The 55369-nt window shown below is 62.1% G+C and carries 53 protein-coding genes, 3 tRNA genes and 2 pseudogenes (2 of these 58 cut by a window edge); 25 read left to right on the top strand and 33 right to left on the bottom strand.

All coding sequences use genetic code 11. The annotated features are described in order from the left end of the window. The 12 genes from surE to NT26_RS07520 form a co-directional block, all read right to left on the bottom strand. Positions 1–374: the start of a 5'/3'-nucleotidase SurE gene (gene surE / locus NT26_RS07575; RefSeq protein ID WP_052638208.1), read on the bottom strand. Its footprint begins 403 nt before the window's first position; only the first 374 of its 777 coding nucleotides appear in the window; the start codon lies at positions 372–374; its stop codon lies off the left edge, out of view. After that, positions 374–1657: a serine--tRNA ligase gene (gene serS / locus NT26_RS07570; RefSeq protein WP_052638207.1), complete on the bottom strand. Its 1284-nt coding sequence runs from the start codon at positions 1655–1657 to the stop codon at positions 374–376. The genes surE and serS overlap by 1 nt, the downstream gene beginning before the upstream one ends. A gap of 54 nt (positions 1658–1711) precedes the next feature. Continuing rightward, positions 1712–2536: a twin-arginine translocase subunit TatC gene (gene tatC / locus NT26_RS07565; protein WP_052638206.1), complete on the bottom strand. Its 825-nt coding sequence runs from the start codon at positions 2534–2536 to the stop codon at positions 1712–1714. Continuing rightward, positions 2533–3204 carry a Sec-independent protein translocase protein TatB gene (gene tatB, locus NT26_RS07560; RefSeq protein ID WP_052638205.1) on the bottom strand — a complete coding sequence of 224 codons (672 nt, stop codon included), beginning with the start codon at positions 3202–3204 and terminating at the stop codon, positions 2533–2535. Before tatB ends, tatC begins: the two co-directional genes overlap by 4 nt. Positions 3205–3236: 32 nt before the next feature. Continuing rightward, on the bottom strand, positions 3237–3443 hold the full coding sequence (locus NT26_RS07555; RefSeq protein ID WP_052638204.1) for a twin-arginine translocase TatA/TatE family subunit: 207 nt from the start codon (positions 3441–3443) through the stop codon (positions 3237–3239). Positions 3444–3473: 30 nt separating this feature from the next. Further along, on the bottom strand, positions 3474–4583 hold the full coding sequence (locus tag NT26_RS07550; RefSeq protein ID WP_052638203.1) for an ABC transporter ATP-binding protein: 1110 nt from the start codon (positions 4581–4583) through the stop codon (positions 3474–3476). Positions 4584–4633: 50 nt separating this feature from the next. Continuing rightward, the gene (gene scpB / locus NT26_RS07545) at positions 4634–5353 is read right to left on the bottom strand and encodes an SMC-Scp complex subunit ScpB (RefSeq protein WP_052638202.1); all 720 of its coding nucleotides are present in this window, start codon (positions 5351–5353) and stop codon (positions 4634–4636) included. After that, positions 5340–6146 carry a segregation and condensation protein A gene (locus tag NT26_RS07540; protein ID WP_052641947.1) on the bottom strand — a complete coding sequence of 269 codons (807 nt, stop codon included), beginning with the start codon at positions 6144–6146 and terminating at the stop codon, positions 5340–5342. Before NT26_RS07540 ends, scpB begins: the two co-directional genes overlap by 14 nt. Before the next feature lie 53 nt (positions 6147–6199). Continuing rightward, complete coding sequence (gene nagZ, locus NT26_RS07535; protein ID WP_052641945.1) at positions 6200–7216, bottom strand: beta-N-acetylhexosaminidase; 1017 nt, start codon at positions 7214–7216, stop codon at positions 6200–6202. Positions 7217–7318: 102 nt separating this feature from the next. After that, positions 7319–10201 (bottom strand): SPOR domain-containing protein, encoded by a 2883-nt coding sequence (locus NT26_RS07530; protein WP_052638201.1) that lies wholly within the window; start codon positions 10199–10201, stop codon positions 7319–7321. A gap of 67 nt (positions 10202–10268) precedes the next feature. Next, positions 10269–12026, bottom strand: a complete 1758-nt coding sequence (gene argS, locus NT26_RS07525; protein ID WP_052638200.1) for an arginine--tRNA ligase — start codon at positions 12024–12026, stop codon at positions 10269–10271. Positions 12027–12082: 56 nt separating this feature from the next. Further along, positions 12083–13300: a deoxyguanosinetriphosphate triphosphohydrolase gene (locus NT26_RS07520; RefSeq protein WP_052638199.1), complete on the bottom strand. Its 1218-nt coding sequence runs from the start codon at positions 13298–13300 to the stop codon at positions 12083–12085. 137 nt (positions 13301–13437) lie between these two features. Between NT26_RS07520 and erpA the strand changes: the two genes are divergently transcribed. Both erpA and xth read left to right on the top strand, forming a co-directional pair. Further along, positions 13438–13770, top strand: a complete 333-nt coding sequence (gene erpA / locus NT26_RS07515) for an iron-sulfur cluster insertion protein ErpA (protein WP_052638198.1) — start codon at positions 13438–13440, stop codon at positions 13768–13770. Between the two features lie 88 nt (positions 13771–13858). After that, complete coding sequence (xth, locus tag NT26_RS07510) at positions 13859–14653, top strand: exodeoxyribonuclease III (protein WP_052638197.1); 795 nt, start codon at positions 13859–13861, stop codon at positions 14651–14653. Positions 14654–14668: 15 nt separating this feature from the next. On the opposite strand, the gene exoR is transcribed toward xth, so the two are convergent. From exoR to NT26_RS07485, 5 genes are all read right to left on the bottom strand, one after another. Continuing rightward, entirely contained in the window at positions 14669–15457 is a 789-nt protein-coding gene (gene exoR, locus NT26_RS07505; protein ID WP_425287728.1) for an exopolysaccharide production regulator ExoR, read from the bottom strand. Positions 15458–15940: 483 nt separating this feature from the next. Continuing rightward, complete coding sequence (locus NT26_RS07500; protein ID WP_052638195.1) at positions 15941–17179, bottom strand: OmpP1/FadL family transporter; 1239 nt, start codon at positions 17177–17179, stop codon at positions 15941–15943. A gap of 342 nt (positions 17180–17521) precedes the next feature. Continuing rightward, on the bottom strand, positions 17522–20437 hold the full coding sequence (locus tag NT26_RS07495; RefSeq protein ID WP_052638194.1) for a valine--tRNA ligase: 2916 nt from the start codon (positions 20435–20437) through the stop codon (positions 17522–17524). A 115-nt stretch (positions 20438–20552) separates the two neighbouring features. Further along, on the bottom strand, positions 20553–21356 hold the full coding sequence (locus NT26_RS07490) for a PopZ family protein (protein WP_065814519.1): 804 nt from the start codon (positions 21354–21356) through the stop codon (positions 20553–20555). A gap of 172 nt (positions 21357–21528) precedes the next feature. Continuing rightward, positions 21529–22179 (bottom strand): protein-L-isoaspartate O-methyltransferase family protein, encoded by a 651-nt coding sequence (locus tag NT26_RS07485; protein ID WP_082077796.1) that lies wholly within the window; start codon positions 22177–22179, stop codon positions 21529–21531. 219 nt (positions 22180–22398) lie between these two features. On the opposite strand from NT26_RS07485, the gene NT26_RS07480 reads away from it, so the two are divergent. Beyond that, positions 22399–22472, top strand: a tRNA-Cys gene (locus NT26_RS07480). A gap of 363 nt (positions 22473–22835) precedes the next feature. On the opposite strand, the gene NT26_RS22735 is transcribed toward NT26_RS07480, so the two are convergent. Next, positions 22836–22985: a hypothetical protein gene (locus NT26_RS22735; RefSeq protein ID WP_156157137.1), complete on the bottom strand. Its 150-nt coding sequence runs from the start codon at positions 22983–22985 to the stop codon at positions 22836–22838. Between the two features lie 171 nt (positions 22986–23156). Further along, positions 23157–23435: a hypothetical protein gene (locus NT26_RS07475; protein ID WP_052638191.1), complete on the bottom strand. Its 279-nt coding sequence runs from the start codon at positions 23433–23435 to the stop codon at positions 23157–23159. A gap of 176 nt (positions 23436–23611) precedes the next feature. On the opposite strand from NT26_RS07475, the gene NT26_RS07470 reads away from it, so the two are divergent. Continuing rightward, on the top strand, positions 23612–24253 hold the full coding sequence (locus NT26_RS07470; RefSeq protein ID WP_052638190.1) for an exopolysaccharide biosynthesis protein: 642 nt from the start codon (positions 23612–23614) through the stop codon (positions 24251–24253). Here the strand turns inward: NT26_RS07470 and NT26_RS07465 are convergent. After that, positions 24250–24543 carry a hypothetical protein gene (locus NT26_RS07465; protein ID WP_052638189.1) on the bottom strand — a complete coding sequence of 98 codons (294 nt, stop codon included), beginning with the start codon at positions 24541–24543 and terminating at the stop codon, positions 24250–24252. The two genes, NT26_RS07470 and NT26_RS07465, sit on opposite strands and share 4 nt — an antisense overlap. A 137-nt stretch (positions 24544–24680) precedes the next feature. Here NT26_RS07465 and NT26_RS07460 point away from each other — a divergent pair. The 9 genes from NT26_RS07460 (at position 24681) to NT26_RS07420 (ending at position 30043) form a co-directional block, all read left to right on the top strand. Then, a tRNA-Asn gene (locus NT26_RS07460) sits at positions 24681–24755 on the top strand. 152 nt (positions 24756–24907) lie between these two features. After that, positions 24908–25300: a DUF1236 domain-containing protein gene (locus NT26_RS07455; protein WP_152337274.1), complete on the top strand. Its 393-nt coding sequence runs from the start codon at positions 24908–24910 to the stop codon at positions 25298–25300. A 100-nt stretch (positions 25301–25400) separates the two neighbouring features. Beyond that, positions 25401–25679 (top strand): hypothetical protein, encoded by a 279-nt coding sequence (locus NT26_RS07450; RefSeq protein WP_244467677.1) that lies wholly within the window; start codon positions 25401–25403, stop codon positions 25677–25679. Between the two features lie 96 nt (positions 25680–25775). Continuing rightward, the gene (locus NT26_RS07445) at positions 25776–26081 is read left to right on the top strand and encodes a hypothetical protein (RefSeq protein ID WP_052638186.1); all 306 of its coding nucleotides are present in this window, start codon (positions 25776–25778) and stop codon (positions 26079–26081) included. A 190-nt stretch (positions 26082–26271) separates the two neighbouring features. Continuing rightward, positions 26272–27309 (top strand): cysteine synthase A, encoded by a 1038-nt coding sequence (locus NT26_RS07440; protein WP_052638185.1) that lies wholly within the window; start codon positions 26272–26274, stop codon positions 27307–27309. A gap of 8 nt (positions 27310–27317) precedes the next feature. After that, entirely contained in the window at positions 27318–28052 is a 735-nt protein-coding gene (locus tag NT26_RS07435) for an alanyl-tRNA editing protein (RefSeq protein WP_052638184.1), read from the top strand. A 23-nt stretch (positions 28053–28075) separates the two neighbouring features. Continuing rightward, positions 28076–28951, top strand: a complete 876-nt coding sequence (gene sseA / locus NT26_RS07430) for a 3-mercaptopyruvate sulfurtransferase (protein WP_052638183.1) — start codon at positions 28076–28078, stop codon at positions 28949–28951. Continuing rightward, a complete protein-coding gene (locus NT26_RS07425; protein WP_052638182.1) occupies positions 28948–29505 on the top strand; it encodes a GNAT family N-acetyltransferase in 558 nt (185 codons plus the stop codon). The genes sseA and NT26_RS07425 overlap by 4 nt, the downstream gene beginning before the upstream one ends. A 70-nt stretch (positions 29506–29575) precedes the next feature. Further along, the gene (locus NT26_RS07420; protein WP_052638181.1) at positions 29576–30043 is read left to right on the top strand and encodes a DUF1203 domain-containing protein; all 468 of its coding nucleotides are present in this window, start codon (positions 29576–29578) and stop codon (positions 30041–30043) included. 81 nt (positions 30044–30124) lie between these two features. On the opposite strand, the gene NT26_RS07415 is transcribed toward NT26_RS07420, so the two are convergent. Further along, positions 30125–30781: a PadR family transcriptional regulator gene (locus tag NT26_RS07415; RefSeq protein ID WP_052641943.1), complete on the bottom strand. Its 657-nt coding sequence runs from the start codon at positions 30779–30781 to the stop codon at positions 30125–30127. 155 nt (positions 30782–30936) lie between these two features. Next, positions 30937–32055 (bottom strand): alanine dehydrogenase, encoded by a 1119-nt coding sequence (gene ald, locus NT26_RS07410; RefSeq protein ID WP_052638180.1) that lies wholly within the window; start codon positions 32053–32055, stop codon positions 30937–30939. 156 nt (positions 32056–32211) lie between these two features. On the opposite strand from ald, the gene NT26_RS07405 reads away from it, so the two are divergent. Then, entirely contained in the window at positions 32212–32673 is a 462-nt protein-coding gene (locus NT26_RS07405) for an Lrp/AsnC family transcriptional regulator (protein WP_052638179.1), read from the top strand. Positions 32674–32790: 117 nt separating this feature from the next. Continuing rightward, positions 32791–33108, top strand: coding sequence for a PilZ domain-containing protein (locus NT26_RS07400; RefSeq protein WP_152337272.1), 318 nt, complete (start codon positions 32791–32793; stop codon positions 33106–33108). Between the two features lies 1 nt (position 33109). On the opposite strand, the gene NT26_RS07395 is transcribed toward NT26_RS07400, so the two are convergent. Beyond that, on the bottom strand, positions 33110–33895 hold the full coding sequence (locus tag NT26_RS07395) for a hypothetical protein (RefSeq protein WP_052638178.1): 786 nt from the start codon (positions 33893–33895) through the stop codon (positions 33110–33112). Between the two features lie 164 nt (positions 33896–34059). Between NT26_RS07395 and NT26_RS07390 the strand changes: the two genes are divergently transcribed. Then, positions 34060–36045, top strand: a complete 1986-nt coding sequence (locus NT26_RS07390; RefSeq protein WP_052641939.1) for a bifunctional 2',3'-cyclic-nucleotide 2'-phosphodiesterase/3'-nucleotidase — start codon at positions 34060–34062, stop codon at positions 36043–36045. A 30-nt stretch (positions 36046–36075) separates the two neighbouring features. Here NT26_RS07390 and NT26_RS07385 read toward each other — a convergent pair. Both NT26_RS07385 and NT26_RS07380 read right to left on the bottom strand, forming a co-directional pair. Beyond that, positions 36076–36637, bottom strand: a pseudogene (locus NT26_RS07385) (DUF2087 domain-containing protein). A gap of 198 nt (positions 36638–36835) precedes the next feature. Continuing rightward, a complete protein-coding gene (locus NT26_RS07380) occupies positions 36836–37789 on the bottom strand; it encodes a LysR family transcriptional regulator (RefSeq protein ID WP_052641937.1) in 954 nt (317 codons plus the stop codon). Positions 37790–37930: 141 nt separating this feature from the next. Between NT26_RS07380 and NT26_RS07375 the strand changes: the two genes are divergently transcribed. Then, positions 37931–38545, top strand: a complete 615-nt coding sequence (locus NT26_RS07375; protein ID WP_052638177.1) for an FMN-dependent NADH-azoreductase — start codon at positions 37931–37933, stop codon at positions 38543–38545. 87 nt (positions 38546–38632) lie between these two features. Here NT26_RS07375 and NT26_RS07370 read toward each other — a convergent pair whose 3' ends face one another. Next, positions 38633–38956 (bottom strand): HlyU family transcriptional regulator, encoded by a 324-nt coding sequence (locus NT26_RS07370; RefSeq protein WP_052638176.1) that lies wholly within the window; start codon positions 38954–38956, stop codon positions 38633–38635. Between the two features lie 103 nt (positions 38957–39059). On the opposite strand from NT26_RS07370, the pseudogene NT26_RS07365 reads away from it, so the two are divergent. Further along, a pseudogene (locus tag NT26_RS07365) lies at positions 39060–40062 on the top strand (glycerophosphodiester phosphodiesterase family protein). Between the two features lie 6 nt (positions 40063–40068). On the opposite strand, the gene ilvA reads toward NT26_RS07365, so the two are convergent. Continuing rightward, on the bottom strand, positions 40069–41334 hold the full coding sequence (gene ilvA, locus NT26_RS07360; RefSeq protein WP_152338594.1) for a threonine ammonia-lyase: 1266 nt from the start codon (positions 41332–41334) through the stop codon (positions 40069–40071). Between the two features lie 88 nt (positions 41335–41422). Between ilvA and NT26_RS07355 the strand changes: the two genes are divergently transcribed. Both NT26_RS07355 and NT26_RS07350 read left to right on the top strand, forming a co-directional pair. Beyond that, positions 41423–42877 carry a TrkH family potassium uptake protein gene (locus NT26_RS07355; RefSeq protein ID WP_052638175.1) on the top strand — a complete coding sequence of 485 codons (1455 nt, stop codon included), beginning with the start codon at positions 41423–41425 and terminating at the stop codon, positions 42875–42877. 72 nt (positions 42878–42949) lie between these two features. After that, positions 42950–43034: transfer RNA gene (locus NT26_RS07350), tRNA-Leu, on the top strand. Positions 43035–43069: 35 nt separating this feature from the next. Here NT26_RS07350 and NT26_RS22730 read toward each other — a convergent pair. Both NT26_RS22730 and wrbA read right to left on the bottom strand, forming a co-directional pair. Continuing rightward, positions 43070–43387, bottom strand: coding sequence for a hypothetical protein (locus NT26_RS22730; RefSeq protein ID WP_152337264.1), 318 nt, complete (start codon positions 43385–43387; stop codon positions 43070–43072). A gap of 556 nt (positions 43388–43943) precedes the next feature. Further along, complete coding sequence (gene wrbA / locus NT26_RS07340) at positions 43944–44543, bottom strand: NAD(P)H:quinone oxidoreductase type IV (protein ID WP_052638173.1); 600 nt, start codon at positions 44541–44543, stop codon at positions 43944–43946. Between the two features lie 216 nt (positions 44544–44759). Between wrbA and NT26_RS07335 the strand changes: the two genes are divergently transcribed. Together NT26_RS07335 and NT26_RS07330 are read left to right on the top strand one after the other, a co-directional pair. After that, on the top strand, positions 44760–45533 hold the full coding sequence (locus tag NT26_RS07335; RefSeq protein WP_052638172.1) for a competence/damage-inducible protein A: 774 nt from the start codon (positions 44760–44762) through the stop codon (positions 45531–45533). Between the two features lie 96 nt (positions 45534–45629). Next, positions 45630–46466 carry a universal stress protein gene (locus tag NT26_RS07330; protein WP_052638171.1) on the top strand — a complete coding sequence of 279 codons (837 nt, stop codon included), beginning with the start codon at positions 45630–45632 and terminating at the stop codon, positions 46464–46466. A gap of 43 nt (positions 46467–46509) precedes the next feature. Here the strand turns inward: NT26_RS07330 and NT26_RS07325 are convergent, their stop codons facing one another. Next, positions 46510–46755 carry a DUF982 domain-containing protein gene (locus NT26_RS07325; RefSeq protein ID WP_052638170.1) on the bottom strand — a complete coding sequence of 82 codons (246 nt, stop codon included), beginning with the start codon at positions 46753–46755 and terminating at the stop codon, positions 46510–46512. A gap of 78 nt (positions 46756–46833) precedes the next feature. After that, entirely contained in the window at positions 46834–47475 is a 642-nt protein-coding gene (locus NT26_RS23070; protein ID WP_052641933.1) for a hypothetical protein, read from the bottom strand. A 279-nt stretch (positions 47476–47754) separates the two neighbouring features. Here NT26_RS23070 and gpt point away from each other — a divergent pair, with 279 nt between their 5' ends. The 3 genes from gpt (at position 47755) to NT26_RS07305 (ending at position 53782) form a co-directional block, all read left to right on the top strand. Beyond that, on the top strand, positions 47755–48252 hold the full coding sequence (gene gpt, locus NT26_RS07315) for a xanthine phosphoribosyltransferase (RefSeq protein WP_052638169.1): 498 nt from the start codon (positions 47755–47757) through the stop codon (positions 48250–48252). A 674-nt stretch (positions 48253–48926) separates the two neighbouring features. Continuing rightward, a complete protein-coding gene (locus tag NT26_RS07310; protein ID WP_052638168.1) occupies positions 48927–52745 on the top strand; it encodes a vitamin B12-dependent ribonucleotide reductase in 3819 nt (1272 codons plus the stop codon). Positions 52746–53047: 302 nt separating this feature from the next. Beyond that, positions 53048–53782 (top strand): hypothetical protein, encoded by a 735-nt coding sequence (locus NT26_RS07305; RefSeq protein ID WP_052638167.1) that lies wholly within the window; start codon positions 53048–53050, stop codon positions 53780–53782. A gap of 1068 nt (positions 53783–54850) precedes the next feature. Here the strand turns inward: NT26_RS07305 and NT26_RS07300 are convergent. Continuing rightward, complete coding sequence (locus tag NT26_RS07300; protein WP_052638166.1) at positions 54851–55186, bottom strand: hypothetical protein; 336 nt, start codon at positions 55184–55186, stop codon at positions 54851–54853. After that, positions 55183–55369, bottom strand: the end of a protein-coding gene (locus tag NT26_RS07295) for an SDR family oxidoreductase (protein WP_244467676.1). Its footprint extends 827 nt past the window's final position; only the last 187 of its 1014 coding nucleotides appear in the window; its start codon lies off the right edge, out of view; it ends in the stop codon at positions 55183–55185. Before NT26_RS07295 ends, NT26_RS07300 begins: the two co-directional genes overlap by 4 nt.

Below are 55369 nucleotides of genomic sequence, written 5' to 3'. Positions count from 1 at the left end.
TGGCTCAATGCGAACGAGCGGACGCCCTGCAGTGTGCCCTCGATTGCGCCGGCGATGGTTCCCGAATAGGTGACGTCATCGGCCATGTTGGCGCCGGCATTGACGCCCGACAGGACGAGATCCGGCTTTTCCGGCAGGACCTCGCGAATGCCCATGATGACGCAATCGGTCGGCGTGCCGCGCAGCGCGAAGTGCTTGTTGCCTACCTTGCGCAGGCGCAACGGCTCCGACAGAGTCAGCGAATGCGCAAGCCCGCTCTGGTCGGTTTCCGGCGCAACGATCCAGACGTCGTCGGACAATTGCCGGGCAATGCGTTCCAGCGCCGCCAGGCCTTCGGCATGGATACCGTCGTCGTTGGTGAGCAGGATGCGCATCAGGCCGCCCGCTCGATTCTGGTGATGCCGCCCATGTAGGGAAGAAGCGCATCCGGAACGCTGATCGACCCATCCTCGTTGAGATAATTTTCCATCACGGCGATCAGGCAACGACCGACCGCCGTGCCCGAACCGTTCAACGTATGAACGAACTTTAACGCCTTTTCGTCCTTCACGCGATAGCGGGCATTCATGCGTCGGGCCTGGAAATCGCCGCAGACCGAGCAGGACGAGATTTCACGGTAGGTATCCTGACCCGGCAGCCAGACCTCGATATCGTAGGTCTTCTGGGCGCCGAAGCCCATATCGCCCGTGCAAAGCGTCACGGTACGGAAATGCAGGCCGAGGCGCTTCAGGACAGTCTCGGCACATTCCGTCATCCGCTCGTGCTCGGCAATCGAGCTGTCGGCGTCGGTGATCGAAACCAGTTCGCACTTCCAGAACTGGTGCTGGCGCAGCATTCCGCGCGTATCGCGTCCGGCAGAACCAGCCTCGGAGCGGAAGGAAGGTGTCAGAGCCGTGAAGCGAAGCGGCAGCCTCTCCTGCTCCAGCGTCTCGCCCGATACCAGGTTGGTCAACGTCACCTCGGCCGTCGGAATCAGCCAGCGGCCGTCCGTCGTGCGGAACAGATCCTCCGCGAACTTCGGAAGCTGTCCCGTACCGTACATGGCCTCATCACGGACCATCAGCGGCGAGGAAACCTCGGTATAACCATGCTCCGTGGTGTGCAGGTCAAGCATGAACTGGCCGATTGCCCGTTCCAGCTTCGCCAGCGGGCCGCTAAGGACCGTGAAGCGGGCGCCCGAGAGCTTCGCCGCCCGCTCGAAATCCATGTAGCCGAGTTGCTCGCCGATCTCGAAATGCTCCCTGGCCGGGTGGTTCCAGCCTGGTTTCTGCCCGACGACGTGTTTTACCACGTTGTCGGCCTCATCCTTGCCGACCGGAACATCTTCGAGCGGAATATTGGGGATGCGCGACAGGGCATCGTCAAGCGCGGATACCACCTCCCGCTCCTCCTGCTCGGCGGCCGGCATGGTATCCTTGATCGTGGCGACTTCCGCCTTCAGCTGCTCGGCAAGTTCCATGTTCTTCTGCGCCATGGCGGCGCCGATGTCCTTGGAGGCCGCATTGCGGCGCGACTGCATCTCCTGGAGCTTCTGGATAACGGCACGGCGCTTGTCGTCGAGCGCCAGAAGCGTGGCAGCCGCAGGTTCGGCGCCACGTTTTGCAAGCGCTTCGTCCAGCGCCTGAGGATTGTCACGGATCCACTTGATATCGAGCATCGTTCCTGGCCTTTCGAGCGGAACGCAGCACTCTCGCGGGCAAGGCAGAAGGGCCTAGACCTCGTCCGTATCGGCAAGGTCCGACGCGGCAGGTTCGGCAAGAGCCTCCTCGGCGCGCTTGCGCTCGACGAGTCGCGCGGCGTAGATGGAAATCTCGTAGAGAAGGATAGTTGGCAGCGCAAGGCCGATCTGGGAAAGCGGATCGGGCGGCGTCAGCACGGCTGCCACGACGAAGGCGATGACGATGGCGAACTTCCGCTTGTCGCGCAGCCAGTCGCTGGTCAGCAAGCCCACCCGCGCAAGAAGCGTGGTGACGACCGGCAACTGGAACACCAGGCCGAATGACAGCACCAGCGTCATGATCAGGCTCAGATACTCCGAAACCCGCGGCAGGAGCGAGATTGCCATCTCGCCCTCTTCCGGGGCCTGCTGCATGGCAAGGAAGAACCACATCACCATCGGCGTAAAGAAGAAATAGACGAGCGCTGCTCCCATCAGGAAGAGGATCGGCGACGCAACCAGGAACGGCAGGAAGGCGGCGCGTTCGTTCTTGTAGAGACCCGGCGCCACGAACTTGTAGAGTTGTGAAGCGATGACCGGGAACGCGATCACCAGTGCTCCGAACATGGCCACCTTCACCTGGGTGAAGAAGAATTCCTGCGGCGCCGTGTAGATCAGCTCCGACTTTGTGACGTCCATGTCTGCCCAGGTCACTGCCCACTTGTAGGGCACGACCAGGAAGTTGAAGAGATCCTTTGCGAAGAAGAAGCAGACGAGGAAGGCGACAAAGAACGCGCCAAGCGACCACATCAGGCGTGTGCGGAGCTCCACCAGATGCTCGAGGAGCGGCTGCGGCTTGTCTTCGATGTCACCGCTCATGCGTCATCCTTCGGGGTATTGGCTTTCCTGGCAGGACGCTTGCGCGCTGCAGGCTTTGCTGCCGCGTCGGCGGACGCTGCGGGTGTCCTCGAAGCACTGCTGCTCTTTGATCTCCCGGCTGCTGCTGCGGCCGGCTTCTCAGCCGGCGTCGCTTTGGGCTTGGCCGCTTTCCGGACTGGCTTCTCCGCCTTGGCAGGCGCGGTGGACGGCGTCTCGGGCGCTTCGAAGAGAACCGGCGGCGTCGATGGCAAAGTCATGGCAGGCGCCGGCACCTTCACCGGCTCAGGCTGCTCTGCAGGGACAACGCCTTCGACCACCTTCTGCGCCTCGACGTCGGGCTTGCCGGCACCAGCCGGCTTGTCTGGCCGCGTCGATTTCTCCAGGTCGCTGCGGATGTCCTGTCCCACCTGCCGTAGCGGATTGATCGCGTCGCGCAGAGCGTTAGACGGATTGAGCTTCTGCGCATCCGTTATCGTCTTGCGCACCTCGTCCATCTCGGATTCACGCAAGGCTTCGTCGAACTGCGTCCGGAACTCGCCCGCCATCTTGCGTAGGGTGCCGGTCATCCGGCCGAACGCCCTCAACATCGGCGGCAGGTCCTTCGGACCGACCACGACGATGAGAATGATCCCCACTACGAGAAGCTCGGTCCAGCCGATATCAAGCATTCAACAAGGCTCCCCGAACCCGGTCCGAAAGATCAGGTCCGCGTGCTTTCCTTGGTATCCTCGGGCTTGTGCTCGACGGTCTTCGTCGTCTCAGGAGTATCGTCCTCGCTGATGCCCTTCTTGAAGCTCTTGATGCCCTTGGCAACATCACCCATCAATTCCGGAATCTTGCCGCGGCCGAAAAGCACGAGCACGATGACCAGAACGATCAGCCAATGCCAAACACTGAAGGAACCCATAACTGCAACTCCAATTTCGCTTGTCTCGATTTATGCTGTTTGATCCGCTTTTTCAAACACCAAAATGTCCTGTGGGGCGACGCTCAGGGTCACGTCGCTGATGTGCGGCGGCAGGAGATCCGCCCGGATGCGCGCCCGAACCGGTTCCTCGCGGCCGGAAACCGCCAGATTCAGCAGTTCGACGACACCCAGAAACCGCCGCGACCGGATCCGCGCCTCGATGGATCCCCCCTGCGGCATAACGCGCACATCCGAAAGTCGCACTGCAACGGAGACCTTCGACCCGTCGCTGAGGTCGTGTGCCGGTACAATACCAAGCGGTGTCTCGACCCGCCCACCGCTCACGATTCCCGAAAATTCGTTGATCTCCGAGAAGAAGGCGGCAGCGAAGAGATCCCGCGGCGCCTGGTAAAGTTCCTCGGCACTGCCGGCCTGGACCAGCCGCCCATCCCGCAGAAGCGCGATTCGGTCAGCCATCCGCATCGCCTCTTCCGCATCATGGGTCACAACAATGGCGGTAGCGCGGCTTTCGCGCAGGATTGCCAGCGTATCGGCGCGGATCGTGTCCTTCAGGCGCGAATCAAGGCCGGAGAACGGCTCGTCCATCAGCAGGACCCCCGGTCGCGGCGCGAGCGCACGGGCCAGTGCCACCCGCTGCTGCTCGCCACCGGAGAGGGCGTGCGGGTACTTCCCGGCGTAATGGGCGAGCCCTACCCGTTCGAGGGCGGCCCGGGCAGCAGCAGCCGCCTCATGGGCCGTAAGCGCCGTCAGGCCGAAGCGCACATTGTCCAGCACCGTCATGTGCGGAAAGAGTGCAAAGTCCTGGAACATCAGGCCGATGCCGCGCTTTTCGGGCGGCAGGAAGACCGAGGGACCTGCAGCTTCGCGACCGTCGATCACGACCCTCCCCCGGCTCTGGACCTCGATGCCAGCCGCTATGCGCAACAACGTGGTCTTGCCGGAACCGGATGGCCCCAGAAGGCAAAGAACCTCTCCGGGCTCGGCGGTCAGAGAAATGCCCCGGATCGTCTCCTTGCCGTGGTAGCTGTGATGGATATCCTCGAACGTCAGACGCGATGCGAACGAAACGCCTGCTGCCCGGCTTGTTTGTCTACCCTGGCTCTGGGAATCGAAGGTCATCGCATGCTCGCAGCTTCAAGCCCTTCGCCGGGCTTGCAAGAAAGATGACCTCATTCCTCTTCTTCACCACCCGGTGTCAAGAGACCCAGTTCTTCAAGATCGAGTTGCGTGATGGGATCCTCGTCCTCGGCCAGTTCATCGGACATCGACGGAATTGGCACCTGGAAGTTGGGCGGGATACGGCCAGACAACAGTCCCGCCCCCTTCAGTTCATCAAGGCCGGGCAGGTCCCGCAGCTCCTCCAGCCCGAAATGGTCGAGGAAATCCGGCGTGGTGCCGAGCGTCACCGGCCGTCCAGGAGAGCGTCTGCGGCCGCGGAAACGGATCCAGCCGGCCTCCATCAGCACATCAAGGGTCCCCCTCGACGTCTGGACGCCGCGGATTTCCTCGATCTCCGCCCGTGTCACCGGCTGGTGATAGGCGATGATGGCAAGGACCTCGAGAGCGGCCCGCGACAACTTGCGCAGCTCGTTGTCGTCCTTGCGGATCACGAAGGAAAGGTCAGGCGCGGTCCGGAACGCCCACCGGTCACCGCTCCGGACGAGGTTCACGCCGCGCGCGACGTATCGCTCCGCCAGCCCCTGCATTACCGTCGCGACCGGCGCGCCCTGCGGCAGGCGCTCCGCGAGGAAAGTTTCGGATACCGGCTCGGCAGATGCAAAGATGAGCGCCTCGGCAATGCGTTCGGCCTCCAGGAGGGAGACGGCATCGACCTGCGGACCGGCAGATCGTCCCTCAGGTTCCTGATCGGGGTGCTCAGAAGCCGTCAACGACCACCTCCGGAGCGACCGCGGGGTTGCGCCCCTGGCGCAGGTAGATCGGCTGGAAGGCGCCGTCCTGACGGATCTCCAGCTTGCCCTCGCGAACGAGTTCGAGGGAAGCGGCAAAGGCGCTTGCTGTCGCCGTCACGCGATCGTCTGCCGGGAGGTACTGGAGAAGATAGTGTTGCAGCACCGTCCACTCCGTGATCTCGCCCAGCATCCGGGTCAGCAGGTCCCGCGCATCCGAAAGTGACCAGACCTTGCGCTTCTCGATGGTGACCTGGGTGGTCGCATGGCGCTGCCGGATGTTCGCATAAGCCGAAAGGACATCGAACAGGCTGGCGTCATAGGCAGACTGGACGCGGTGCGGGATGTGTTCCGGAGCACCGCGTACATGAACATCGCGCCCCACGAGGTTGCGATTGATCAGCCGCGTCGCGGCCTCGCGCATCGCCTCAAGCCGCTTCAGGCGGAAGGCCAGCGTCGCCGCCATCTCCTCGCCGCTCGGCCCGTCCTCACCTTTTGCCTGCTGCGGGATCAGGAGCTTCGACTTCAGGTAGGCCAGCCAGGCGGCCATCACGAGATAGTCGGCAGCAAGCTCGATCCGCACGCGTCGGGCGCTCTCGATGAAGGCCAGATACTGCTCGGCAAGCGCGAGGACGGAGATGCGGGCCAGGTCCACCTTCTGGGAGCGTGCAAGATGCAGCAGCAGGTCGAGCGGCCCTTCGAAGCCGCCCACGTCGATCACCAGCGCCGGCTCATCCGCCGCCCGCTCGGGGGCGTCCTGCCAAAGCTGGTCCATGGGAATGGAACTCGGCGCGATGTTCATCCTCTTCCCCGACCAAGGTGCCGGTGTCAGGCGAGCGAGAGCAGGCTCCAGAACTCCTGACGCAGTGCGGCTTCATCCAATCCGTCGCCGGGACCAAAAGCGGCCTCAACGGCTCTGGCGCGCCGAAGGGCATCACCACCGAGTGGCCTGGCTTCTTCAACGACAGCCTTCATTTCCTCCATCATCCCGTTGCAATGCAAGATGATATCGCAGCCACCCCCAGCTATTCGCCTGGCGCGCTCGCCGATCGTCCCCTTCAGCGCGTTCATCGACGTATCGTCGGACATCAAGAGACCATCGAAGCCGATCCTGCCGCGGATGACCTCTTCGATGACCTTGGACGAGGTCGTCGCCGGCTGCTCGGGATCGATGGCGGTGAAGACGATATGGGCGCTCATCGCCATCAGCTCGTTCCTCAGCGCACGGAACGGCACGAAGTCATGCGCCTCGAGCTCCGGCAGGCTCGCAGCCACCACGGGGAGTTCGTGATGCGAGTCGGCCATGCCGCGACCATGGCCGGGAATGTGCTTCATGACCGGCAGAACGCCGCCAGCCTTGAGGCCATCCGCCGCCGCCTGCCCCATCTCCGACACCACGACAGGATCGAAACCGTAGGCCCGGTCGCCGATGACATTGCTGGCGCCCTGCACGGGTACGTCCAGCACCGGCAGGCAGTCGACGTTGATGCCGAGCTTCAGGAGGTCACAGGCATGCAAGCGCGACATCAGCCATGCCGCCCTCAGTCCCTTTTCCCGGTCCTGCGCGTAAAGCGCCCCCAGCTCGGCAGCAGAAGGGTATTTCTCGGCTAAAGGTGCGCGAATGCGCTGGACGCGCCCGCCTTCCTGATCGATCAGCACCGGTGCTTCAGGGCGCCCTACCGCGTCCCGCATGGCGGCGACCAGGTCAGACACCTGCGGGGCCTCACCGATGTTTCTCGCGAAGAGGATGAAACCCCATGGACGCTCGCTCCTGTATAGGGCGATTTCGTCGGCGGTCAGTACGGGGCCGCTCGCCCCCAGGATCATTGCTTTTGATTCGCTCATGCTCGGATCATAGACGCCCTGCGGGCAAAGGCGAATGCCATCCACCTGAAACGAAGATCGGGGCCGCAAGGACCCCGATCTTCACAGTCTATGCGACTTGCGTCATTTCGCGACAAGGCAGCTTCCGCCCGCAGCGCGATACTTCTCGCAGAGTGCCACGGCATCATTCTTGCTGCCCGCCGGGATGCGGACACGGTAGAACGTCCCCTTGCCGGCGATCTCGGCCTTCTTGATGTCGACGCCACGGCCGCCGATCACGGAGCCGAACTTCGCCGACAGGTTCTGGTAAGACTTTTGCGCGTCGGCTTCACTGGGCAGGGAGGCAATCTGGATGACGTAATCGCCCGGAGCAACCGCCGCCACCTGCTCGGCCGGCGCTGCCGCCGCCGGCTCCTGGGTCGGCTGGACATTTCCGCGATCGGTGACCGCCGCGACCACCTCGACTGGCTGTTGTGCCGGACGCATGGTCGGAACCGGCGCCGCCATGGCAGGTGCAGCCGGAGCATCAGCCGCCACATCAGTGATGGTCGACGTATCCGCGACCGGCGCCGATGCCGGAACGATGCCAGCGGCACCAACCGAATTCTCGGCCGGCGCAACGGCAACTGCCGTGTCGGGTACCGCAGCGACTTCTACCGTCTTCACGGAGGCGGCCGGAAGTTTGTTCGCATCCGGGGAAGCCGCCGGCTCGGAAACCACTGCGGACTCGACCGGCTGTTCCTGCTCGACCAGCGTCCCGTCAGGACGGACGATCATCGTTTTCACCCGCCGAGGCATGACCGCAACTGCTTGCTGATCGGCAGCGGAGGGCTGCTGCGCAACCCCCTCCTCGCTTGGCAGAAGGCGGTCTTCGCGCATCAGGCCCGGTGCAAGGTCCTCGTCGGCGGCAGCAACCTCCTGCCCTTCCAGCGGCAGCGAGTCCGTCATCAGCGTCCTCTGGACGACATCGACCGGCTCCTCGCTGGTGGAGATCAGCGCCTCCTGCTTCGGCGCCTCGACGGCTGCGCCTGCGACGCGGTCATAGACAGCCTTGTCCTGGTTCGGGACCGTCTTCCCTCCCGGGTTTTCCGGAAGCACCTTCACAGGATCAGTATCCGCTGCAATGACGATAGGCTCGCCGCTGCCCGCAACGGAGGAACCGTCGCCTGAGAAGAACGCATAGCCGATCGATCCGCCGATGATGACCACTCCGGCGACCGCGAGCGGTACGGCCATGGACGACAACCTCCTCCTGTCGCGCGCCGGCATGCGATCGTGGGCCGGCTCCTCGAAATCCGAGTAGGCTTCCTGGGGCGGCAGCGGCGCAGTGAGGCTGCGGCGGAAATCCTCTTCCAGTGCGCGCTCGAAATCGTCAAGGTCTGGATAGGCCGCAGCCGGCACCGCCTGGAAAGCGCCACCATCGGCAGCTGGACCGGGCTCTTCACTTGCAGGGTCCAGCGCAGGAGAGACGCGCAAGAGAGACGCAAGTTCGCCATCCAGATCAAAGTCATAGTCGTTGCGTTGCGGCGCTACAGGTTCCTCTTCCTCGATGTGGAGGTCAGGAACGTCCAGATGAACTACGGGCTCGGGATGGTCCTCCCCGTCCGTTATCATGGCGGGATCGAACGGAAGGTCATCGACTTCCGTCATGTCCGCCGTGGCTGCCACAGCGGCAACAGGATCGGGAGCGCGGGCCACCGGGGGTTCCGGGGCAATCGGCTGGGGAGCGGCCCGTGCGATCGGAGACCAGCTTGCCGTGTGCTTGACCGGCGCAGGCGCAACAGCGGTCTGTGGAGCCGGGGCCGAGGCAACCGGAGCAGCCGGCTTTGGCTCCTCGAACGGTGCGCGCTCATCATCCAGCAGGATATCGGAGAGATCGAATTCCAGATCCTCAAGCGCGAGCTCGAAATCGTCATCGATCGAAAGTTCGTCTACGACTGCCGGCTCGACCGACTGGGGTGAGGCTTCCGCGCCCTTCAGGCTTTCAAATGATGATTCGGCCGCAACGGCCTCATCAAGGCGCATGGTCTCCGCCCGCCTTTCCTGCGCGTCCGCGACTGGTGGCATTGGTGCGCCACGGAGGCCTTCCGGTACCGGATAGCGCGAGACATCGTCGATCAGTGCGTCGAGCGCAGACAGATCATCGGAAACAGCCATTTCGTCCGCAGCAACGGACTGAGAGACCATTTCGGGTTCTGGTGCAACGAGGCGCTCTTCGCGTTCTGCGACAGGAATAGAAGGTTTAGTGTCGAGCGGGGCCTGCGCGTCGAAGGACGCATCGGCAGGCGGGGTCGCGACGGCCTCCTTGCGAGCCTCATCCACTGCCGGTGCGGCGGCGGGCTCCGCAAGAACGTCAACACCTGTCGGCGCGACAGGCTGCCCGTCACGGACGACGTTGAAATTGGCAAGCGGCATGCGGAAACCGGGCGTATAACCTCGGGTCCGTGTCGGTTCTGGCTGCGCCACCTGGGGCGAAGCCTCGACGGCGCGGAACGGCGTCTCGCCGAGCGTCAGTTCGAGTTCATCCGCGAGATCGAAGTCAGTCGCCGCGTCGAGTTGCGACAACTCCGGAAGTGAGCCAAGGCCCTCACTGTCCATTTGCAGCTCAACATCCGCGGTCATTGCCTCATCGGCAAACTGCTGCGGCTCGGCCGGAACCGGGTCGTTCGCAGCCAACCATTCGGGTTCGGCCGTTTCAATAGGCTCCAGAGACGATGACAGAGCTGCTTCGTCCAGGACGGGCACCGGTTCGACTGGAGCGCCCGCGAGGGCCGACGGCTCCAAACGGTCTGCAGCTTGATGAGCACGCGGCGAGTCGTAGCGCTCGAACTCGCGCAGCAACTCTTCTTCGAGATTGAAGGCGGGCTCGCGGCGCTCCGTCACCGGCGGCCGCGGCACAAGACGCTCGTCGTAACCGACAATACGGGCGAGTTCCGCCAACGGGTCATCGTCAGCAAAGAATTCCGGAACATCATCCCGGCTACGCGCAAGGTTATCGTCTGCCATTACCTCGTCCACCCACCTACACTTACTCGGGGCATTGCCAGTGCTTTGTGGGGAAATGGTGGCGACGCTAGCGCATTTCATCCGGAGCGGCAGTGCCAGTAATGGCCAGACCCGACTTCAAAACAGACGCGACAGCGTGCACCAGCCCAAGTCTGGCAATGCTCAATTCTCGGTTCTTATCGTTAACAAAACGTAAGTCAGGCTGATCCTTGCCCTTGTTCCAATGGGCATGGAAGAAACTTGCCAGATCATAAAGGTAAAATGCAAGTCGATGAGGCTCCTGCGACTGTGCCGTCGCCTCAATTAGCCGTGGATATTCGGCGATCTTCGCGATCAACTGCATCTCGTGGTCGTCCTGAATGCGGTCGACAGATGCAGCAAGATCCAGCGAATCAATGTCGACATCCGGAAATGCCTCGCGCGCCTGGCGGAAGACCGACATGCAGCGGGCATGGGCATACTGGACGTAGAAGACCGGATTGTCCTTCGATTGCTCCGTCACCTTGGCAAAGTCGAAGTCGAGCGGCTCCGAGCTCTTGCGATAGAGCATCATGAAGCGGACCGAATCCCGGCCAACTTCATCGACGACTTCGCGAAGGGTCACGAAATCGCCGGAACGCTTCGACATCTTCACCGGCTCGCCGCCGCGGTAGAGCTTGACTAACTGGCACAGGAGGACGGTGAGCTTCGAACTTCCGCCCGAGATCGCACGGGCAAGAGCCTCCAGCCGCTTGACGTAGCCACCATGGTCGGCGCCGAGTACGTAGATCATCTCCTCGTAGCCGCGGTCGAACTTGTCCTTGAAGTAGGCGACGTCGGCCGCGAAATAGGTATAGCTGCCGTCCGACTTGATCAGCGGCCGATCGATGTCGTCACCGACCTCGGTCGAGCGGAAGAGCGTCTGCTCGCGATCCTCCCAGTCCTCCGGCAACTGTCCCTTCGGCGGCGGCAGCGTGCCGCGATAGACATGCCCCTTGAACGTCAGATCATTGATCGCGGTGCGGATGCGCTGCGCGCCGTCCGCATGGAGCGCGCGTTCCGAGAAGAAGACGTCGTGATGAACGTTGAGCGCTGCAAGATCCTCCCGGATCATCGACATCATCGCGTCGATCGTCCGATCCTTGACGAGCGGCATCCACTTGTCTTCCGTCATGTTGTGCAGGCGAACCCCGAATTCATCGGCAAGTGCCTTGCCGACCGGGACAAGATAGTCACCGGGATAAAGACCGGACGGGATCTCGCCGATCTCCTCCCCAAGCGCCTCCCGATAGCGGAGGAAGGCGGAGCGCGCCAGGACGTCGATCTGGCTGCCCGCATCGTTGATGTAGTATTCCTTCGTCACCTCGTAGCCGGCAAAGGCAAGAAGGTTTGCTAGGGCATCGCCAACCACGGCACCGCGGCAATGGCCGACATGCATCGGGCCCGTTGGGTTGGCGGAGACATATTCCACGTTCGTCTTGCGGCCAGCGCCGATGGTCGAGCGGCCGAAGTCGGTCCCTGCTCCGATCATGGCTGCCAGCAGCCGCTGCCAATAGGACTTGGTGAGCCTGAGGTTGATGAAGCCCGGACCGGCAACACTCACTTCGCTGACGTCGGGATCCTGCTTCAGCGCGGTGCAGACGAGATCTGCCAGCGCCCGTGGATTGGTCCCCAGCGGCTTCGCCAGAACCATTGCCGCATTGGTCGCAACGTCGCCATGACTGGCATCCCGAGGCGGCTCGACGGTGATACGGTCGAAATCGATCTCCGCGCGCTTCTCCCTGATCAGGTCGATGGTTTCGAGCGCGTTCTTGATGCGGGTCTCGAAGTCGGCGAAGAGATTCATGTCATGTTCTCCGCCGGGGGCGGATCCTTAATGAGGCGTTGCTGCTGGCGCGCTGCCTAACGCAAATCGGGAGTCCGGTCAAACAACTCGGCATGGGCCCTGACGGCGTAGGAGTCCGTCATTCCGGCGAGGTAGTCGCCGACATGCCGTGCCCGCGCCGGCTGCGACAACCCCTCCATGTGCTGCACCCAATAGTGGCTGCGCATCAGCGAGGGCTTGTCCATGTAGGCCTGGAAGAGATCGCCCACGATCTGCGCCGCTCCCGCACGGATGCGCATGATCTCAGGGTGCCGGTAGATGTGGGCAAACAGCAGCTTCTTGATCAGCCTGTCAGTCTCGGCCATGGCCGGCGAGAAGGTCGCGATCACCCGCCCAGCGGCCCGCACGTCGGCACAAGACTGTGGCCTGACCTCGCTGAGGTTCTGCTGGGCGCATCCGATCACGTCCTCGACCATTCGCGTGATCTGCCGACGCATAAGCTCGTGCGTGAACCGGCTGGGCTCAAGATGCGGGTAGCGGTCGCGGACCTCCTTCATCAGCCCCGCGAGGAATGGCACTTCCTCCAGCATCTCAAAATCCAGGTACCCGGCGCGCAGGCCATCGTCGATGTCGTGTGTGTTGTAGGCGATGTCATCGGCGATTGCCGCCACCTGCGCCTCGAGGCTCGCGAAGCTTGCCAGTTCCAGATCGTTGAGCTGGCAGTAGTCCCGTATCGGTTGCGGGACGGGACCACGCGTCCCCTCGCCTTCCGGCGTCAGCAGCGGCCCGTTGTGCTTGACGAGGCCTTCCAACGTCTCCCAAGTCAGATTGAGGCCGTCAAAATCTGCGTAACGCCGTTCGAGCTTGGTGACGATGCGAAGAGACTGCGCATTATGATCGAAGCCGCCGTAAGGCCTCAGAACCTCGTCCAATGCATCCTCGCCCGTATGGCCGAACGGCGTATGGCCGAAATCATGGACGAGCGCCACGCCCTCGGCGAGGTCCTCGTCAAGCTTCAACGCACGTGCGAGCGCACGGGCGATCTGTGCTACCTCGATCGTATGCGTGAGGCGCGTCCGGAAGTGATCGCCGTCCGGGCTGATGAACACCTGGGTCTTGTGCTTGAGACGCCTGAAGGCGGTCGCATGGACGATGCGGTCCCGGTCCCGCTGGAACTCGGATCGGGTAAGGCTTCCTCCCTCGGGAAACAGACGACCGCGCGAAGCCCACGGATTGGCCGCATAGGGCGCCTTCTCGCTGCCGCCATAGCCAAGTGCCTCCTTGTCGATCGTCATCAGTCCTGTAACCTCTCGCCCGCTCTCACGCCTTGCGGCCATTGACGTGCCATTTAAGCGTTCATACCTATAGTGCAATGCGGCCACAGCCGAGACTATCAAGCTTTCCCGAGCCTTGACCTCGGGCAGGAGACGAGATGACCAACCCGAACGTGACGCTTTCAGATGCGGCAGCCAAGCGTATCCGCGAGATTCTCGCCGGCGAAGAAGGTAAGCAGGCCTTGCGTGTTTCGGTGGAGGGCGGCGGATGCTCCGGCTTTTCCTACAAGTTCGATCTCGCCGATGCACCTGACGCCGATGACACGGTCATTGCCAATGGCGAGGCAAAGGTGCTCATCGACAGCCTCTCCCTCGTCTATATGGACGGCTCGCAGATCGACTTTGTTGACAACCTGCTCGGGCAGTCTTTCCAGATCAACAATCCGAACGCAGTCGCAAGCTGCGGCTGCGGCACCAGTTTCTCCGTCTAAGGCCGCTCTCGCCGCTGCATCTTCAGATCGGGCTTCCAAACGGCGCCGCCTCCGTTAAAAGAGAGCGGGACAGAGGAGCGGCGAGCGGATGAAGATAGCCACCTGGAACATCAACGGAGTGAAGGCGCGGATCGACAACCTCCGTCAGTGGCTGACAGATTCCGCTCCGGACATCGTTTGTCTGCAGGAAATCAAGTCGGTCGACGAGAACTTTCCGCGATTCGAGATCGAGGCACTCGGCTATCATGTCGAGACCCACGGCCAGAAAGGCTTCAACGGCGTGGCGCTGCTCTCCAAGACCCGCCCGGAAGAAGTGATCCGTGGCTTGCCGGAAGGCGACGGCGATGATCAGTCCCGCTACATCGAAGGTGTCTTTTCCGTGCAAGACGGCGCAATTCGGGTGGCCTCGATCTATCTGCCGAACGGCAATCCTGCCGATGATCCGGTCAAGTATCCGTACAAGCTGCGCTGGCTGGACCGACTAGCCAGGCATGCCGCCAATTGCCTCGCGTTGGAAGAACCGCTTATCCTGGCTGGCGACTACAATGTGATACCGGAGCCGCACGACTGCTACGATCCGGCCGCCTGGGCGACGGACGCGCTTTTCCTGCCGGAGACCCGGGCTGCATTCCGACGACTTGAGGCTCTTGGCCTGACGGATGCTGTTCGCGCCACCAGCGACGCGCCGAAGCTCTACACGTTCTGGGACTACCAGGCAGGCGCGTGGCAGAAGAACAATGGCATCCGCATCGACCACCTCATGCTGTCGCCGGAGGCTGCAGACCGGTTGCGCTCCACATCGATCGAGAAGCATGTGCGTGCGTGGGAGAAACCGTCGGACCATGTCCCGGTGACTGCGATCTTCGACTTCCAGACCGCCTGATCCTTCCGACCCCGCCTACTGGACCCCGCGTGCCGCCAGTTCCTGTGACAGGGCCACTGCCACGCGTCGATCCTGCTCATTGGCGACCGAGAAGGCATGTTCCTGCAGTTGCTGCATCCAGCCGCAATCATTGGGATTGCAGTGATTGAGTGCTGCCGTCAGAAACGCCAGCCCCCTGACGGTGTGCCCTTCCTGGAAAAGCAGGTCTCCGAAAACCGCCATGGCGCCGGGATGGCCGCTCTTGCGGGCCTGGTTGAGCCATTTCTTGGCCTGCTGCACGCTGGTGCCGCCACCCTCTCCGGCCAGCATCATCCGCGCCAGTTCGAACTGCGCATCCGCAACGCCGAAGGCGGATGCCGCTTGGAAATAGAGCTGCCGCGCCTGCGACAAGTCACGGCGGACCGGCGTACCTGGGATACCGCTCCGGTAATAGCTGGCGAGCGACATGAGCGCGTTGATGAAGAAGCCGGTGTCCTCGGAGCCGGGCTCGACACCTGCGGCGGCGATCTCGTTGTAGATCTTGAAGGCTGCAAAATCATCCTTCGTCACGCCATCGCCGTCGGCATACATGTTCGCCAGAGCCCAGCGGGATCCGGTGTGCCCTTTCTCCGCGGCATAACGATAGGCTTCGACCGCATCTTCCTTCTGGCCGTTCTTGTAGGCGTTGAAGCCGAACTTGAAGAGGTCGAACGGGCCCGACTCCTTCGTCACGCCTGACTTGATGTCGAACGCTGCCGACGATCCAGCCATGGCGGAGGCCAAGGAAAGGCCCAGAAGCAAGACTCGCACAGAACCCATTTTCATCGACAACATCGTTCAAACTCTTCCGGCCAGCGGGACGGCAGTATCCGGCAGCCTTGTTGCAAATTCCACCTGAACACCGCCTCGCTGCGACGGTCCAACCGGCTTTGAGCCGTGGGGGGAATGGAGCTTGGAAGAGTAGCCCGCCTTTTCGGCAAGACTGGGACGCAGGTGTGACCGTAGTGAAGAACCTGCCTTCAGAATACCTAAGCGCAAGGGCGTTCCCACATCGCCTCGCCGATACATCAGAAACCCGCCCATGATACTCCAACTTTACGCGCCCCGCCCCCGCGGTCGGCCGCTTTCGCGCTTATCGCTGCTCCCCGTTTGTGGCGGGAAGTGGACAAATTCGCCTCCCATAATCCACTGGCTCACTCTCGCAAAGAGATGTTGCGAAATCGTCACAATGGCGCAGGTGATCGCCAGATATCCGCTCACAAAAAAGCCCGGCACGGGCCGGGCTTTTCTGGGTGCAATGAATACCGATCAGAACCGGACCTTCACCGAGGTCGATATGGCGGCGACGAGATCGTCATCGAACTCGTAATTTACCCGCTGTCCGTAGGTTTCGCCATCCAGCGTGACCGTGCTGGAAGAACCACCGGTGAGAATACCGATGGCGCCGGCGAGCCGGACTTCGACATTCTGGTTCGGCGTGTAGGAAGCGCCTGCACCAAAGGTCCAGGTATCGGTCTGTGTGCCGAAGCCCTGCGAGGTGCCACGATCCCAGGTAACGCTGACCGCTCCGCTCCACTGCTCGTTGAACTTGTGGCCGACACCGCCGCTGATCGTCCACCCGTCCCGGTAGCCGAGGTCGAGCGTGGTTACCCCTCCCGGCCGCAGACACGCAGCCGTGACGCTCGGGTCGTCACAATAGAATCTCACTTTCTCAAGTTGACTCCAGTCTGTCCACTTCACGGATCCGAATGCAAGCCAGCCCGGGGCAATACCTGACTGTACTTTCAGTTCAACGACATCCGGCATCTTCTGAGACCCGTACACGTCGGGACTGGTGCCGTTAACCTGAGACAGGTCTAGCGTGCCGGTGATGTCATTGAGATTTACTTCGCTATTATAGACGAGGCTGGCACGGAAGGCATATTCGGGAATCTCATAGGCCACACCGGCGCGCCAGCCCCAACCATCCCCTTCGAGATCGAGGCGGCCCACGCCGTTGCCGAATGGAGTGGCAGCGTCGGGAACGACAAGTCGTTCCTTGAAGCCGTAAACCTCCTGGTAGAAGACACCGCCAATCAGGCGAAGCTGACCCGGGCCAGCGTCGAACCGATAGGAGCAGGTCGCAGCGTAGTTCTCAGACTCAACCTTGGTCTCGATGTTCTCGTTAGCACCCAGCCAATCTGCGCCGGGTTTGGTGTGGGCGCCCCACGGCTCCGAGTAGTCGAACATACAATCGACACTGTCACCAATCCCAGCCTTCACGCCGACCCGAGGGACCCAATAGCTCTCCGAGTCATCGGCAGAGTCATCACCACCACCGATCCCATTGGCTCCCAAACCATCCGTGGCATCCACGTCCCTGACGTTCTTCAGCTTACGCTGGGGGTTCACGTAGGTGACGGCCGATTCCGCCGCAAACCGCCCCTGGTCGAACAGAAGGTCGATATTGTAGCCGCCACGCTCAAGTCCGCCTGCCATGGCCGGCGCATGAAATGCGCAGCCCGCCGCGAGCACCATCAGACCCTTGGAAATCCGTTTTGTCTTCATCTCTTCCCACCTCCCGGTATGCGATGGGTGAGACTGTAGATGGTTCAAGGTAAATGACAACTTTCCGTGACCGGATAGTCCGGACGGTAAGCCGGCGCAAATTTACGTAAAGTATTCTGGAACCCTGATATCTGTCGCTGCCTGTAGAATATCATTCTCACCTCAGCCCTTCTCTCGACGGTACTTAGAAAAGTGTTCCACGCCTAGCCGCGTTTGTGTCATTGTGGCAACAATGAGATCCGCGATTGACGTCCACGGAAGATAGTCGCCAACTGCCTCGGCTCAAGCAACACAAAAGGCCCCGCAGCCGGCTAGCTGCGGGGCCTTCGGGTCATCGTGCTATCAACCGGCCTCGGCGATTCTCTGTGCCGCGACCTTCAGGCTCGCCATCTGCACCTCGAGCTCCGCATAGCGCTCGCGCTCGGCTGCCACGACTTCCGGGTCCGCGTTCTGGACGAACTTCTCGTTCGCGAGCTTCTTGGCAACCCGGTCCATCTCGGCCTCGGTCTTGCCGATCGCCTTCTCGATCCGCGCCTTTTCCGCCGCGAGGTCGATGAGGCTTCCAAGCGGAAGGCAGGCAATCGCCTCGCCCACCACGACCTGGGCCGCCCCCTTGGGAGCGGTCTGCGCCGTCTCGATGCTCTCGACCCGAGCGAGACGCCGGATCGCCGCGTCGTGCCGTTTCAGCCGGGTCTCTGTCTGCTCGCTTGCCCCCACGACGACGAGCGGCGCGACCGCAGCAGGCGGCACGTTCATCTCGGCGCGCGCCGAGCGAAGACCGGAAACGAGATCGATCAGCCAATTGATCTCGGCCGCCGCCACCTCATCGGCGAACTCCGGCGCCGGCCAGTCCGCGTGGCAGAGCAGCGTGTCGCGGTCCGCCGTGTGCGCCCACAGCTCTTCCGTCATGAACGGCATGAACGGATGCAGCAGCTTGTAGGTCTCCTCGAGCACACAGGCCGCACAGGCCTGTGCCTCCACCTTTGCCTTCTCGTCTGCGCCGGAGAAGACCGGCTTGAGAAGCTCCAGATACCAATCGCAGAACTGGTTCCAGACGAAGCGGTAGAGGGAGCCCGCCGCATCGTTGAAGCGCTGGGTCTCGATCGCATCCGTGACATCGCGGATGGTGCTGGCGAGTTCGGTCAGGATCCAGCGGTTGATGGTAAGCGTCGAGGTTTCCGGGATGAAGTGCGGGTCGCGCTTGACGCCGTTCATCTCGGCAAACCGGGTCGCGTTCCAGAGCTTGGTGCCGAAATTGCGATAGCCGGCAATGCGCGCGGGATCGAGCTTCACGTCCCTGCCCTGTGCTGCCATGATGGCAAGTGTGAAGCGCAGCGCATCCGCACCGTATTCGTCGATCAGTTCGAGCGGGTCGATGACGTTGCCCTTGGACTTCGACATCTTCTGGCCGTTCTTGTCGCGAACCAGAGCATGAACATAGACGGTGTGGAACGGCGCGACGGGATTGCCGTCCTCGTCCTGCATGAAGTGCAGGCCCATCATCATCATGCGGGCTACCCAGAAGAAGATGATGTCGAAACCGGTCACCAGAACGCTGGTCGGATAGTATTTCTCCAACTCCTTCGTCTGCTCCGGCCACCCCAATGTCGAGAACGGCCAGAGCGCCGACGAGAACCAGGTGTCGAGCACGTCTTCATCACGCGTCAGGATTTCCCCCGGCTTGAAGTTCTCCAGCAGGTCCTCGACGTAGGCCTTCATGGGACCCTCGTGTGCGATGTAGTGCTGGATGGCGGCGTGCAGCGCCTCCTCCTCGGTCTTCTCTACGAAGACCTGCCCGTCCGGTCCGTACCAGGCGGGGATCTGGTGACCCCACCAGAGCTGGCGGGAGATGCACCAGGGCTGGATGTTCTCCATCCACTCAAAATAGGTTTTTTCCCAGTTCTTAGGGACGAACTTAGTGCGCCCGTCACGAACGACCTCGATCGCCGGCTTTGCCAACGTCTCGGCGTCGACGAACCACTGGTCGGTCAGCATGGGTTCGATGACCACGTTGGAGCGATCGCCGAACGGCTGCATGATCTTCTTGTTGTCGACGTAAGGAACGTCATTTCCCTCGGCGTTCTTGACCGTCACGGCCAGGCCTTCGGCATTAATCGCGTCGACGATGCGCTTGCGGGCCTCGTAGCGGTCAAGGCCGCGATATTCGTCGGGCACGAGGTTGATGTCGTCGACGTCGGATTCCGTCGGCAGTTCGCCGGACTTCGCGATCTCCAGGGCACGGGCGGCATAGACCGCATAGGGCTCGCCATCTTCGCGCAGGCGCGCCTGCGTATCCATCAGGCGGTAAAGCGGGATGTTGTTGCGGCGGGCGACCTGGTAATCGTTGAAGTCGTGCGCACCGGTGATCTTGACGGCGCCGGAACCGAACGTCGGATCCGGATATTCGTCGGTGATGATCGGGATCAGGCGACGATGTTCCTTCGGCCCAACGGGGATCTCGCAGAGCTTGCCGACGATTGCAGCATAGCGTTCATCCGAAGGATGCACGGCGACCGCTCCGTCACCCAGCATGGTTTCGGGCCGGGTCGTGGCGATGGAGATGTAGTCTCGCTCTTCCTGGAGAATGACGTTGCCGTCGGCATCCTTCTCGACATAGGTGTAGGTCTCGCCGCCGGCCAGCGGATACTTGAAGTGCCACATGTGGCCGTCGACTTCACGATTTTCGACCTCGATGTCGGAAATCGCGGTTTCGAACTTCGGGTCCCAGTTGACGAGCCGCTTGCCGCGATAGATGAGCCCTTCCTTGTAAAGCGTTACGAAAACTTCAAGAACCGCCTGCGACAGGCCCTCGTCCATGGTGAAGCGCTCGCGCGACCAGTCGCAGGAAGCGCCGAGGCGCTTCAGCTGGTTGAAAATCAGCCCGCCCGACTCCGCCTTCCACTCCCAGACCTTGTCGATGAAGGCCTCGCGGCCCATCTCGCGGCGGCCCGGCAGCTGGCGTTCGGCCAGTTGGCGCTCAACCACCATCTGCGTTGCAATGCCGGCATGATCCATCCCCGGCTGCCACAGTACGTCCTTGCCGCGCATCCGCTCGAAACGCACCATGATGTCCTGCAGCGTGTTGTTGAGGGCGTGGCCCATGTGCAGCGATCCGGTGACATTCGGCGGCGGAATGACAATGGTGAAGGTCTCTGCACCGGGTGCGGCATTGGCGCCTGCGCGGAAGGCATCGGCCTCTTCCCAGGCGGCTGCGACCTTCGGTTCAACGGCGGCGGAATCATAGGTTTTGTCGAGCATTTTCCGACCAGAATTCGAGTTCTAACAGGCTTGGGTGTAAATAGGACCGGCAGAAGCGAGTCAATAAAAAAGCCGCCCCGTCGCCGGAGCGGCCCTTTCTCGGGAAATGCAGGGTTCAGCGGCGCGGGCCGCGTGCCACGCGCTCGATCTCCTCGCGCACCAGGCGCTCGACCAGCGTCGGCAGGTTGTCGTCCAGCCATTCCTGCAGCATGGGGCGCAGCATTTCCTGCGCCATGTCTTCGATCGACCTGTTGCGGATGCCGTCGAACACGGCCGCAAGATCGTTGAAGGAGCGGGCGACCTGTGCACCGGCTTCCTCGGAAATCAGTGCCTCCACGCGCGCCGGCAGGGAGGCGGGCGCATCGGGTGCCGCATCGACGGTTTTCTGTTGCACGGGTTCATGGACCGGCACTGGATCATGCGCTGGCTCGATGACCGGCGGCGCCGATGGCGCCGGTTTGGCAGCGGGAAGATCGTTTGGGGAGCGGTCCGAGGACTGCGGCGAGAATTCCGGAAGCGGTGCCGGCTGCGGGCGGGCGGTGCTTTCCACCGCGCTTTCGCGGCTGATCTGGGGCGCCGGGGCTGCGGGCCTCAGGTGGCGCACGTCGCTGTCGCCCTGGCGGGCGGAGGCAGCCCTCACCCGTGCTGCGACATCGGCCAGAGACAGCGAGCTCTCCTCGGCGCGCTCCGTCTCCGCAGCGAATTCCGGCTCTATCCGCTGCGGCCTGCCCCGGTCATTGGCGGCCATTTCCGTCACGATATCGATGTCCCCGTCGTCGATCTCGTCTTCAGCATAAACGGGGGGCATGCTATTTGGCAGCGCCGATTCCGCCTGGGGCTCATTGCTCTCGATGATCCGGCGGATCGAGGCCAGGATTTCCTCCATGGAGGGTTCACGCGCTACACTTGGCTGAGCCATTATTCATCCCCGCAACTGCCAATGCAGGTCCTTTTCGAACCTGATTCGGTCAACAGTGTACGAAAGGCGCGGCGTGAAACAATCACAGCGGGCGATGCGATCACCGGGATACACAGAATTGTTTTTGCTGTGAGTCCCGCCTGCCACAGTTCACAAGAACTGACCGCCGGCGTCAGAATACGAAGGACGGTTCCTTCTGGAAGCCTGGGAGCTGCTTCACTGACGTGTTGAAGTGCGCAGTCTCGGAGATAGCCCCATGCTCCTTCGTGAGGAGCCTTGCCTGGGCGGCATTTCCGTGGCCGACGACAGCGACCAGACGACCGCCGTCGCGCAGCTGCTCGATCAGCGCTGCCGGGACTTCCTCCACGGCGCCGTTCACGAAGATGATGTCGTAGGGGGCCTCGGTAGGATAACCCTTCTCCATCTCGCCATGAACGACCGCGACGTTGTCATAGCCCAGTCGCGAGAGGATCTCGACTGCCTGCGAGCACAGCTGCTCGTCGGCCTCAACCGACACGACGGAGCCAGCGAGTTGCGAAAGCAGGGCTGCCGCGTAGCCTGTCCCGCACCCGACCTCCAGGGCAAGGTCATCCTTTCCGATGCGGGCGAGCTGCAGCAGCTTGGCGAGTGGCGATGCCTCCATCAGATAGCGGCCGGTAGCGATTTCCAGGTCTTCATCGATGTAGGCGATCGGCTTGAGCTTCGCCGGCACGAACTCCTCGCGCGGAACAGACAGGAAGGCCTGCAACACCGAATGAGACGTCACATCCGTGGTGCGGATCTGGTTGTCCACCATCTTTGTCCGTGCGGCTTCGAAGTCCATCATCTCGGCTGTCCTGAATATACCTGATTGCGCCGTCTTTACTGGGCAGCGGCGCCTCTTTCAAGACGCAGCCCCGGTCGCTGGACAAAAACCTTCCGGCTTTCCAGGCAGGATCGGAACCGCTTCCGTTCAAAAGCTCTCGCGGCCCGCCTTTCCTCTTGCACAGCATTTCGATTCGTTCTAAACGCCCGTCACCACTCGCTCAATCAGCGTTCGGATGGCCTCGTGGCGGAGTGGTGACGCAGAGGACTGCAAATCCTTGTACCCCGGTTCAATTCCGGGCGAGGCCTCCAATCTCTTGATACGCTGCCAGTAAACAGCTCACGGAGCTGCAACTTTCCACGACGTGACATAGGGCGTCCGACGCATATCGGAGCCGCGGGGAAGAAAGGCATTGAGGTATGGTTCCGTCGTGACGACGGAGAATGCTGACCAGCCGCCCGAAGAGCGCTAAGTTCATCCTATGGTATTGAAACCGCCGCACCCTCGCCTGCAAACGGTCATCCTTGCTGTCGCAGTGCTGGCCGCCGCGCCTGCTGCAGCTGTCGTGGCGCCCACGGAGAACACTGGCCGCATTGCCGGCCCCTCGGTGGTGCTCGCCGAGGAGCCCTGTGGCCCCGGATGGTACAAGACGTCCAAGGGCACCTGCCGTCGGATCATGCGACAGCCCGTCGTTCCGCCACGCTGGAAGGACCCGCTTGGCGATGACGGTCTGCCTGAACGACCGGTTCGACCTCGTCCACCTTACCAACGAAGCGTTCCGGACGAACTACCAGGTCCTCCCCCGCCCCACCTGCGGTGGTCACCTCCGCCTCCCCCGCCCCGCTGGCAAGACATGAGACGACCGGTGCCAAGGGTTCAATCGGAGTGATATGCGGTCGAGGGAACGAATTCCAACGAAGCAAGCTGCCGGCACCGGAGGAGGCCGGGGAGCGAATTACGCTCCCTGAAGCGGCGTTCTCGCGGCCGCCCGATGTTCAGGCTGGCCAGTAGCGGTCGGAGCGGAAGTCTTCCGGAATGTCGGCAAGTGAAGACAGTGTGCGCGCGACGAAATCGATCTGCATTGCGAGGTAGCGGATTTCCCTCGGCACAGCGATCCCGACCGCCCTCTCCCGCGTCAGGTAGCGGTCATAGTCCAGCGCATTCAGCCTGCGATCAGCCTCTCTTCGCACATCAAATGGCGACGTCCGCAATGGCGTAGCTGCATCCAGCAATTGCTGGTCCAGCAACCCGCCCTGAATAACCCTCAGATTCATCGCCGTCCCTCATCAGTCCCGGGGTCAGCCTCCGCGATTCGGGGGCAGCGGGACAATGGCGAGAATTCATTCCCGCAATGTTGGAGTCGGGAGCGCCTGGATCTCCGTCAGCCTCCGACCTTGCGCAGGACGAGAATGGTGATATCCATCTGCCGCCAGCCATTGGGAGCCAGCCCTTGCAGGAACATCTAGAATTTGCCGACAGCAAAGCGTCACTCAGCGAAACTTTGAAGGAAGTCATCGCAGGCATAGAGGGTTCCTCGGTGACCTTGCGAGAACTGATGAATGCCGTCGGAGAGCAGGGATTGCTCGTGCTGTGCGCGGTAGCATCGCTTCCCTTTCTCATTCCGGTCTCCATCCCCGGCGTCAGCACGGTCTTCGGGTTCGCCATCATCCTGATCAGCCTGGCGATCACGTTCAACAGGCTGCCTTGGCTGCCCAAGAAGATCCTCGACCGACGCCTCGACACGCAGAAGCTGGTACCGGCGCTGGAAAAGGGCGTGTCGATCGTCTCCCGCCTGGACGCCTACCTGAAGCCACGCATGAGCTCGCTGGTGGAGGGCGCAGCCGCGAACCGCGTGAACGGGCTGGCGATCGCGCTTGCCGGCGTGCTTTTGATGTTTCCGCTCGGGCTGATCCCCTTTTCCAACACCCTGCCGGGGATCGCGGTCCTGCTTCTTGCCACGGGAATGATCCAGCGCGACGGACTGGTCGTGCTGGCAGGCTATGCGTTCAACGTCATAACGCTGGTCTATTTCGGAGTGCTTGGCTTCATGGCGTTCAGCGCCGGCCAGGGTCTCGCCGCCTTTTTCAGCTAGTCCCGTTGCCGCAGGCGGCGGCGCTCCCACCACACTGAAAAACGGCGGCGCTTGCGGCGCACATAAGGGAGGTCGTGCGACAGGACGAGCAGGCCGACCGGAACCATCCAGAAGCCGAGGATGGGCAGGAAGCCGAGCGTGCCGCCGACAAGAAGGACGCTGCCCACCGTCACCCTGCCGGCCCGCGACCGGGGCAGAGGTAGGTGCCAATTGCCGAGCGCGAGCCGGCCGGTGGCAGGATCCACTCCGAAACGCCTCTCATTGCGCCTGTTTTGCAATATTTCCACCATTAATCTCGACGATTCAGGCGCTGAAATGGTGCGGGATGAGGCGACAAACAAGCGGCGCGCATTTTTTTCGAAAAACCGCTTGGCAAACGGGCAAAGCATTTGTATTACCCCGCTCGACGCCGCGCCGAAGCGCGTGTTCCCTGGTAGCTCAGCGGTAGAGCATTCGACTGTTAATCGACAGGTCGCCGGTTCGAATCCGGCCCGGGGAGCCATCTCTTTTCCTTATTCGAAGAACAAGGCCGATGCGGGCATATCACCGCTGGCTGCTGTTTTTTCTGCCGGGCGGCTCATTGTTCTCGTCGCGGAACGAAATCCAGACATCCACGTTCATCGCCCCATGGCTCTACAGGAAAAGGAGATCGCCATGAGGAAGTTCGTTCTTATTGCCGCCGCTGCAGGCCTTGCCGCAACCGGCGCCATTGCTCAGGAAGGCACGGTTAGCGGCGCCGCCGGCGGAGCCGTGACTGGCGCTATCGTCGGCGGTCCGATCGGTGCGGCGGTCGGCGGCATTGTCGGCGCTGCCGCGGGTACTGCGATCGATCCGCCGCCGGAGCGCGTCGTCACCTATGTCCGCGAACAGCCCGTCCCCGCTCAGCCGGTCGTGGTGGAGCGTGAAGTCGTCGTCGGCCAGCCGCTGCCCCAGACGGTCGTGCTGACCCCGGTTCCGGAAGCTCCGGAATATGCCTACACCTATGTCAACGAACGCCGCGTGATCGTCGATCCGAACACCTACACGGTCGTTCAGGTCATCGACTGATCCGAACAGGCTCAGTCACGAGAAGCCCCGCGGCATCCTGCCCGGGGCTTTTTCGTTTGATGGTGGTGGCCACCGCCACCTTCCCGGATTCTCGCTTCGAATGCTGGAGGAATTTATGTCGATCTACTACCGCTACAGCGATGACGCCGCGCCCGGAGCGCTGGTAGTGCGCCTTTACCGCTCCGCCGACGAGGTTCGCGCCTTCATAAGGGAGAAGGCCAGCGATGGAGCAGGCGATTCCATCTTTCCTGGCGAAGAAATGGAGCCAGAGGCTGCCTTTCGCATGGCCGAGAACAAGAACCGCGACAACGACCATCCGATATACGTCGAGTTGATGGAGGGGATTTCCTGGAACCCCTCCTGGGGAGAGCTGCAGTGACAACTATTTCTATCACGCGGGAACAGGTCGGCAGCTCGATGGTTTGATCACCGTACGAAGAAACACCCCCGGGAAACCGGCCAAGGAGGAATAAGAATGCTTACGAAACTGCTTACGGTATCGGCCTTCACCCTCGCCCTCACCACGGGTGCTATGGCACAGACCGGCGACGCGGGCGCGTCGGCCGCCGGATCGGCCGGCGCTACCGTCGAGACCGGCTCCGGAACCGCCGGGGTCGATGCGTCTGGTGGCATGGCCAAGCCGACTGATCCTGCGACCACTGGCTCCACAAACACGGGCGTGGCTGCCACCCAGGACGATGATCGTTGCAGCGAGACCAGCGCGGAAAAGACGACCTCGGTGCCGTCCGGCACGATTCCGGAAGCTGCCTGCGAAGACTGATCCGCAGCCGTCATTCCTTGAAAGGCTGGCGCCGAGGCGCCAGCCTTTTTTCGTGGTGCGATGTTTTCAACTGAGGCCGCAAGATTTTATTCCGACCCTGTTGGACATCAAGCAAACCAATTTCTTGTTTCGGCTTCCTTGTCGGCCCACAAGAAGGCTCATAAACTGAACCTCCCACAAGGCTTTCCTCATGTCTGTCACTTCATCCGCTCTCGACGTCATCGGTAATACGCCTCTCATTCGCCTCAAGGGTGCTTCGGAGGCGACCGGCTGCGATATCCTAGGCAAGGCGGAGTTTCTCAATCCCGGCCAGTCGGTCAAGGATCGCGCCGCCCTCTACATCATCCGTGATGCGGAGCGGAAAGGCCTGCTGCGGCCAGGCGGCGTGATCGTCGAAGGAACGGCCGGCAATACGGGCATCGGGCTGACCCTCGTCGCCAAGGCGCTCGGCTACCGCACGGTCATCGTCATTCCGGAAACCCAAAGCCAGGAGAAGAAGGACGCATTGCGCCTGCTCGGAGCGGAACTGGTAGAGGTCCCGGCCGTACCCTACCGAAACCCCAACAACTACGTGAAGGTATCCGGCCGGCTGGCCGAGCAACTGGCGAAAAGCGACCCTGCGGGAGCCATCTGGGCGAACCAGTTCGACAATGTGGCGAACCGCCAGGCACATGTGGAGACGACGGCGGCCGAGATCTGGGAGCAGACCGACGGCCGCGTCGACGGCTTCATCTGTGCCGTTGGGTCAGGCGGCACCCTTGCAGGCGTTGCCGAAGGTCTTAGGGACAAGAAGCCCGGGATCAAGATCGGCCTTGCGGACCCGGAAGGCGCCGCGCTCTATGACTTCTATACCCATGGGGAACTGAAGGCGGAGGGCTCCTCGATCACCGAAGGGATCGGCCAGGGCCGGATCACGGCCAACCTGGAAGGCTTCGCGCCCGACTATGCCTACAGAATTCCGGATGCTGAAGCCTTGCCGGTGATCTTCGACCTGGTCGAACAGGAAGGCCTGTGCCTGGGTGGTTCGACCGGCATCAATGTTGCCGGCGCCATTCGACTCGCGCGCGATCTCGGGCCCGGGCATACGATCGTGACCATCCTTTGCGACTATGGGAACCGCTACCAGTCGAAGCTCTTCAACCCGGATTTCCTTCGTTCAAAGGGTCTGCCCGTACCGCAGTGGCTGACCCGCCGGCACGGGATCACCGCACCTTTCGAACCCGTCTGAGCCCGCCCATGCCCGCCCATACTCTCTTCCGCGACGACTTCTACCTGGCGACTGCGGAGGCCGTCGTGACTGCCATTCACCCTGATGGCGGCATCGAATTCGACCGGACGTGCTTTTACGCGAGATCGGGCGGTCAGCCGGGCGACACTGGCCATGTGAAGCGTTCGGACGGCAGCAGGATCGCGCTTGGCGAGACGAGGCATGGGGCAACGAAGGACATCATCCTGCATATGCCCCTGGAGGGGGAACCCCAGCCACTCCTGGGCGAAACCGTACGCCTGCAGATCGATTGGCAGCGGCGGCACCGCCTGATGCGCATGCATACCGCCTGCCACCTGCTTTCCGTCGTGTGCCCCTCCCCGATTACCGGAGCGGCTGTTGGCGAGGACGAATCGCGCGTGGATTTCGACATGAGCGACGGCATTGACAAGGAGGAGGTCACCGCCCGCCTGATGGAGCTCGCCGACCAGGATCACCCGGTTTACGCTCAGTGGATCACCGACGAGCAGCTTGCCGCCAATCCCGGTATCGTGAAGTCGAAGAACGTACGGCCGCCGATGGGGCTCGGCCGTGTCAGCCTCGTCTGCATCGGCGAAAACTCCAGCGTTGACAGCCAGCCCTGTGGCGGCACACATGTTTCCCGTACCGGCGAAGTGGGGCGCATCCACATCGCCAAGATCGAAAAGAAGGGCAAGGAAAACCGGCGCTTTCGCATCCGGTTCGGAGACGCCGCTGGCGACTGACGCCCTGCCGCAGGAGAAGCACGGTGCCAGAACACAGTCCCTTCATCATCTCGTCCGAGCAGCTTGCTGCGGAACTGGGTAGCCCGGAGCTGCGGATCGTCGACGCGTCCTTTTACCTGCCTGCACAGAAGCGCGACGCGGATGCGGAATATGCGGCTGGTCACATACCGGGGGCCGTTCGCTTCGATCACGACAAGGTGGCCGATCATTCTACCGATCTTCCCCACATGGTGCCCTCCCCGGAGGTCTTCGCCGATGCCGTCGGAAGAATGGGAATCCGGGAAACCGACCGGATCGTCATCTATGACGGCCCCGGCATATTTTCCGCTCCGCGCGCCTGGTGGCTGTTCCGCACCATGGGTGCGCGAAGCGTCTTCGTCCTCGATGGCGGTTTGGACGGCTGGAAGGCAGAAGGACGCCCGCTCGAAACGGCAGTCCCGCGCCCACAGCCGGTCGTTTTCCAGCCCATATTCGACGCGGACAGGGTCATCGACATCGAGAGCATGAGAAGCATCGTCGAGAATGGCTCGAGGCAGGTTGCCGATGCACGGAGTCCCGGACGGTTCTCGGGAACAGAGGCCGAACCGCGGCAGGGCCTGAGGTCCGGTCACATGCCGGGCGCGCGAAACCTGCCTTCGGGTGCGTTCGCGCAAAAGGGTCGGCTCAAGCCTCTGAGCGAACTTCGAACCGTGATCCAGGAGGCAGGAATCGACCTCGACCGCCCGGTCGTCACCAGTTGCGGCTCGGGCATCACCGCCGCAATCATAACGCTGGCGCTCGAGTCGCTCGGCCATAGCGACAACGCACTTTACGACGGCTCTTGGACGGAGTGGGGAGCGCTCCCTGACACGCCGATCGTCACCGGTCCCGCGTCTGAAAAATCAGTGCAAGATCAATGACCAGAAGACCCGCGCCACTCACGGCGCATGTGACGCAGCTCGAGATGACGTCTCCGCCGAAAGCGAGCCTGCCCGTCCCGGTGAACCTCCAGACGGCCATCATCAGGGCACCGGAAATCCCGCTGCACTATTACCGCTATCTATACAGGCGGGTCGGCAAGCGATGGCACTGGTACCAGCGGCTTCGGCTGCCGGACGAGGAACTGGCCGCAATCATCCACGATCCGCGCGTCTCCGTCACAGTGCTTTACGTCAATGGCGCGCCTGCGGGCTTCTTCGAACTGCGCAAGGCGGATGAGGGTGTGGTCGAACTCTCCTATTTTGGTTTGTTCGAGTGGGCGATCGGTCTCGGCATCGGCAAGTGGTTCCTGCTTCAGGCTCTCTATGCCGCCTGGCAGGACGATCCGAGGAAGGTGACCGTGACCACCAATACGCTGGATCATCCGCGCGCCCTGCAGCTCTACCAGATGATGGGCTTTTCGCCCGTGGCAACGTACGACGCGCTCGTCCAGCCAATGAGCAGCGCGGAACTGCTGACGGTGCTGGACGCCTGACCGGCAGGAATCGGGTGGCGCAGGGTCTGTGAACACCGCATTTTCATCGCGACCAACAAGGGAGCTCGCGATGAAAGTCGTTTTCAATGCCATGCCGACAACGGAAGCCATGACCCTCTGGGAAGGAGGTTCGGACGCCTATGGGCTGCTGCCGGAGACGCGTACCTCCGATGGAGGCGGCTATCCCTGCCGCCACTGCCTCGAGAACATCGATGCTGGAGAAGACTTGCTTGTGCTCGCCTATCGGCCGTTTCCGGCGTTGCAGCCCTATGCCGAAACGGGACCGATCTTTCTCCACAAGAGGCCCTGTAGACGGCATGAAGCGTCCGGAGCGCTGCCCGCGATCCTGACAAGTCCGGACTATATCGTGCGAGGCTACGGCCACGATAACCGGATCGTCTACGGTACGGGTGCAGTCACTCCAACAGAGCAGATCCCGGAGCGGGCGGCAGAGCTCCTTGCCCGCCCGGATGTCGCCTATGTGCATGTCCGGTCGGCCCGCAACAACTGCTACCAGTGCCGCATCGACATCGTCTGAGGATTGTCGCGCAGATGCCGATCGCGCCGAGCGGCGCCGATCGATCCGACCGCCGCCCCGCTCCGCTGCCGGTGGTGGGTGCTACTGCTCCCGGGTGCTTCCGCCGTCGATATCCTCGGCCGTCTGCAACAGCAGCCGTACGATCTCGCCGGCGCTGCGATCATCGGCCTCCAGCCTGCGCGCGATGACTTCCCTCAGATTCAGCAGTGCGGCGTCGACGCTTCTGGGGACAGCCGGCCCCTCGTCCCTGCCCCGCCGCTCCTGCTTTTGCCGCATGCGCTCGGCAAGCTGCGACAGCCGGTCGAGGATGGTCATTGCAAAGCTGCGGTTCTGGTCGAGGTGCTCCTGTCCTTCTGCGGTGATCGCGTAGCGCTTCTTGTTGCCTTCCTGCTCGGCGACGACATAACCCGCCTCCTCCAGGTAGGTGAGCGTCGGGTAAATGACGCCCGGGCTTGGCGCATAGAAGCCGTAGGTCAAGTCCTCGATGTGCTTGATGATCTCGTAGCCGTGACGGGGTTCCTTCTCGACCAGCGCCAGGACGACCAGGCGCAGGTCGCCCTGCATGAGGAACCGGCCGATGCGGCCATCACCCTCATCGCCAAATCCGCGCCCATGGCCGCCGCCATGGCGCCCGCCGCCGCGCCGGAAGGGTCCGCCGGGCATCGCAAACATGGCCTCTACCTTGAAGCCCCGATGCCGACCGTGGCCGTCACAGTTTCCATTTCTGTCCTTGAACATCTCGATCCCCTTCATTTTCGATATATCTAAGTTATACCTATTCAATCCCAGATCAAGTCCTCAAGAAACAAAAAAAGGCGCCGAGGGAAGATCCCGCGGCGCCAGTGGTCTGCATAACTGCGGCGTTCTCTCGTGCCGCTATCTTCGATATATCTTCACGCCACCTTGAGCAGGCTCTCCGGTGCAAAGGCTTCATAGCCCAGAGCATCCGCAACGGCGCGATTGGTGACCCGGCCGCGATGGACGTTGAGGCCGTTGCGCAGATGGCGATCCTCTGCGATGGTCCGCAGGCCATGATCTGCCAGCGCGAGGCCGTAGTGCAGCGTCGCGTTGTTGAGCGCCTGGGCCGAGGTGATCGGCACAGCACCCGGCATGTTGGCGACGCAGTAGTGAATGACGCCGTCGACCTCGTAGGTCGGGTCGGAATGCGTCGTCGCCTGCGAGGTCTCGAAGCAGCCGCCTTGGTCGATCGCCACATCGACGATCACGGCGCCGCGCTTCATGCCGGAAAGCATTTCCCGCGTGACGAGCTTGGGCGCGGCCGCTCCCGGGATGAGAACCGCACCAATGACGAGGTCGGCGGCAAAAACCTCCTCCTCGAGCGCCTCGATCGTCGAGTAGCGAGTGCGGACACGACCGTTGAAGATATCGTCCAACTGGCGCAGTCGCGGCAGCGAGCGATCGAGTATGGTCACTTCGGCGCCGAGGCCGACGGCCATCTGTGCGGCGTGCGAGCCAACCACACCACCGCCGATTACCGCCACCTTGGCCGGAAGGACGCCGGGTACGCCGCCGAGCAGAACGCCACGGCCTCCACTGGCTTTCTGCAGCGCGGTCGCGCCTGCCTGGATGGATAGCCTGCCCGCCACTTCCGACATCGGGGCCAGCAAGGGCAGTCCGCCCCGCTCGTCTGTCACGGTCTCGTACGCCACGGCGGTGACGCCTGAGGCAAGAAGGCCTTGGGCCTGCTCCGGGTCCGGTGCCAGATGTAGATACGTGTAGAGTATCTGGCCTTCGCGCAGTTGGGCCCATTCCTGCGGTTGCGGCTCCTTCACCTTCACGACCATGTCCGCAGTTTCGAAGACTTCCTGGGCGCTCCTGGCGATTCTCGCCCCGGCCGCGACATAGGCACTGTCGTCGGCACCGATACCGGCGCCCGCCTTGGTTTCCACCAGCACCTCGTGGCCGTGCGCCACATATTCGCGCACCGCCGCAGGCGTCAGCCCAACACGGTACTCATGGTTTTTGATTTCCTTCGGACACCCGACACGCATGCACGTTCCTCTCTGTGGTTATCGCCTGAGGCATGATTTACCGAGGAGGAAACCAGAGCAGATAATGCGGGCAATGTCCTTGCGAAGGTCCCTTGGCAAGGACCCATTTCTCGAAGATATTTGCGCCCATTAACAACAGAACGCGAATTTGTTGCGATGAGAAGCCTGGACGCCATTGATCTTGCGATGATGCGGATACTTCAGCAGGAAGGCCGCATATCCAACGCAGAGCTCGCGGCCCGGGTCGGGCTGTCCCAGTCAGCCTGCTCGCGAAGACTTGCCGCGCTCGAGACAGAAGGGACCATCAGCGGCTATCACGCGCGCCTGTCGAACAAGGCGCTCGACTACAAGATGATGGTGATCGTCCACATCTCGCTCTCCGGCCAGTTCGCCAGGACGCTCGCCGAATTCGAGGCCGCCGTAAAACGGTGCCCGAATGTACTCGTCTGCTACCTGATGTCGGGCGAGTACGACTATATCCTGCGCGTCGCCGCCAAGGATCTGGAAGACTACGAGCGCATCCACCGGGACTGGCTGTCTGCGCTTCCCCACGTGGTGAAGATCAATTCCAGCTTCGCTCTCCGCGAAGTGCTCGACCGCCCCAACGTCGGGCTCTGAGGCGGACACGTCCAATTTTAGGAAACGCCCTCACCGGACCGCAACGAGTTGGCGGTAAAAGAGGATCGGGCAACACAATGGGGCGGGGGTCCGATGATGGGCGCGAATACTCTCGGCATGAGCAACCGTAGCGCGGAACGCGTGAGGACGCGAATCTACGGAACTGTAACGCATCTCAACCAGTCTGCGACCGGCAAGGTCGTGGATCTTTCCGGCACCGGGATCGCGCTCGAGTTGGATAGACCGTTCAGCGCCGCCCAAGGAAGCAAGGTGAAGATCGAGAGCGAAGAGCTTGGCTTCATCGAAGGGACCGTGAAGTGGTACCGCGGCAGCAGGATCGGCATCCAGTTGCACCTGAACAGCAATGCGCTGGCCCAGGTCTCCTCCTATTTCCGGTTCTTCCACCAGGACGTGAAGCCTGTCGTGAGCCGCTGACCTAGGGGGCTCCTGCAGCTGCCGACTTCAGTTGAATATCGAACGGCTGAATACCCTTATCTCCCAACAGAAATCTAAAATCGTTGACGTAATTGCGATCTCGGTAAACTTCAATTCTCGGCGAGGCGCCGTTCACCGCAGATCCCTCCTGAACTTCTTCAAGGGAGAAACGTGCATCGTTGGTGGCCTCCACTCCTGTTATTACCCCCGTGGCGGCGGCAGCCGGGACTGCAATCTCCACCAAACGATCCGTATGTTGCAACGATCTGGTCCCTAGTGGATCCCCCTGTCGGTCATGAAAGGTCAGGCTGCATCCATCACAGGCATTCGCTATTCCGGTGATGTCCAATATAACGGAAGGCGGCATTTCGCCCCCCGAGACCTGAGCATATGCGGTCGAGAAGGCAACAGAGTAGAGAAAGTTGCTGGAGCCGGAAATGTTAGCTGCCGACTGGATGCTCGTGTTCTTGGTATTCTCTTTCGGGACTGGGACCGCTCCCGCCGTGGAGAGAAGAAATGCGGGAGCACCTATGCCCAGGATGAATGCTTTTCCCCTTTGCTCTTCCCGAACGTAGTGAGCAACTAAACCTCCCATCAAGGCCAACAGAAACATGATGCCGAAGCAGCCAGCAACCGGCACTGCGATGGAGAACCATGGCTCTTCCCTTATACCCTTGAGCCAAGCAACGAACTCGCCCGTCTGCGCGCGAACAAGCAACCGCGCCAATTCCGGGGAGAGACCGCCTATGGCTCCCGCAATGAATGCCGTATTCAGCCAGGACATCATCCCCTCCCTGCCTCTACTCCTTCCGATTTTCTACCTTAGGTTATTTGTCGCATTTATGCAACTAGCAGGAGACGTATGCGCCTACCGACCCTGTCATTTTGCCGATGTACTTCCGTGCCATTGCGCATAGTCTTTCCTCGCCATCTGCAATCCAGGAGCTGACCATGCCGTCCATCTCACTGCCTTCCCTGACACGCCGCTCGCTGCTCGGCGGCCTCGCCGCCACGTCGGCGCTGGTTGTGCTGCACCCGTTCGCGGCGCGCGCACAGGCGAACCAGGCGCATCTTCGCATCATGGAAACGACCGACATCCACGTGCATGTGCTTCCCTATGACTATTATGGCGACAAGCCGAACGACACGATGGGCCTCGCCCGCACCGCTTCGTTGATCGATTCGATCAGAGCGGAGGCCGGCAATTCGATGCTGATCGATAATGGCGACTTCCTGCAGGGCAACCCGATGGGAGACTACATCGCCTATGAGCGGGGCATGAAGGAGGGAGACCAGCATCCGGTCATCCAGGCGATGAACGTGCTTGGCTATGACGCAGGCACGCTCGGCAACCACGAGTTCAACTACGGGCTCGATTTCATGTTCAAGGTGCTGGGCGGCGCCGGCTTCCCCTATGTTTGTGCGAATCTCGCCAAGGGCATGCTGGCTTCCGATCCCAAAAAGGATGAACTCTTCTTCAAGCCCTACGTGATCCTCGAAAAGCAGATCCGCGATGGCTCGGGCGCCGAAAGCCCGGTCAAGGTCGGCTTCATCGGCTTCGTGCCCCCGCAGATCATGGTCTGGGATGCCAAGCATCTGGAAGGCAAGGCACAGACGCGCGATATCGTGGACGCTGCCAAGGCCTGGGTGCCGGTCATGAAGGAGGAAGGCGCCGACATCATCATCGCGCTTTCCCATTCCGGGATCGACGGCTCTGGAATGAGCGAGCGGATGGAGAACGCCTCGCTCTACCTCGCAGGCGTCAACGGCATAGACGCGGTGTTCACCGGCCACCAGCATCTCGTCTTCCCGGGCCCGAAGGATTTCGAAGGCATCGCCGGAGCGGATGCGGAAAAGGGAACACTGATGGGCAAGCCTGCCGTCATGGCCGGCTTCTGGGGCTCGCATATGGGCCTGATCGACTTCCTGCTGGAGAAGGACGGCAATGGGTGGAAGATCGTTGACTTCACCACAGAGGCCCGCCCGATCTACCATCGCGATGAGGATCGCAAGGTCGTCGCCGACGTCAAGGACAAGCCCGAGGTGACGGCGGCCGTCAAGGATGAGCACGAGGCGACGCTTGCCTATGTCCGCCGCCCGGTCGGCAAGACATCCGCTCCGCTTTATTCCTATTTCGCGCTCGTTGCCGACGATCCGTCGGTGCAGATCGTCTCCAATGCCCAGACCTGGTACATCAGGGACATGCTCAAGGACGGCGAATACAAGGACCTTCCGGTCCTTTCCGCCGCGGCCCCCTTCAAGGCCGGCGGTCGCGGCGGCGCCGAATATTATACAGACGTGCCCGCCGGCGACATCGCCATCAAGAATGTCGCCGATCTCTATCTCTATCCAAACACCGTGCAGGCCGTGCTGATCAGCGGTGAGCAGGTCAGGCACTGGCTCGAAATGTCAGCCGGCATGTTCAACCAGATCGAGCCGGGAGCGAAGGACGCGCCGCTTCTCAACACAGGCTTCCCGTCCTACAACTACGACATCATCGACGGCGTCACCTATCAGATCGACCTGTCGCAGCCGGCGCGCTTCGACAAGGATGGCCAACTGGTCAACGCGGATGCGCAGCGCATCGTCGACCTGCAGTTCGAGGGGAAGCCTATCGATCCGGCGCAGAAATTCGTGGTGGCGACCAACAACTACCGCGCGGGCGGTGGCGGCAAGTTCCCGGAGATCGCCGGCGACAAGGTGATCTTCGTCGCTCCCGACACCAATCGGGACGTGATCGTGCGGTACATCGTCGAACAGGGAACGATCAATCCGTCGGCCGATGCTAACTGGTCCTTCAAGCCGATGGCCGGCACCACGGCGATCTTCGAGAGCGGGCCGAAGGGTCGCACCTATGTGGCCGACATCAAGGGTGCGAAGATCGAGGACGCCGGCGACGGCGCCGAAGGATTCGCCAAGTTCAGGCTTGTCCTCTGACGCCAGCCACCAGAGACAGGAGGGCCGCCGTCAGGCGGCCTTCCGCCGGTCCTGCCCGAGCAGCCGCAGCAGCAGGGCAAGCTCCGGCGGCGGCTCCCTCTCCACCCGCCGATAGTCGCTGCCGTCGCGGTTGCGCCGCATCAGGCCCAGGTCGACGAGATCGCGGCGCAGCAGTGCCGGATCGCCGAAGAGGTGCAGCCTGTCAAGATACTCGCTGATCTGCCGTTCGCTGAAAAGCCGGTCCGCAGGGATCTTCGACCACAGGAACCAGAGGCAAAGTTCCTGCTGGGAACGCTTGCCCGGCCAGCGTGCCAGCCGCCCCTCGACGTCGAACACACGAATCGTCTTCTTCACCCGCGCCTCGTTGGCAACGGGCGCCGTGTCTGCTTCCAGCCGCCATTCATCCAGCGTATCGGCAGTCGTGATCGTTGCCCGAAAATGCTGGTAGTTGCGGTATCCGCCCGCACGGCTCAGGAGATTGAGCATCTCGACATGGCTTGGCTTGTGGTCGAGCTTGCCGATCTGCTCGCGCAGCGATCGCTGCGAAGGCAGAAATATCGGCAACTTCCATCGGAAAGATGGTTCTGGTCATCTCTTATCCTCGATGCGCCGTTCCGCTGGGGATGTCTCTGGTCGCCGGCTTGTCGACTTCGGCACAGGATAAGTGCTGAGGATCTTCAATGATGCAGGTTTAGCTTCCCTTCAGGGACGGCGACGCCTCGGTGAACTGCTGACCGTGCGACCTGTTGAGTCTGAGCGATGCATCACGTCAATTGGGTGGGAATCCGTGTCATTCTGCCGCCGACCTGTGCCTGCCCCCGTCGAGACCCGGTATTTCGTCAGGGCTTGGGCAATTCGACAACTGCTCCCGGAACGCCTGGATCAACCAGTTTGCCGCCGGCCCCGGAGGGTTCGCAACCTTGCGCAGCGCGTAGATCGGGTACTCACCCTGTTCATAGGCATCGAGCTGCAGGGCCACCAGCCGACCGGCCTGGAGATCCTCCCGTACCAGCGAAGCCGGCAGGCCGCCCCAGCCGAGCCCGCCACGGATGAGCTGGTACTTCGTCGCGATGTCGCTGACACGCCAAGTCTTGTAGGACAGGACATTGAAGTCGCGCCCCTTGGTCAGCCCGGATGCGTCGGTAACCACGAGTTGCGTTTCCTCGCGGACATCGTTCAAGGTCAGCGGTCCCTCGATCTGGCCGAGGGGGTGATCGGCGGCTGCAACGGGAACCATGAAGGAGTGACCGATCCTTTCGGCATGGATCGTCTCGTCCGGCTTCAGCAACGCACCGCCGAGACCAATCCCGGCGCGGTCGCTTGCCACCATGTCCATGACCATGCCCAGTTCTCCGACATTGAGGTTCAAGGCCACGGAGGGAAAGCGGCTGCCGAAGACGCGCAGGATGCTTACCACCGCCTCCGCAGGCACCATGACGCTGATGGCAATGGAAAGTTCGGGCTCCAGTCCCTGCTTCATCCCCCTCGCCCGCGAGCGCATCACCTGAAGATCAGCAACGATACGGCGCGCGTCGGATAGCATGGCCCGGCCCGCATCGGTCAGCTTCGGCTGCCGGCCACTGCGTTCGAAGAGGGGCACCTCGAGTTGAGCTTCAAGATTGGCGATCGTGTAGCTGATGACCGACTGAGCGCGGTTCAACCCGCGTGCGGCCGCTGAAAAACTGCCCGCCTCGGCAACGGCGAGGAAGACCTGCAACTGGTCCAGTGTCGGGTTCGCGTCCATGTTTTCCATCCATTCCATCGATAGATACCTTCGACATTATCCCGGTTTTATCGATGGTCGTCGATGCCTATTTCTGTCTCGACCGCGGGCGACCAAGCGTCCGCCTCTTCAGAATGTCACGCATCAGTGGGAACCAGAACCATGTCCTCCATCCTCCTCGTCACATCCAGCCCGCGCGAAGATTCACTGTCCACCAAGGTGGCGACTGATCTCGTGGAGAAGCTGAAGTCGCGCAATCCCGGCGAGACTATCGTTCATCGCGATCTGGGACAGAACCCGGTTGCTCATCTCGACACCGTGACCACCTCCGCCATCCGCAAGCCCGCCGCCGATCGTAATGCGGAAGAAGCCGCGGCGGCGGCAGAGTCCGACGAACTCGTGGCCGAGCTTCTCGCCGCGGATACCGTCGTGCTCGCGACGGGACTGATCAACTTCAACATCTATTCGACGCTGAAGTCCTGGATCGACAATGTCGCCCGGGCAGGCATGACATTCCGCTATACGGCCGAAGGCCCGGAGGGTCTGGCCACCGGCAAGAAGGTCTACATCGTGCTGTCGGCCGCCGGTATCTATTCCGAAGGCCCCGCCATGGGGATGAACCACGCCGTTCCGTACCTGAAGACCGTTCTTGCATTCATGGGCATGACGGACGTCGAAGTCATCTACGTCGAAGGGACTGCCTTCGGACCCGAAGCCTTCGACAAGGCCCTGGCACAGGCTGACGCGCGCATCACGGAACTCGCCGCTGCCGCCTGACATCGTGACGAGCGGCCGCCGGGCGCGGCCGCTTCCTCCCGGCATGATCGATATCTCGGATTGGTCCCGCCTGGCCTTGATAGGCGGTTAGACGGAGCGGGACTTCTCGCCGTCCGAAAAGAGCGACGCGCCGTTCTGGTCGATGATCTGCCGGGCCTTGCGGTAGGTACAGTCGAGCGCGTCATCGAGCGAGGTAAAGACATCTGCCCGGATGAAGTTGCGCACCAGGACCTCGCCGGCTACTTCCTTCTCGATTCGGCCAGCCAGCCGGAACTGGTTTCCTTCGCGGATCGGCGTCGGGTGGATCATGCAATCGCCATGCACCTGAGGTTCGGCGGCCGGTGCAGCTGCCTCCGCCGATTTGGCGCCGCCGGAAAACAGGGAGAGGATGCCAGAGAAGAAAGATGCCATGCCGGTTGACTAGCATAGTCTTCGGGATCTCGGAAGGCATCGGTCCACAAGATACCGCATTCGGGTGCATCTTGATCCTCCGTCGCGGGCAAACGGAGAACCCATGCGCTGGACCCTTCTTGCCATCGGCCCGGTCGCCGCTGCAGCGGCCCTCTGGATCTGCAATACGTCGCTGTTCAGCGACTATCCCGGCGGCAGCACGCTTAGGGTGATTGCCCATCGCGGCCAGCATCAGGTGTTTGATCGTGAAAACCTCCGGAGCGATACGTGCACTGCAAGCCGGATACTGGCCCCGACGCATCCCTTCCTCGAAAACACGATCCCATCCATGCAGGCCGCCTTTGCGGCCGGTGCGGATGTCGTGGAGCTTGATGTCCACCTGACCCCGGACAAGCAGTTCGCAGTCTTTCACGACTGGACGCTGGAGTGCCGGACCAGTTGGGCTGCTGAAGACGCTGGATGTGGGCTACGGGTACACGGCCGACGGCGGACAGACATTTCCGTTCCGCGGCCACGGGATCGGAATGATGCCGACGCTGCCGGAGGTGTTCGAAGCCCTGCCCGAAGAACGTTTCCTGGTCAACTTCAAGAGCCGTCGCGCCGAGGAAGGCGAGGCCCTAGCCGAACTGCTTCGCGGCCATCCCTCCTTCCGCGAGCAGACTTTCGCTGTCTATGGAGGACACGAGCCGACGGCGGCGGCGAAAGCCGATATCGAGGGCCTTCCCGGTTTCAGCGCCTCCGACACCAAGACCTGCCTCCTCGACTATCTGAAGCTGGGCTGGATCGGCCATGTGCCGGAGGCGTGCCGAAATACCCTCGTCATGGTGCCGGCGAACTACGCCTTCCTGCTCTGGGGCTGGCCGGAACGCTTCTATCAGCGCATGCGAAGCGCCGGCTCCGATGTGATCCTCATGGGCCCCTATGAAGCCGGCGATGTCGGTACCTCCGGAATAGACCAGCCGGCAGACTGGAACCTCGTTCCGCAGGGCTTCCCGGGCTTCGTGTGGACCAATCGCATTGAGCTTGCGTCGGAGCAGCTGTCGCGGCGAGGGTTCTGCGAGCTTCGCTTACCGCCACGCGCCTGCGCGGACGTCACCAGCCGGTGACCCGCCTCAGATGATCAGGTTCGCGAGGATTTCATTGTCGGTAATGTCCTGGTAGCCGATGTCGGCGGCCTCGAAGCGCTCCAGCAAGCCTCTGAAGTTTTCCGGCTTCTTCGTCTCTATGCCGATCAGGATGGAGCCGAAGTTGCGGGCCGACTTCTTGAGGTATTCGAAGCGGGCGATGTCATCCTCAGGCCCGAGCAGGTTGAGGAAGTCCCGCAGAGCGCCGGGACGCTGGGCCAGCCGCAGGATGAAGTATTTCTTCAGCCCGGCATAGCGCATCGCCCGCTCCTTGACGTCGGGAAGGCGCTCGAAGTCGAAATTGCCGCCGGTCACAACGGCAACCACCGTCTTGCCTCGCAGCCGCTCCTCGCCGAGCATGTCCAGCGCCGTGATCGAGAGCGCGCCTGCCGGTTCAAGAACCAGGCCCTCGATGTTGAGCATTTCGCTGATCGTCACGCAGATGGCGTTCTCGGGTGCGAGCAGCACCTGGTCGGGCCGGAAATGCTTCAAAGCCTCGAAGTTGAGGTCTCCGATTCGCGCGACGGCGGCTCCGTCGACGAAGTTGTCGACCTTTGCCAGGCGCACCGGGCGCCCCTCCTCCAGGCTGCGTCGCAGGCTGGGAGCGCCGAGCGGCTCGACCAGGACGAAGCCTTCGTCGGGCACGACGTCGCCGAGATAGGCCGTCACGCCCGATGCCAGGCCGCCTCCGCCCACCGGCACGATCACAAGGTCGGGACGCGTCCCCTCCGGCAGTTGCTGGAGGATTTCTGCCGCGACGCTCGCCTGCCCTTCGATGATATCGGGATGGTCGAAGGGCGGCACCATGAGCCCGCCGATCTTCTCCACATGTGCATGAGCCGCGGCATAACACTGGTCGAAGATGTCGCCGACGAGTCGGATGGTGATGAACTCGCCGCCGAACATGCGCGTCTTGTCGATCTTCTGCTGCGGCGTCGTCACGGGCATGAAGACGACGCCCGGCACGCGGAAGTGACGGCAGACGAAGGCAAAGCCCTGGGCATGGTTGCCGGCGGAGGCACAGACGAAGGTCTGGTCACCCGCCCCTGCCGCCATCGCCTTGCGGAAGAAATTGAACGCCCCGCGGATCTTGTAGGAGCGAACGGGCGACAGGTCTTCGCGCTTCAGCCAGATGTCAGCGCCATAGCGACTGCTGAGGTGTTCGTTCAGTTGCAGCGGCGTCTCCGGGAAAATCTCTCGCAACGCAGCCCTCGCCTCGTCCACAGCCTCTCTGCTCACAACCGCTCCATCCATTGAATTTGCCCCGGCATCCCGCTATGCCATAGCGAGCCGGAAGAGACAAAGCCATCTTCCCCACGCCACGCGAAACCGGGACATTCACTTGAACGCCAGTCTTCTCCGGCCGGCCATCTACATCGCGGCGCTTTGTGGGCTTTATCTCGCGACAGCTATGTTCGTGCCGGCGATGATCGACCTGTACTATGGCCACGAGGACTGGCAGGTCTTTGCCCTCTCCGGCTTCATGGTTGGCGGGATCTCGTTGATGACGGCGCTCGCGACGCGGGGGGCGTCGCCCGTCTTCACGAAGCGTCTCGGCTTCCTGCTCGTCAATCTGCTGTGGGCCGTGTTCTCCCTGGTAGGCGCCATTCCCCTCTATCTGGCGGACCACGAGCTGAGTTTCGCGCAGTCGCTGTTCGAATCGATTTCCGCCATCACCACGACCGGATCGACCGTCCTTTCCGGGTTGGACACCATGCCTCCGGGCATACTTCTCTGGCGCTCGCTGCTCCAGTGGCTGGGAGGGATCGGCATTGTCGCGCTCGGCCTGTTCGTGCTTCCCTTCCTCCGCGTTGGCGGCATGTCCTTCTTCAAGCTGGAATCCTCCGACACCAGCGACAAGCCCTTCGCCCGCCTCGCGAGCTTCACCCGCGCCTTCATGGCTGTATATGTCGGCATCACCCTTGCATGTGCGATTGCCTACGGCTGGGCCGGGATGACGGGGTTCGACGCCCTCAATCACGCCCTGACAACTGTGGCGACCGGCGGGTTCTCAACTCACGATGCATCGTTCGGCTATTTCGACAGCATACCGCTGCTGTGGATATCATCGCTCTTCATGACAATCTGCAGCCTTCCGTTTTCACTGCTGATCATCTTCGTGGTTCGCCGTCGGCTGAACACGCTGCGGGACCCGCAGATCGTGGTTTTCGTCGGCTATCTCGTCACCTTTGCGGTAGCGCTGGCGGTCTATCACCACCTGCGTAACGGCACAGGTCTTGGAACCGCCCTCGCGCACTCGTTCCACAACATCTCCTCCATTCTCTCCACGACCGGCTACGCAAGCGACGACTATACGAACTGGGGGCCCTTCGCCGTTGCCCTGGCATTCTTCGCCACATTCATGGGCGGGTGTACGGGCTCCACCGCCGGTGGCATCAAGGCCTATCGATTCGTCGTGCTGTTCAACATCGTCGGCACCGGTCTCAAGCGGCTCGTCTATCCGAACGCCGTCTATTCCGTTCGGTATGGCAGCTCGATCATCGAGCCGGAGGCGCAGCGCGGCATCTTTCTCTTCATCGCGCTCTATATCTTCCTCTGGGCGGTTGGCAGCCTTGCCATGGCGCTGCTGGGATACGACTTCCTGACATCGGCCTCGGCGGTCCTGACAGCCCTTTCCAACGTTGGCCCCGGCATCGGCAGCATCGTTGGTCCGGCGGGCAATTTCTCCACCATCAGCGACCCCGCCCTTTACCTCTTGTCGCTGCTCATGCTGCTCGGGCGCCTGGAAATCCTGACCGTCCTCGTCCTGCTGACGCCGGTGTTCTGGCGTCAGTAGGAGCACAAGCGGAATTTCACCGCTTGCAGCCCTTCCCTTTCCGGGTTCGCCACTTTATTCAGGCCAGTCACTGCGGACGTGGCGAAACTGGTAGACGCAAGGGACTTAAAATCCCTCGACCTCGGTCATGCGGGTTCGATCCCCGCCGTCCGCACCACCTCATTCAAGCTTGAGTATCGCCGCGGCTGCGGCTCAGCAGGCGTCGATCCGCGTGCCTGCGCCAGCCGTTCCGCCGGCCCCCATATCGGCCACCCCGGAGCTGCCGGCCGTTCCTGTCCCCTCCAGGGAAGTATCGGCGCCGCAATTGTCCACGCTACCGGTGACGGTGGCACTGCCCTGGCCGCCAGTCGACGTCGGTCCGTCGACGCCGGGAAGATTGGTTGTCGCACCAGCCGCGCCCGTCGCCCCTGTAGCACCACTTGCCGTAACGCCGCCCGTTGCGCCCTCCTGCGCCTGCGCCGCCAGGGCCAGCCCGAGCGACAGAATCGTGACGGGGAGAAGTCTTTTCATCGCAGTTTCCTCCAGTGATTCGATGTCCATTCAATCGTTGATGCCACTGAAGGTTCCACCGCGCTCGCAGGTAAGAAAACACCCCAGGCGTACCGAAAATGTTCCAACTGCACTCGCCGGCGCCGGCGCCAGATGCGAAACAGTCCATGCCCGATTGAGAAAGCCGGGCTTTTCCCCTTATTGCCCTGCCCCACGGTGGGGCATTTTTTTTGGCCCCGATTCCACCAGATGCACCGCTGTGGGACGAGGCCGGTCAGAATTAGGGGCCGGTCAACCAGCAGCAGCGATCGCGTTCGACAGCCGACGCGTGGCTTCCATCTTCCCTGCTGTCGCGTCCCCATCAGCGCGGCCGGGAGCCCTGGCAGCCCCCCAACCCCCAGCGTCCGGGGCTCCCGTCAGTTTCCAGCAAGGCTCGCCACCTATACCTGCCTTTGCCGGCTCGCCGGCCTTCGGAAGGAGCCGGCTGCCCCGCCAGGCATGGCGGCTCCTTCCGATGCGGTCACCAACGCAAAACGCGGCCCGGAGGCCGCGTTCGAGGTAATCCGGATCTTCTGGATCAGGCTGAAAGCTTGGCTGCCAGCTTCGCCACGTAATCACCCTGATAGCGGGCGCCATCCAGTTCGACTTCGGACGGCTGGCGCGAGCCGTCGCCGTCGGTGATCGTGCTTGCACCGTACGGCGAGCCACCCTTGACGGCTTCGACGCCTGACTGGCCCTGGAACGAATAGGGAAGGCCCGCAACGACCATGCCCTGGTGGAGGAAGGTCGGAAGGAAGCCGAGGATGGTCGATTCCTGGCCCCCGTGCTGCGTCGCGGTCGAGGTGAAGGCCGAACCGATCTTGCCGACAAGCTTGCCCTGGGCCCACAGGCCACCGGTCTGGTCCCAGAAATTGCGCATCTGCGAGGCAACCGTTCCGAAACGCGTGCCGGCGCCGACGATGATCGCATCATAGTCGGCGAGCTCTTCGACCGTCGCAATCGGTGCTTCCTGGTCGAGCTTGTAGTGCGACGCCTTGGCAACCTCTTCGGGCACCAGTTCCGGTACGCGCTTGATGGTCACATCGGCGCCGGCGCCGCGTGCGCCTTCGGCAACAGCCTTGGCCATGGTCTCGATGTGCCCGTAAGCCGAATAATACAGAACCAGTACCTTTGCCATTCCTGATCTCCTTGGTTTCGCCCATGCGGGTCAACTCTCCTCCACCTAAGCTGTTCCGGGGGCCAGATCAGCCCCGCCGGCAGTCGACGCAGTGTTCGCAAAACAGAGACGACGCTTGTCCGTATGCGGACTAAAGCTGAACAGCAGCCGAAACCGCTTTCTGGCGAGCGGGGTCTGTCGTAGAAACGCTGCATATTGTCGGAGGCCCGCAATCACATGTCTTCTCCATCTGTCGTAACCGCTGCCATGCTTGCCATCGGCGACGAACTCCTGTCGGGGCGCACCAAGGACAAGAACATCGGCCATCTGGCGGATGTCCTGACCGTCGCAGGGATCGACCTGAAGGAGGTGCGAATCGTCGCCGACGAGGAGGACGCGATCGTCGAAGCGCTCAATGCGCTCCGGCAGCGCTACGACTACGTGTTCACCTCCGGGGGCATCGGCCCCACCCACGATGACATCACCGCTGATGCGGTATCCACGGCTTTCGGACTGCCGTGCGTGCACGATGCTGAAGCAATGCGCCTACTCGGGGCAATGTACGCCCGGCGGGAGATGGAGTTCACCGAGGCGCGCCAGCGAATGGCGCGCATGCCGCAGGGCGCGCGGCACATCTCCAACCCGGTTTCCACGGCCCCCGGATTCATTGTCGAGAACGTCTATGTCATGGCGGGCGTGCCGCAGGTCTTTCAGGCCATGGTGGATAACATACTGCCCGAACTCAGAACCGGATCGCGGATGCTCTCGCGGGCACTGCCCTGCCCCTTTGGCGAGGGGGATATCGGGACGCCGCTCACCCGGATCCAGAAGGAACACCCGGCGACCAGCATCGGCTCCTATCCGAAATACGACGGGATACGCTTCTCGACCGAGATCGTCGTCCGCGCCCGCAACGAAAGCGAGCTTGAGGCTGCCGCACAGGCGATTGAGGAGATGATCCGGTCGCTGCGGGCAAGCCGGCTGCCACCCGGAATCGGCACGGATGCCTGACCGCAATCGCGACGGCGATTGACCGATATCAAGGAAAGCCACAGGTTAGGGACCGAGACTGGGTCGACATCAATCGCGCACACAAAGGGGGAAACCATGACCTACAAGACGATCCTCGCCGTACTCGACACGCCCGACCACGCGCAGCAGATCACCGACTACGCACTCGCGCTCGCCAGCCGCTTCGATGCCCATGTGCTTGGGGTGCATGCCGAGACGCTCGCGGCAGTGCCGCTGATCGCGCCGATGGAAATCCCGGATCCGGCAGCGATCGAAGCCCTGCAGGAGGCAGCGCGGCGGGAGACGAAAGAGGTGGAAGCCATCTTCCGCGAACGCGTGGCACGAGATGGCCGCTCCGCGGACTGGCGCAGCTTCGTTTCATCCTCCGGCTACGCTGCCGCCGCCGTGATGGAGACGGTTCGCGCCGCTGACCTTATCGTCGCGAGCCAGGGTGATCCGAATCATGAGAACCGCTCGGAGTTGGAGAATCTTCTGTTCGACAGCGGACGTCCGGTCCTGCTTGTGCCCTATATCATGAAGGCGCCGCGCGATATCCGACGCGTCATGATCGCCTGGAACGGCTCGCGCGAAGCCGCACGGGCGGCCTTCGATGCCCTTCCTTTCCTGAAGACGGCCGAAAGCGTCGAGATCTTCTGCCTCGACGCGCCCGAGCGCCCGAACCAGTCAAAGGAATTTGCCGGCGTCGAGCTCGCCGCTGCCCTGGCACGCCATGGCGTCAACGTCACGCTGACAACGCAGGAAAGTGGCGGCCTTTCCGCCGCCGCCGCGATCGAGAACCGGCTGGCGGACAAAAGCGTCGACCTCTTGGTGATGGGCGCCTATGGCACGTCCCGCTGGTGGGAGATGCTGTTCGGTGGCGTGACCCGCAGCCTACTGGAATCGATGACCGCGCTCTCCTTGATGTCTCGATAGGGAAACGCGCCGGAGCGCTTCCTGAGCCGCCGCGATCGATGGCTCAGTTCCGCAGGATACCGGCCTCCTCTGCAGCCTTGATGAAGGCGGCCTCTGCCTCGGCGGGGTCGCCTTCGCCCTCCAGTGCCTGCATGCAGCGCTTGCGCGCCACCGCAAACCATTTGCCGTTTTTGGTCGGCCAGCAGGTCGAGAGACATTCGAAAGCCTCCCGGGTGTTGCTCACGCACCGGAAGTGATCCTGGCTGTCGATCATCAATTCCACGCTGCGGTCCCAGAGGTCGACAGGCATTCTCGGCTTTCCTTGTTCTACAGCTATCAAAGTCCCCCCGGGAGGCTGTGCTCCCCGGGGGGTAATTTCGATCTTATCCTATCGTTCCAGTTCGGAGCGAATTTCGTCGATCTTGCCGTCGGCAGTTCCGACACCGAGAACGGCCTTGGCTTCCTCCAGCATTTCATCGGTCACTGGATCGTCCGTGAACGCGCTCAGGGCATCTCGCAATGCCTCGTCACCGAGGATCGCATCCGTTTCGGAAGGGGAGACGCCATTGTCGATCTCGAACTGGGCATAATCCATGGCGTAGGCCGATACGGCTTCCATGCGCGGATCATTGCTGTTGAGATAGGCGTGATAATTCCGGTTGAGGGAGTTCAGACCCTTGAGTTCGGAGCGGCTGACAGACGCCTCCTCGCCACGTTTGTCTTCACGCCGGGAAACGCTCTTTTCGCTTTGGCCGGGCGAGAGGTCGCGCGCGCTCGCCTTGCCGGCGTCGCTACGGTCGGAGCTCCGGTCCGAACCCTGGCCATGACCGCCGCCGTTGCCGTTGCCACCGCCGTTGCCGCCGCCATTGCCGCCGCCGCCACCATTGCCGCCGCCGCCACCATTGCCGCCGCCATCACCGCCTTTCGCCCAGACAGTATCCGTAAAGCCCGGCAAGTGGCTGCCGACCGCAACCGAGGACAGGAGGACGACAGCCAGTGCTGCAGATTTCGTGAACGATCGGATCATCATGTTTCTTCTCCTTTCGACCTTCACCCCCGCACTGAGCTTGTGGAGCGACGCCGGAAAATCGATAGCCATCGGACCGATGCCCGGGCGCATCGGCCAAAGGTCCAACGACGCTTGCCCGCTGTGACTCCCTAAAGGCCCAGGTGTCTTCCACCGCTCCATCGCTCAGCGAGAGACAGGCAGGCTGCTTCACCTGCCTGTTTGCGTCGCACCGTCTTGCCAGTGTGCCGGACTCGCGGCTATTAGCGACAGCCAACGCAGCTCTTGCTAATGGCAGCCACCATGTCTCTTCCCGAAAAAGCCTTCCCCGTCTCCTGGGACCAGTTCCATCGCGATGCCCGGGCGCTTGCCTGGCGCCTCGCCGGCCTCGGTCAGGAGTTTCACGCCATCGTCTGCATCACCCGCGGGGGCCTGGTGCCGGCGGCGATCATCTCGCGCGAACTGAACATCCGCCTGATCGAGACGGTCTGCATCGCCTCCTACCACGACTATGCGAGCCAGGGAGAGATGAACCTGCTCAAGGGCATCACTGCCGAGCTCGCCACGAATGGCGGCGAAGGCGTGCTGGTGGTGGACGACCTGACCGACACGGGCAAGACCGCATCGGAAGTGCGCGAGATGCTGCCCAAGGCGCATTTCGCCTGCGTCTACGCCAAGCCGAAGGGCGTCCCCACCGTCGACACCTTCATCACCGAGGTGAGCCAGGATACCTGGATCTACTTCCCTTGGGACATGGGGTTCACCTATCAGGAACCGATCGCCAAGGGCCACAAGGGCTGAAGCAGAAGGCGCCTCTGCGCCCGCCTCCTCGCTCCGCAGTACCGAATTGAGGTTGCTGTCAAGACGCGGCCCGTCGCTATTTTTCGCGGCGGGCTTTTCCACAAGCCGCGGTCGCAACGCACAATATATCTCAACTGCCTGATCTACGGGGTGTTGCGCCCAACGTCCGGCCAACGCGGCATCCCCTGCTCTTCCGGTGCGCCCGCCCCCGGCTCCACAACCGCCTGAAATTCCAGCAAAAAATTTCTTCCCCGTTTTCCACAGCACCAGACACAATATCTTGTGGTTAAGAAACCGTGTCGAACTATGCCTTGACGAATCTCCCGTCTCGCGGGAAATTGGCCAAGTGTTGCGGCGGCAACCGGCTACGGACTTCCGAGCGCCGGTTCCTTCATCGAGTTTTTAAGCGGAACGACAACGGCAGACCCGGCTATGAGGGGCGGTCTGGCGGAGGGTTTTCGCTCGCCTCGAGGCTTGCCGAAACATCCGATGGGGACTGGTGAAAACCACCTGTTAGTACTATATTTAGTATTGCAGCCCACCCTCATCACAATATACAGGTCGGTATCCCAGTGATTCACCTGGATGATGAAGTTTCCCCGGCTGCCCATGATGGCGAGCAGCCGGACCGAATATCCGTGCCCTGACGGGCCAGCAGACGAGGGACAAAGGCAATGCGCATCGAACGTCGTTTCACCACGCCCGAGACAGGCGCCTATGGCGGGATCGAATTCCGCAAGGCGGTCAGCGAGATCCGCAATCCGGACGGCTCGATCGTTTTCCGGCTCGCGGATATCGACGTGCCGGCGCAGTTCTCCCAGGTTGCGACCGACGTGCTTGCCCAGAAGTACTTCCGCAAGGCGGGCGTGCCGAAGATCCTCAAGAAGGTGGAAGAGAACGACGTCCCTTCGTTCCTCTGGCGGTCCGTCCCCGATCTCGATGCGCTGAAGGCCTTGCCGAAGGAAGAGCAGTACGGCTCCGAAACCGATGCCCGCCAGGTCTTCGATCGCCTGGCCGGCACCTGGACCTACTGGGGCTGGAAGGGCAAGTATTTCACCTCGGAAGAAGATGCACTGGCCTTCCGCGACGAGCTTGCCTACATGCTCGCCACCCAGCGCGTCGCGCCGAATTCCCCGCAGTGGTTCAACACCGGCCTGCACTGGGCCTACGGCATCGACGGCCCCGGCCAGGGCCATTTCTATGTCGATCCCTTCACCGGCAAGCTGACGAAGTCAAAGTCGGCCTACGAGCATCCGCAACCGCATGCCTGCTTCATCCAGTCGGTCGAGGATGATCTCGTCAACGAGGGCGGCATCATGGATCTCTGGGTCCGCGAAGCGCGCCTCTTCAAGTATGGCTCCGGCACCGGCTCCAACTTCTCCTATCTCCGCGGCGAAGGCGAGAAGCTTTCCGGCGGCGGCAAGTCCTCCGGCCTGATGAGCTTCCTGAAGATCGGCGACCGCGCTGCCGGCGCCATCAAGTCGGGCGGCACGACCCGCCGCGCCGCCAAGATGGTCGTCGTCGACATCGACCACCCGGACATCGAGGAATACATCAACTGGAAGGTCCGCGAGGAGCAGAAGGTAGCCGCCCTCGTCACCGGTTCCAAGATCGTCGCCAAGCACCTGAAGGCGATCATGAAGGCCTGCGTCAACTGCGAAGGCCCGGACGACGACTGCTTCGACCCCAACAAGAACCCGGCGCTGAAGCGCGAGATCCGCGCCGCCAAGCGCGACCAGGTTCCGGAGAACTACGTCAAGCGCGTCATCCAGTTTGCGCGCCAGGGCTACAAGGACCTCGAGTTCAAGACCTATGACACCGACTGGGATTCCGACGCCTACCTGACCGTTTCCGGCCAGAACTCCAACAATTCCGTCTCGCTGAAGGACGACTTCCTGCGCGCCGTGGAGAATGACGGCGAGTGGAACCTCACCGCCCGCAAGGACGGCCGCGTCATGAAGACGCTGAAGGCGCGCGACCTGTGGGAGCAGATCTCCTATGCCGCCTGGGCTTCCGCCGATCCGGGCCTGCACTTCAACACGACGATGAACGACTGGCACACCTGCCCGGCCGCCGGCCCGATCCGCGCGTCGAACCCGTGCTCGGAATACATGTTCCTCGACGACACGGCCTGCAACCTCGCCTCGCTGAACCTGTTGCAGTTCAAGGACGCGGCGACGAAGCGCATCGACATTGCCGATTACGAGCATGCGGTGCGCCTGTGGACCGTTGTGCTGGAAGTCTCCGTGATGATGGCGCAGTTCCCGTCGCGCCAGATCGCCGAGCTCTCCTACGAATACCGCACGCTCGGCCTCGGCTATGCCAATATCGGCGGCCTGCTGATGTCCTCGGGCATCCCCTATGACTCCACCGAGGGCCGCGCCATCGCCGGTTCGCTGACCGCCATCATGACGGGCGTCGCCTATGCGACCTCGGCAGAGATCGCCTCGGAACTCGGCCCCTTCCCGGGCTTTGCGCCGAACCGCGAGAACATGCTGCGGGTCATCCGCAACCATCGCCGCGCCGCCCATGGAGAAACCACCGGCTATGAAGGCCTGTCGGTCAACCCGGTCGCGCTCATCCACTCCGACAATCCGGACCAGGACCTTGTCGCCCATGCCCGCGCCGCCTGGGACAAGGCGCTCGAGCTCGGCGAGAAGCACGGCTACCGCAATGCCCAGACAACCGTGATCGCGCCGACCGGCACGATCGGCCTCGTCATGGACTGCGACACGACCGGCATCGAGCCCGACTTCGCGCTGGTGAAGTTCAAGAAGCTCGCCGGGGGCGGCTACTTCAAGATCATCAACGGCGCCGTTCCGGAAGCGCTGCGCACGCTCGGCTACTCCGAATCGCAGATCGCCGAGATCGAGGCCTATGCGGTTGGCCACGGCAACCTCAACCAGGCGCCCGGCATCAATCCCGGCTCGCTGAAGGCCAAGGGCTTCACCGACGAGAAGATCGAGGCCGTCAATGGCGCGCTGAAGTCGGCCTTCGACATCAAGTTCGTCTTCAACCAGTGGACGCTCGGCGCCGACTTCCTGAAGGAGACGCTGAAGGTCTCCGACGAGCAGCTCGCCGACATGAGCTTCAACCTCCTGGAGCACATCGGCTTCTCGAAGAAGGAGATCGAGGCCGCCAACATCCACGTCTGCGGTGCGATGACGCTGGAAGGCGCGCCTTTCCTGAAGGCCGAGCACCTGCCGGTCTTCGATTGCGCCAATCCCTGCGGCAAGATCGGCAAGCGCTATCTCTCGGTCGAAAGCCACATCCGCATGATGGCAGCTGCCCAGCCCTTCATCTCGGGCGCCATCTCCAAGACGATCAACATGCCGAACGAGGCGACCGTCGAGGATTGCGGTGCGGCCTACATGCTCTCCTGGAAGCTGGCGCTGAAGGCCAACGCGCTCTACCGCGATGGTTCGAAGCTCTCCCAGCCGCTCAACGCCTCGCTGATCGACGAGGATGACGCCGAGGAAGCGATCGATGACCTGATCCAGCAGCCGGTCGCCGCCCAGGCGGTGACGGTCACGGAAAAGATCGTCGAGCGCGTCATCGAGCGGGTTACCCGTGAGCGTGAAAAGCTGCCGAACCGCCGCCAGGGCTATACCCAGAAGGCCAATGTCGGCGGACACAAGGTCTATCTGCGCACCGGCGAATTCGGCGACGGCCGCCTCGGCGAGATCTTCATCGACATGCACAAGGAAGGTGCCGCCTTCCGTGCGATGATGAACAACTTCGCCATCGCCATCTCGCTCGGCCTGCAATACGGCGTGCCGCTGGAAGAATATGTGGAGGCCTTCACCTTCACCAAGTTCGAGCCGGCCGGCATCGTTACCGGAAACGACGCCATCAAGAACGCCACGTCGATCCTCGACTACGTGTTCCGCGAACTCGCCGTCTCCTACCTCAACCGCCATGACCTCGCGCATGTGGACACGTCGGACTTCTCCAACACCGCGCTCGGCAAGGGCATCCAGGAAGGCAAGACCAACCTTATCTCCACCGGTTGGACGCGCGGCCACAAGCCGACCCTCATCCAGGGCGGCCAGTCGGGCTCGTCGGAGGCAAAGGGCGCGGCAACCGCCGCCCCCGCCAAGGCGTCGGCCGGTGGCAATGTGACGGCGTTCGCCGGCTCGGCCGCCCGCAAGCTGGAGCCGGCCGTCGCCGCCTCCACCTCCGAAATCGTCGCCTTCAAGCGCGACTACGAGGAGCGCGCCAAGGAACTGGCGGAGGAGATCGCCGAGGAGGTTCTGGAAGAGCTTGCGACGGAAGAGCAGCAGGCTTCCACCGCCCTCTTCTCCGACAAGGCCGCCGCCGACGCCGCCGCTGCCAAGACGGAAGCCAAGAAGGTGGAAAACGAACGCCGCATGCGCTCGATCGCCCAGGGCTACACCGGCAACATGTGCTCCGAGTGCCAGAATTTTACGATGGTGCGCAACGGCACGTGTGAGAAGTGCGATACGTGTGGTGCCACGAGCGGGTGCTCTTGAGGGATGAGCTTGGGAGCTCCGGCAATGACTAACGAAAAGCCCAGGGCAGGTACCCCTGGGCTTTTCGCGTCTAAGGAAGCCGAACACATGGAGCAAGGGGCGTTTACGCCACACCTAGAAATACCAAAGCCGAGACCTGGCAGTCTCGGCTTTGGATACCACGAACAAGCTGTCGCTCTCGTGGGACGAAGAGTAGCTCCCCATCCTGTAGCCAGGTCACCATATTGGGAGTCGATCTCGGAGTCGAGTTGGGCGAGGTGTTTATCCAAAGCGCAACAATGTGCGCAGAAAGAATATGCCGTATGACATCGACCAAGATCATCACCATTGCAAAACTGGTGGAGTATGCATTCGCGTCTCCTCAGCGACGTGCCTCAATAATTGAGAACGCGTTGACGCCGCCAGTCTTCATCCTTGACACCAAATATCCTGAAATCGAGAAGGCTGCCTGCCACTTTCTAGCTTCGCATTGCAGCAGCGATGTTCGCCTCGTAGAGCTTGATGAGCAGTTCAAGAGGCAAGAAGTTCACACGAACCACCAGGAGGATCGGATTTTCAACGCACACGATGCCATTGCCCACACACGAGAAATGAAATGGCCCACGGAGGCTGAACTTCAACTGACACCGAATCTTCCGAAGGATTTCGAGATTGAGGGTATCTCTGTTCGCGTCAAGCCAAATGTCGTGGCAATACAAGCCAAGAAAGGCTTAAAAGAGCGATCAATAGGTGTTGTGAAACCGTACTATAGCAGATCCTTCCCTCTGCACTCCGGGACAGACGCTGAACGTGGCGTGCTATTCGCCACAGCTATTCACTGGTATGTGGAACAACAGCTTGACCATCTAGGCGCGGCGGATCCTGGCATATGCTTTGTAGGTGATGTGTTTTCGCGAAGGGTTCACTTTGGCGCACCACGCTTCACTCAGCGAAGAAAGCAACTTACATCGATCGCTCAAGAGATTGCGGATCGGTGGGAACCAATTCGTTTGAGGAAGCTCAGCATATTGGAGAAAGTGGCAACTCGACGCAGTTGACAATAAGCTGGAGAGTGGCCGCCAGTTCCGCCACTCTCCAAGCCCCTCTCGGGGCGAACTATCCTCTTCCCTTGTGGGAGAGGAACCGGTGCGGCACGCTCGACGCCTCCCTCTCCCCTGGTGGGAGAGGTTACAAGATCACGATCTTAGCGCAGCTAAGTCGTAGATCTTGTTGGTGAGGGGGTCGGACCGCAGAGACCAACAACAGCTCCCTCCACCAAGTTCGCCGCTCAATCGGCTTCGCCTCTTGGGGCGAACTATCTTCTCCCACAGGGGGAGAGGAGCCAGTGTGGCACCCTCCACGCTCTCCCTCTCCCGCCTCTCTCCTTCGTCATCCTCGGGCTTGACCCGAGGATCCAAAACCAAGCATTTTCGCTGCAGGGATGGATTTGTCCAACCCCCCTGCACGGGTAACCATCTGATTTGGTTGCCTGTCCCTGGATCCTCGGGTCAAGCCCGAGGATGACGAAAGAAAAAACTCAGTCCCCGCTCATCCCCCTCCCCCAAACCTGTGCCTACACTTCCCCCGTCCCGCCGCGGATACACCAGGAGGCGTCCTGGCGAGGCGGGGCCGGCGCTGGTGGTGAGGAAACGACGTAAGTCCTCATCATCGGGGTCCGCGGAAAATGGTCTCCCTCCGGCGAGACGGGGGAAGCAGATGGTTCCGGACCGACCACCTGCTTCTGATGCCCGAACAGCGCGCCGGGCGTGCCTGTGCGGCACACAGGGGGGTCGATGAGGATGGTGTCGCCGGACCTTCAAGTCCGACGAGATGCCGGGGCAAGCAGCCTCGGAACCCGGGAAACCGGCGGTCAAACACCTCCCCATTCGACCTTTGCAGAGAGACTGGAGTCGCGGACACAAATCGCCGAACGGGGTGCTGAGAGGTGCCACATAAACTAACTTTACGAGGCAGCTTTCAGCGCCCCGTCCGATTTGAAATTGTTCGTCTTCCTCGGGCGAACGCAGTGAGACCCGTGGATCGCCAAGGGGGAAGTGTGTCTTCTCGTCATCCTCGGGCTTGACCCGAGGACAAGAAAGGATTTCGTCTTGCTGAAAGAGAGCCGCTCATCGCATCTTCGTCGTTGCCACCAGCACACCGGCCATGAACGCGATGATAACGCTTGTCCAAACCAGCATCACCGGCAGCGTGAAGACGATCGGCAGCAGCAGCATGGCGACCGCAAAACCGGCATCGAAAGCAAGGTGGGCGGGCATGGTCAGGATCGGCCTCCACCCGAGCTCATAGTCAGTCAGGAGCGCATAGACGATCGCAAACAGACCGAGGGCCAGATAGGCGGCGAACCCCGGGCCCTCGGCACCGGAGACGAAGGCGAGCAGGACCATCCCCAAGCCGACGACGTAGTCGGCGATGTGATGGAGAAAGGTCGGCACGAACCTCATCGGCCGAGCCTTCGTCGCGGCAGGAGGCGCGTGGCGGCGATGAGAGCCAAGCCTACACCGGTGAGCACCAGTTTGGCGCCCGCGGCACTTATCGCCCCAACCGAGCCTGACGCTTCGTCACCGAAACGCCCTTCGCGTACGCCCTCGTCGAGATCGACGGGCTCGAACAGGTTGTCACGCCGC

Source organism: Pseudorhizobium banfieldiae (genome assembly GCF_000967425.1).
Taxonomy (GTDB): domain Bacteria; phylum Pseudomonadota; class Alphaproteobacteria; order Rhizobiales; family Rhizobiaceae; genus Neorhizobium; species Neorhizobium banfieldiae.
The sequence above is the reverse complement of the archived record's forward strand: the minus strand, read 5'-3'. Positions and strand labels throughout refer to the sequence as shown.

What these genes read in the sequence shown, in the direction of transcription:
- NT26_RS23070 (WP_052641933.1), bottom strand. Translation starts at nt 47,475, where the DNA reads ATGATGATCCGATCGTTCACGAAATCTGCAGCACTGGCTGTCGTCCTC.
- NT26_RS07520 (WP_052638199.1), bottom strand. Translation starts at nt 13,300, where the DNA reads ATGACGATCGACAAGGAGGCACTTGGCTATGGCGGCAGCGAGAAGGCG.
- NT26_RS07375 (WP_052638177.1), top strand. Translation starts at nt 37,931, where the DNA reads ATGTCCTCCATCCTCCTCGTCACATCCAGCCCGCGCGAAGATTCACTG.
- erpA (WP_052638198.1), top strand. Translation starts at nt 13,438, where the DNA reads ATGACCAACCCGAACGTGACGCTTTCAGATGCGGCAGCCAAGCGTATC.
- NT26_RS22730 (WP_152337264.1), bottom strand. Translation starts at nt 43,387, where the DNA reads ATGAAAAGACTTCTCCCCGTCACGATTCTGTCGCTCGGGCTGGCCCTG.
- NT26_RS07380 (WP_052641937.1), bottom strand. Translation starts at nt 37,789, where the DNA reads ATGGACGCGAACCCGACACTGGACCAGTTGCAGGTCTTCCTCGCCGTT.
- NT26_RS07300 (WP_052638166.1), bottom strand. Translation starts at nt 55,186, where the DNA reads ATGAGGTTCGTGCCGACCTTTCTCCATCACATCGCCGACTACGTCGTC.
- NT26_RS07485 (WP_082077796.1), bottom strand. Translation starts at nt 22,179, where the DNA reads ATGGACTTCGAAGCCGCACGGACAAAGATGGTGGACAACCAGATCCGC.
- NT26_RS07400 (WP_152337272.1), top strand. Translation starts at nt 32,791, where the DNA reads ATGAGCAACCGTAGCGCGGAACGCGTGAGGACGCGAATCTACGGAACT.
- NT26_RS07325 (WP_052638170.1), bottom strand. Translation starts at nt 46,755, where the DNA reads ATGCCTGTCGACCTCTGGGACCGCAGCGTGGAATTGATGATCGACAGC.
- NT26_RS07420 (WP_052638181.1), top strand. Translation starts at nt 29,576, where the DNA reads ATGAAAGTCGTTTTCAATGCCATGCCGACAACGGAAGCCATGACCCTC.
- NT26_RS07475 (WP_052638191.1), bottom strand. Translation starts at nt 23,435, where the DNA reads ATGAATCTGAGGGTTATTCAGGGCGGGTTGCTGGACCAGCAATTGCTG.
- wrbA (WP_052638173.1), bottom strand. Translation starts at nt 44,543, where the DNA reads ATGGCAAAGGTACTGGTTCTGTATTATTCGGCTTACGGGCACATCGAG.
- xth (WP_052638197.1), top strand. Translation starts at nt 13,859, where the DNA reads ATGAAGATAGCCACCTGGAACATCAACGGAGTGAAGGCGCGGATCGAC.
- NT26_RS07310 (WP_052638168.1), top strand. Translation starts at nt 48,927, where the DNA reads ATGCGCATCGAACGTCGTTTCACCACGCCCGAGACAGGCGCCTATGGC.
- NT26_RS07550 (WP_052638203.1), bottom strand. Translation starts at nt 4,583, where the DNA reads ATGACCTTCGATTCCCAGAGCCAGGGTAGACAAACAAGCCGGGCAGCA.
- gpt (WP_052638169.1), top strand. Translation starts at nt 47,755, where the DNA reads ATGTCTCTTCCCGAAAAAGCCTTCCCCGTCTCCTGGGACCAGTTCCAT.
- NT26_RS07450 (WP_244467677.1), top strand. Translation starts at nt 25,401, where the DNA reads ATGCTGGAGGAATTTATGTCGATCTACTACCGCTACAGCGATGACGCC.
- NT26_RS07540 (WP_052641947.1), bottom strand. Translation starts at nt 6,146, where the DNA reads ATGGACCAGCTTTGGCAGGACGCCCCCGAGCGGGCGGCGGATGAGCCG.
- NT26_RS07390 (WP_052641939.1), top strand. Translation starts at nt 34,060, where the DNA reads ATGCCGTCCATCTCACTGCCTTCCCTGACACGCCGCTCGCTGCTCGGC.
- NT26_RS07440 (WP_052638185.1), top strand. Translation starts at nt 26,272, where the DNA reads ATGTCTGTCACTTCATCCGCTCTCGACGTCATCGGTAATACGCCTCTC.
- NT26_RS07530 (WP_052638201.1), bottom strand. Translation starts at nt 10,201, where the DNA reads ATGGCAGACGATAACCTTGCGCGTAGCCGGGATGATGTTCCGGAATTC.
- nagZ (WP_052641945.1), bottom strand. Translation starts at nt 7,216, where the DNA reads ATGAGCGAATCAAAAGCAATGATCCTGGGGGCGAGCGGCCCCGTACTG.
- ald (WP_052638180.1), bottom strand. Translation starts at nt 32,055, where the DNA reads ATGCGTGTCGGGTGTCCGAAGGAAATCAAAAACCATGAGTACCGTGTT.
- tatC (WP_052638206.1), bottom strand. Translation starts at nt 2,536, where the DNA reads ATGAGCGGTGACATCGAAGACAAGCCGCAGCCGCTCCTCGAGCATCTG.
- exoR (WP_425287728.1), bottom strand. Translation starts at nt 15,457, where the DNA reads ATGAAAATGGGTTCTGTGCGAGTCTTGCTTCTGGGCCTTTCCTTGGCC.
- NT26_RS07490 (WP_065814519.1), bottom strand. Translation starts at nt 21,356, where the DNA reads ATGGCTCAGCCAAGTGTAGCGCGTGAACCCTCCATGGAGGAAATCCTG.
- NT26_RS07395 (WP_052638178.1), bottom strand. Translation starts at nt 33,895, where the DNA reads ATGATGTCCTGGCTGAATACGGCATTCATTGCGGGAGCCATAGGCGGT.
- NT26_RS07555 (WP_052638204.1), bottom strand. Translation starts at nt 3,443, where the DNA reads ATGGGTTCCTTCAGTGTTTGGCATTGGCTGATCGTTCTGGTCATCGTG.
- NT26_RS07455 (WP_152337274.1), top strand. Translation starts at nt 24,908, where the DNA reads ATGAGGAAGTTCGTTCTTATTGCCGCCGCTGCAGGCCTTGCCGCAACC.
- NT26_RS07370 (WP_052638176.1), bottom strand. Translation starts at nt 38,956, where the DNA reads ATGGCATCTTTCTTCTCTGGCATCCTCTCCCTGTTTTCCGGCGGCGCC.
- NT26_RS07335 (WP_052638172.1), top strand. Translation starts at nt 44,760, where the DNA reads ATGTCTTCTCCATCTGTCGTAACCGCTGCCATGCTTGCCATCGGCGAC.
- NT26_RS07445 (WP_052638186.1), top strand. Translation starts at nt 25,776, where the DNA reads ATGCTTACGAAACTGCTTACGGTATCGGCCTTCACCCTCGCCCTCACC.
- NT26_RS07330 (WP_052638171.1), top strand. Translation starts at nt 45,630, where the DNA reads ATGACCTACAAGACGATCCTCGCCGTACTCGACACGCCCGACCACGCG.
- tatB (WP_052638205.1), bottom strand. Translation starts at nt 3,204, where the DNA reads ATGCTTGATATCGGCTGGACCGAGCTTCTCGTAGTGGGGATCATTCTC.
- NT26_RS07435 (WP_052638184.1), top strand. Translation starts at nt 27,318, where the DNA reads ATGCCCGCCCATACTCTCTTCCGCGACGACTTCTACCTGGCGACTGCG.
- NT26_RS07305 (WP_052638167.1), top strand. Translation starts at nt 53,048, where the DNA reads ATGACATCGACCAAGATCATCACCATTGCAAAACTGGTGGAGTATGCA.
- NT26_RS07465 (WP_052638189.1), bottom strand. Translation starts at nt 24,543, where the DNA reads ATGGTGGAAATATTGCAAAACAGGCGCAATGAGAGGCGTTTCGGAGTG.
- NT26_RS07415 (WP_052641943.1), bottom strand. Translation starts at nt 30,781, where the DNA reads ATGTTCAAGGACAGAAATGGAAACTGTGACGGCCACGGTCGGCATCGG.
- NT26_RS07425 (WP_052638182.1), top strand. Translation starts at nt 28,948, where the DNA reads ATGACCAGAAGACCCGCGCCACTCACGGCGCATGTGACGCAGCTCGAG.
- NT26_RS07405 (WP_052638179.1), top strand. Translation starts at nt 32,212, where the DNA reads ATGAGAAGCCTGGACGCCATTGATCTTGCGATGATGCGGATACTTCAG.
- NT26_RS07495 (WP_052638194.1), bottom strand. Translation starts at nt 20,437, where the DNA reads ATGCTCGACAAAACCTATGATTCCGCCGCCGTTGAACCGAAGGTCGCA.
- NT26_RS07500 (WP_052638195.1), bottom strand. Translation starts at nt 17,179, where the DNA reads ATGAAGACAAAACGGATTTCCAAGGGTCTGATGGTGCTCGCGGCGGGC.
- ilvA (WP_152338594.1), bottom strand. Translation starts at nt 41,334, where the DNA reads ATGGATGGAGCGGTTGTGAGCAGAGAGGCTGTGGACGAGGCGAGGGCT.
- serS (WP_052638207.1), bottom strand. Translation starts at nt 1,657, where the DNA reads ATGCTCGATATCAAGTGGATCCGTGACAATCCTCAGGCGCTGGACGAA.
- argS (WP_052638200.1), bottom strand. Translation starts at nt 12,026, where the DNA reads ATGAATCTCTTCGCCGACTTCGAGACCCGCATCAAGAACGCGCTCGAA.